This window comes from Cupriavidus sp. GW822-FHT06G04, assembly GCF_058799075.1.
Window position 1 is genome coordinate 54,369 of record NZ_JBXALD010000015.1, and the last position, 57,671, is coordinate 112,039.

Consider the following 57,671-nt stretch of genomic DNA (forward strand, 5'->3'; position numbering starts at 1 on the left):
CCAGTACGATCGGAATGGCCAGCTCACGCCGCAAGTCAGCCAGCAGCCGATACAGGGCCTGGCGGCTCATCTGGTCCACGGCTGAGAACGGCTCGTCGAGTAGGAGAAGTCGCGGCTCGCGCGCCAGCGCCCGCGCGACGGCAACACGCTGCTGTTGGCCGCCAGAGAGGGCTGCCGGCCGCCTAGACTGCTGCTCGGGCGTCAGGTGCATGTGCTTGAGCCAGTGCCGCGCCTGGTCCACCCGTGCTCCGCGCGGCAGGTGCAGCAGCGACAGGGCGACGTTATCCAATGCGCTCAGGTGTGGCATCAGCGCATAGTTCTGGAAAACCAGCCCGACATGCCGGCGCTGCGGAGGCAGGAACACGCCGCGCGCGGTGTCGCACCAGACTTCTCCGCCGACGGCCACGCGGCAGCGCTCGGGCCGCATCAGTCCGGCGAGGATGCGCAGCATCGACGTCTTGCCCGCACCGGACGGCCCGACCAGCGCGAGCAACTCACTTGGCTCGCAACGGAAGGCGCCGGCTAGCGGGATCGGCTGCGTCTGTTCGATCTCGACGGCGAGCGACCGGTCGTCGATCATTTGGGACGCCTCGTTCATCGCCTAGCTGTCAACCGCGCGGAGGCGAACAAGGACGCACCGACCGCGCCCAGCGAGAGCCCCAGCAGCAGCAAGGCCATGCGGTTGGCGCTGGTAAGGTCGAAGGCCTGCACTCGGTCGTAGATCGCGATCGCAATCGTCTTGGTCTCGCCCGGGATGCTGCCGCCGATCATCAGCACCACACCGAATTCACCTAATGTGTGCACGAACGTCAGGACCATTGCCGATAGCACCCCTGGCCAGGCCAGCGGCAGCTCGATGCGCCAGAACGTTTGCCATGCCCCCAAGCCGCTAACTGCGGCCGCCTCCCCAAGCTGGCGCGGAATCGCCTCGAAGGCGCGCTGCACCGGTTGCACGAGGAAGGGCACATTAAAGACAATGGAGGCCAGCACCAGGCCGAGGAAGTTGAAGGTGAGGCGGATATCGAAGGTCTCTGCCACCCAGCGACCGAGCGGTGAGGCCCCGCCTAGCGATACCAGCAGGTAGTAGCCGAGCACCGTGGGTGGCAATACCAGCGGCAGCACCACCAGCGCCTCGATCCAAGCCTTCCCGCGGAAGGCCGTATAGGCGAGCCAGCGGCCCAGCCACAGGCCCGCGGGCAGCAGCACGATGAGTGTGACTGCCGCCAGCTCGAGGGAGAGCGTCAGCGCCTGCCAGTCCATGTTCCCGTCCTTCGCCTCACGGTTCCTTGGGCATGACGAAGCCGTAGCGCACCATGATCTCCTGCGCGGCCGGGGTGGCGAGGTACTCATAGAACGCCCGCGCGGCGGGCGGTGCGCCCTTGATCAGCACCATGCGCTGCTTCAGCGGTTGGTGCCACGCCTGCGGAATCAGCGCGAACTCGCCCAGCTTGGCTACCGATGGCGCCTTGGCCAGCGACAACGCGACCACACCGCCCTGCGTCGAGCCCGATGTGGCGAACTGCGCAGTCTGCGAGATGTTCTCGCCGAGCACCAGCTTCGGCTGGATAGCGTCCCACAAGCCGGCGTGCTGCAGCGCTTCCTTGGCGCGAGCGCCGTAGGGTGCGTGTTCCGGGTTGGCAATGGCGAATTTTTGCAGTCTGCCGTCCTTCAGCGCCGCAGCGAGGTCTTTGAATTCGCCATCGGCCTTCAACGGCGAGCCATGTGGCACGATGATTCCGATGCGTCCCACGGCGTAGAGCCGGCCCCGGTCCACCGTCTTGCCGGCATCCGCGAGCTTGAACACGAAGTCCTCGTCGGCGGACATATAGAGGTGAAGCGGCGCGCCCTGCAGGATTTGCGAATAGAAGTTCCCTGAAGAGCCGAAGACCAGCCGCAGCTTCTGGCCGGTGTCGCGCTCGAAGCGAGCCGCGACTTCCTCGATGGCAAACTTCAGGTCCGAGGCCGCTGCCACCGTGGGCGGCGTCTGCGCGTGCAGCGGCGAAAGCCACGCGGCGGAAATAAGGGCCGTGGCGAGCGACAAGGCAAGTTGGCGGCGAAGCATGGGCATGGAACGTCCTAGAGATCAGGCGGTCTAGCTATCGATATCTTCCAAAAGCGATATCGCTTGTGGAGTATATCGCAGGCTCGGGAATCAGTGGATAATACGGCGCACCATGAAACCGATGCTCAGTGCCTCCCCGCTCGACGAAAAGACGCGCTTCCGGGTGCAGATCAAGCACGCGGTGGCGATCGGCCCAGGCAAGGCCGACGTGCTCGAAGGGATTGCGCAGACCGGATCGATCGCCGAGACTGGCCGGCGCCTAGGCATGAGCTACCAGCGCGTCTGGTCGTTGGTGGCTGCGATGAATGGCGACTTTGTTGAGCCACTGGTACTCAAGCAGCGCGGGGGGGTTGCCGGGGGTGGGGCGAAACTCACGCCGACCGGCGAGCAAGTGCTGGCGATTTACCGCGCGATCGAGCGCGACGCGCAACGCGCTGTGGCGAAGCGGCTGCCGGAGCTACTAAGTCTAATCCGACCCGACGCGGGAGACAATTCATAGCCGTCGTCACTAGCGGCCTTCCCGCCGAGACCCGTCCGCTGGCTCTTCATGCGTGAGGGGGCCAGGTGGCGGCGAACGCCGCGCCAATCTGCCGCGCCCGTTTCACCTCGTCGCCGTGCAGGTAGATCGAGGTCGTCGAAATCGACGCGTGCCGCAAGTTGTCCCGCACCGTCGTCAATTCCGCGCCACGCGCGAGCGCATGACTCGCGTGCGTATGGCGCATCCAATGCGGACTGGCCTGCCGCAGCTTCGCGGCGGCGACTGGGCTGTCCGCCTGGACCAAGTCCGCCGCTTGCGTGAAAAACCGCCGCAGCACGCCCCACAGCCGCGTGCCGGTGATGCCGCCAGCAACATCCTGGCCAAGGCCGCCAATCAACGGCGTACTCGGGTCCCACCGTGCTGGCGTGACCGGCAGGCCGCGCTCCACCAGATACTGGTCGAGCGCCACGCGCGCCAATGGGGGCAGCGCCACCTTGCCCGCTTTAGCGCCCTTGCCGACCAGTCTGAGCCAGTGGTCACCATGGGCATCAATGTCAATGCCGCCGAGGGTTGCGCTGACGAGTTCGCTGGCGCGCAGGCCGGTCGCATACGCGAAGTCGAGCACGAATCGCAGGCGCTGGGCCGCCGGCGCCTCCCACCCATAGGACCACTCCAGTCCGTTGGCGAGCGCGCGCACCAGCAGCCATTCCCCCTCGGTGAACACGTGGGACGTATCCAGCGGCGCGGCACGCGCGCTGCCACGCACCTTGATGCCCGCGAATGGATTCGCCAGCACATAGCGTTGCTGGATCAGCCACCGGAACATGGCCCCGAGCACCGATAAGGCATAGGCCGTTGAACGCGGTGACAGGCCCTGCGCAAACGGGCGCCATTCGCTTGAGGTGCGTGGTCGAGGTGGCCCCACCCAACGCTTGAGGGGCGTCGGCCGACGCAGGAAAGTGCGATAGGCAATCGCGTCCTCGATGGTCAGCGACGACAGGGCGCGCTCGCGCTCGACGATCGCCCACAGGATTAGCCGCTCCGCTTCCTTGCGATAGGCCCGTTGGGTGGCCGGTGACTCGTGCAACGCCAGCCAGGCCTGTACGGCCGCGTAGTCGTTCGACGCGCCGAGGGTGCAGGTTTGCCGTGGGGCGCGGAAGGTCCCGGACGAGCCGTCGACTTCGTGGGGCAGGCGCAGGTGCTCCCATGGCACGATCACCCCGTGCTCCGCCACGGCGATCAGCGCTCGGGCGCGCTCGGTGAGTTGCGGGTGCTCGGCGAAGAAGGCCTCGATCCGCCGGGCGCTCGCCGGGCCAAGGCCGGGCACCGCCGCCCACCAGCGACGCCGGCGCGGAATGCGCACCGTCAGGTCCGCCAGCGTCTCGAGGCCGTGCGCGCGCAGCGCGGCCACGGCACGAGGCGGCAGCCACTGGCCGATGTCGTCGCCGGCCTGCGGCTGCGGCGGGGGCAAGCGGCGCAGCCAGTCGACCGCCTGGCTGATGGCCTTAGTCCGCCCGACTCGCTCGGTCGCGCCGTGTGCGAACAACGCGGCCAGGTCGGGCCGCTGCCGGCGGTGCGCGAAATCAATCACTTGCCGTCGGATGCGGCCAAGGATGCCGCGCGCGGACTGGCCGCTGGCCTTGCGCTCGTGCAGATAGCGCACCACCGCCTCGCGGGCCGACAGCCCTTCGTACCAAGCGCGTAGCGCGGCCAGCGACGCCGCATCGTTCCCTCTTCCGTCGGTGTATAGGTCTCCTCGACCTCGCGTTGCGTCAACTCCGGCTTGAATCGCGGATAGGCTGTTTCATGAATACTGCTCACAGCGGTGGGCTCCCTGCCTCTTGTTTTCGTCGCTCGGCAGCTCGGCAGACCATCACTACACTACCGATGACATTTTTTTATCGCAATCCGCCTGCGCCGCCTCCCAGGCGGCCATGTTCACTGGCGATAGTTGGAATGCCTGCCTGCGCGCCTACGGCAAGGTCATCTTGATCGACTTTACAATGGGGGGATAACAGACGCCCTGTTTGATATTGCAACCCTGATAGGTGGCGACCAGGGTGAAATCTTTCGCCTTGGGCGCGCGGTTCAACGTGATTTCCGCCTTCACCGGGCGCGGATAGGTCTCCATCTTGCCGAAGAATTGGTCCATCTTGACGTCGCCCGGCGGCAGATTCACCGCCTCGATCACGACGCCGCTGGCATCCTTCAGCGCGAATCGGACCTTGTCCTTGTAGAGGTAATAACCATTCGCAGGGATGAGATCGGCCACGAGCGTCGTGGCGTTTTTGAACGACACTTTCAGCTTGAAGGCATCATCCGGTTCGAGCAGTTCGTCTTCCTTATTGCTGGAAAACAGTCCCGCAACGCGGTTTTGCAACCCCGGTGCGGACGATTGCTGCGCGACCGCAGGTGGCAGCACGCCGCCGCACCAAGCCGCCAGCACCAAGCCGGAAATCAAGCGCTTTTTCACCATAAGAGCCTCCTGAGTTAGGTGCTTGCTACGACGCGCGACCGGCTGGGAGTGACGCATCCAGGAACGCGCGCAGCTTCGCAAAATTGATGACGCCCACTGTCTTGGAGATCCGCTGCCCGGATGGGTCGATCACGAACGTCACCGGTGTGACTTGGACTTGCTCGTAATCGCGTGCCAGCGCGCCGCCCTGATCGAAGACCACCGGGAATGGCAAGGCCTGTTTCGCCGCATACTGGCGCACCTGCTGCAGATCGTCATAAGGCATCGCCACGGCGATGACTTCCAGGCCGCGCGGCTGGTACTGCCGGTAAATGGCGATCAGTTCCGGCATTTCTGCCAGGCAGGTACCGCAGGTGGTCGCCCAGAAATTGACCAGGACGATTCTGCCACCCAAATCGCTCAGCGCGATCCGTCGACCGTCGATCGTGGTGAAGGCCGCCGTGGAGTCCACCGGCTTGGGGAATACGGCATACGTGCCAGCGGCGACGGCAGCAAGCACAGCCAACGCTGCAACCGCGCGCGCAGCTTTGCTAAAGCGCATGGTCGGCCTCCTCGATCCGCCCATCCTTGACGCGGACCACTTGCTGGGCGTGGGTGGCCACTGCCGCGTTATGGGTGACCATCACAATGGTTTTACCCTGCGCATGCAGGCGCTTGAGCAACTGCAGCAGCTCCGCCTCCGATGCCGAGTCGAGATTGCCGCTCGGTTCATCCATCAACAATACGTCCGGATCGTTGGCCAGTGCCCGGGCGATCGCCACGCGCTGCTGCTGGCCGCCCGACAGCATGCTTGGGAAGAAATTCGCCTTGCCTGTCAATCCGACCGCGTCCAGCAATGCCAGCGCACGCGCTTTCCCCGCACGTGATTCCATCCCGCCGAACCATAGCGCCATCTGGATATTCTCAAAGGCGGTCAGATGCGGCAACAGATTGAAGAACTGGAAGACGAAGCCGATTTCTTTCGCACGTGAGCGTGCCAGCGCATTCGGCGGCAATGCGGTCAGTTCCAAGCCATTGAGATAAATCTGTCCTGCGGTCGGCCGGTCCAGCCCGCCCATGATCTGCAACAGCGTGCTTTTGCCATGACCGGACGGTCCCATGACGGCGAGCCAGGAACCTCGTTTCACAGTCAAATTCACATTGTCCAGTGCGGTGGTCGAGGCTTCCCCGGTGCCATAGACTTTGCTGACATTCTCGACACGAATCAAAGTCTCAGACATGGCGAATTGCCTCCATCGGCGACAGCTTGGCCGCTCGGTACGCGGGATAAAGTCCCGCGACCAGCGCAAGGCCGATCGATAGACCTAATGTCATCATGGCCGTGGTGCCATCCAGCGCGGGTACCGATGTCTGGGGCAACGACGCGGTGAACGCGTTATTGGTCAGATACGGGCCGAACAGCCAGGCCGCCGCCATCCCGATCGCCGTGCCCAGGACGCCACCCAGCAATCCGTACAATCCGGACTCGCACATGAAGGACAGGAATAGCGTGCGCCGGGTGCTTCCAACGGCTTGCATGATGCCGATTTCATGCCTCCGCTCATACACGGCGGTCAGCAAGGTGTTGACAATGCCGAACGCAGCGGCCAGGACACCCACGGCCGCGATCGCCTGCATCGCGGCGCCCACGGTGCCGACGATCGACAGGATCGACGACAGCAGTTGCTTGTCGGTGACCACGGCAACGTTGGCCACTTCCTGGATGCGCAAGGAGACCGCATCGACTTGCTCCAGGTCAGTGACTTGCACCGCGATGAACGAGACTTTACCGTCTACATTGTAGATTTTCTGCGCGACGGACAAGGGAATGAAGGCGGCGATATCGTCCTTGGTGCCGGTCTCCTGCAGCACGCCGATCACATGCAGCGGCTTTCCGCGCACGGTGAATTCGTCACCGGGCTGCAGCTTGAACTGTTTGGCAATCGCAAAACCGACGACCACGGCGCGCTCGCCTGGCGCATTGAAATAGCGCCCGGCGTCGACCGTCCACTTTTGCAGCACGCGCATCTCGTCGGGCAGAATGCCGATCACGGGTACCGGCTGGTTGCGGAATGCGGTCTTTTCATTCAGATAGGGAACCGCGGTTTTCACGCCCGGCACGCGGGTAATTTTGTCCAGTTCGGCCATCGGGATCGCTTCCGGCAATTGCTCGCCGGTTAGCACCGAGATTTGCTCATACGCGCACCATCCCTTGGGCGTGACCACCAGGTTGGCGCCCAGGCTCTGCGCCTGTTTGCGGATTTCGCGGGTCAAGCCCTGGCCGATCGTCATCAGCGCGACGAAGGCCGCCATGCCGATCGCCACGCCGGCGAGCGTAAACACGAAGCGCCCGCGCCGGCGCAACAGGTTGCGCCATACCAGTTTGGACAGGTTCATCGCGCGCGTTACTTGATCGAGCCCAGGTTTTCGACGCTGTCAGCCTGCACGAACAGAAAGCCCCGCTTCTGATCGTCGGCGATCTTGCCGCGCACATTCAATTCATCCCACGGCTTGGGCAGCGTGCCGGTCATCCGCACCGGCAAATAGGTTTTCGCGCAATGCAGATCCGAGCAGACCCGCGCTTCGCGCGAATCGATCATCGAAAACAGTGTCGGATCCTGGGGCGATGCCGCGGCCATCACACCGCGCACGGTGATCGTGCCCTTGTAATTATTCATGTCCGCAGCGAGATCTTCCACTTGGACGGTACCGGAAGGCAAGGCGCGCTGGGTGCCCAGCAAATCCGGCAAGCCCTTGAGCACCGGCTTGTCGCCAGCCCACAGTACGCCGCCCGCCGCCAGCGCGGCTACGACCAACACCGTGCCGATGACAAGCGGCTTGCGGCTCTTGTTGTTTGTTGATGAAGTCATGTCAGCTTCCTTTCATTACCTGGGGGATTGTCGCGGTGTAGCGGTTGGCTTCAGCGGTACAGTTGCGCGGGTAAACGGTTCGACGGGGTTATCTTGTGCAACGGCATCTGCCCGGCCGCGCGTGCGCAGCAAGCGCGCGGAATTGATCAGGATGCCGAAATCGGGACCGGATTGCGCAATGGCGGCGATGGTCGGCGGCAGAATGCCGAGCGAGGCCAGCGACAAGCCGGTCAAGTTGTACAGGGCGGTAAAGCCGATATTGATCTTGACGGCGTTCATGGTGCGGCGGGCGACGTGCAGCACTTCCGGCACCAGCGACCAATCCTCGCGCATCAGCGCAATGTGGGCGGCATCGATCGCGATGCCGCTGCCGGCGGCGCCCATGGCGATACCGACATCGGCTTGCGCCAAGGCCGGCGCATCGTTGACGCCGTCGCCGACCATGACGACGATACGGCCCTGCCGCTGGTGTTCGCGCACGATCGCGATTTTGTCATCGGGCATCAGGTTGGCACGGTACGCCAGTCCGAGCGGCGCAGCCAGTGCCGCCGCCGTACGTTCGTTATCGCCGGTGAGTAACTCCAGATGCCGTATGCCCAGTTGCTGCAATTCCCGCAAGGCGGCCGGCACTTCGGGACGCAGCGTATCCATCGCCGCTAATACGCCGGCCGGCTTGCCATCGATGGCGACAAACAGCAAGGTCTTTCCTTCCGCTTCCAGCTGCGCTGCGGTGGCTGCCATGCTGGCGTCGCCGAGCAGGCGCCGGCTGCCCACGCTCACTTCACCGATGTCCAGGCGCGCACGCACGCCCAGGCCCGGCAGTGCGGTGAAGTCGGGGATATCGAGCAGGGACAAATGGCGTTGTGCGGCGGCGGCACGCACCGCTTCGGCCAAGGGGTGCTCGGAATAGCGCTCTGCACTGGCGGCGAGCGTGAGTAACTGGTCTGGTTCGAGTGCATCGTCGAAAGGGACGATGTCGGTGATACGCGGCTGGCCGAGCGTCAACGTGCCGGTCTTGTCGAGCAGCACAACATCCGCTTTCGCGAGCAATTCCAGGTATTTGCTACCCTTGATCAGGAGACCGCGCTTGGCCGAGGCACCAATGGAGGCGATCATCGCCACCGGCGTGGCCAGCGCGAACGAGCAGGAGCACGCCACCATCAGCACCGCCGCCGTCGCCAGGGTATTGTCGCTGACGAAGTAGGTGACGAGCGCCACGCCGATCACCACCGGCAGATACCAGGTTGCAAAGCGGTCCGCGATCCGCTGGATGGGAGCGCGGTGCCGGTCGGCTTCTTCGACCAGTTTGATGACGCGACCGAAGGTCGACTCGGCGCCGATGTGCGTGACGCGGATGCGCAAGTGACCAAGCTGCGCAAAACTGGCCGCGAACACGCGGCGGCCTGGTCCGGCCTCGACCGGCATCGACTCCCCGGTGATGGCGGCCTGGTTAATCGTCGCCTGCCCGCCAATCACGTCGCCGTCGACCGGAATCTGCTCGCCGGGACGGACGATGACGATATCGCCCACCTGCACGCCTGCCAGCGGCAACTCGACCTCGCGGCCAATCCGCTCGACGCGCGCCGTCTGCGGCGCCATTTCGGTGAGCTGGCGCACGGCCGTGCGGGCACGGGTGGCGGTGAAGTGTTCAATGTAGTCGGCCAGCCGCATGAAACCGACGATCATCACGGCGGCCGGCCAGGCGCCGACGGTGACGGCGGCGATCAGCCCGACCGTCATCAGGGTGTGCGACGTGATTTTGCGCTTGAACGCCGCCTGCAGCACCGAGCGAAAGATCGGGTAGCCGCCGGCGGCCACGATAGCGAGCCACACCGGCCACGGCACGACATCATTGAGCCGGTCGAACCAGCCGAGCGATTCCGCAAACACGGCCAGCAAGACGACCAGGACCAGGACCGCGCTAAACAGCGCCAGCAGTCGGCCGGACAAGCTGTCCATCACTGGCGTCGACTGTCCAGCCTTTGTTGTCACTGCCGAGCAGGAACAGTCGCCGCAGGCGGCAGCTTGCATTGGCTGTTGAGGAGCGGATGACATGAGCGCTCTCCGGTCGGTGAACGGGTTAGGCGAGACGCTGCTGCAGGAGGCACAGATCGCCCTTGAGGGCGTTGAGCAGACTCTCGTTATGGAGCCGGTAATAGACCATTTTCCCGTCGTTGCGCATCGTCAACCAGCCTCGGTCGCGCAGCAGCTTGAGCTGATGCGAGGTGGCGGCCACGCTCAGGCTCAGCACATGGGCGATGTCGCACACACACAGTTCGCGATCAGCCAGCGCCAGCAGGATTTTCAGGCGCACGGCATTCCCCAACAGTTTGTACAGCTCGGCCAACTGGGGCAGCAGATGCTCATCCTTAGCGAGATCGGCCTTGATCGCGGCGACCTTTTCTTGCTCGAAGCACGCTACTTCACAGGTTGGGCTGGTAACAACATTGGAAGTGGCTTTCATTGGCGCGCATCATTTCGTCATTTTCGAAAATGATAGCATGAAGATAAGGGGCGCACATGACCGCCGGAAAGAGGATCGGCCGGGATTCGTAAAAAATCCGCCACATCTCCGCTAAGCGGCTGATTTTAAAGAAAAATCAATCGATGGATCCAACGGCGGCACGCGCCGCTGCAGGTCCAGCAGGTAATCGCCCAGTCGGTTGATATGCTCGCGCCGGTAGGGTGACAGCGCCTTGAGCACCTCGGCGTCAATGGGATGCCCCTTCTCCTGCAGTTCCTTCAGCTTGCGCGACATCCACTGCACGTTGTAGAGGACGACCATGTTGGCCACGAGCTGGTTGTACTTGATCACCTTGCGCTGCTCGTGCCGCAGGTTCTCGGCAATGGTACCGTCGCCGCCAAACATCAGCCACTGCGCGAAGTCGTTGAACTGCTCGCTCTTGTTCGTGGCGGCATGGATGACTCGGCGCAGCTCCGGGTCGTTCAGGTACTTGAGCAGGAACAGCGTGCGGATCACCCGGCCCAGTTCCCGGAACGCAAAGTAAAGCTTGTTCTTGGCGCTCTCCGAGCCCAGCCGGCGTAGGATGGTTGAGGGCGTCATCTTGCCCGCTTTGATCGAGACCGTGACCCGCATCATGTCGGGATAGTGCCGTTCGATCAGGGACCAGTCGATGGACCGCCGGCACAGCCGTTCGATGTGGTCATACTTCCGACGCTTGTCGGCCTTGTACAGGACCAGGTCCTTGATATTGCGCATCCGCGGCATCAGATTGATGCCCAGCAGGTAGGACAAGCCAAACACCGGCCCGCTCTGGGCCTGGGTGTCGCCATGAATGGTGTCAGGCTGGATATCCGAGCCGTTGTGGATCAGTCCATCCAGGATGTAGACCGCCTCATGCACGCCGCAGGGAATGAAGTTGCTGAAGAGCGCGATGTACATGTCGGACACGTGATAGTAGCCGATCCCGCCGTAGCCGCCATACCGGATGTGGTACTCGGACAGCAGGTTCTGCTCGTACAGATTCCACTTGGTCCCGTCTGCGGAAGCCCGCTTGCCAGAGCCCCAGTATTTCGGCAGTGCGAACTGATTGTAGGCGTTGATGACTTTGACGACGGCCTTGTCGAGCCGCTCTTCCGTGATGTGGCGCAGGTTCAACCAGGCGACTTGCTTGCGGCTCAGACCCTTGACGGAGCGCGCCGTCTGGCTGGGACCGAGGTTGCAGCCATAGCAGAACAGCGTGCTGATGAAGCGCTTGCGCGGATCGTCGAGCTTGGCTTCGAACCCGGACAACGGCCCGAATAGCTTGTGCAAATCCAACCACTGCTCGGTCTCGGTCAGCAAGTCCAGGATGCTGATCTGCGGCATCGACGCCGTGATGGCCTGGTCGATCAGCATCTTGTTGGGTGGCTCGGGCTCCCTGCCGGGCCGGTGGATGACCAGACCCTGCTCGTTGAGTTCGATGCCGTCGTTGTCTGGCACGTTTGCATCGACTTCCTCGAGCGCCGTGCTCAGTCTTTCCTGCAGTTCCTTGACGAAGCTCTTGCCGTCCGTTGGCAGTCCCACCATTTCGCAGTAGCGCGGCAATTCGCGGCTGAACTCCTCTTGCGAGACCTGGTGCACGCGGTAGTCGTCAAAGTGATCGCTGCCCTCGACGTAGAGATCGCCCGAATTCAGCTCGCGCATCACCTGGTGGAACACGCACAGTTCGAAGTACCGGCGGTGCAGCAGACGCGTGGAACGGCCTCCCGGGAAGATGGCCTTCTGCCACTTGTCTGGGATCCAGTCAAGCGGCAGCTGCGTCAGGTCTTCGTCGGTGAGCTGCAGATACTCGCGATGCGAGGTCCGGAAGCCCTGCATCCAGGCGAGCGCCACCAACACGGCCCTGTCCTGGGAACTGGATCGCAGCGGCAGCACCTCGACACACTGGAACAGCAGGGAGCGCTGCGGGCGGTACGGCGCGAGCATGAACGGCAGATCGAAGTTGCCGGCGTACGCGATATGCTCGTTACAGCGGGCCAGCGCGCCGACGGCATCGTCACCGAGGACTTCTCGCACTTTCTGGAGACGGAAGATGTCGGCAATGCCGTCGTCCTGCAGAACCTGCAGCACGTCACGGAACTGGCTGACCAAGCCCTCCAGCGCGTCGGCATGGGCCAGTTGATATTGCTGTAGCCGAGTCCTGGCGATCGACTCGAACTTGCGCATGACCTTGATGAAGATCTCCGCCACGTCGTCGAGCGCCTTCTGCAGCTGGGCCTGAATGAAAAGCACCGCCAGCGCATAGCGCTTGACGGGCTTGAGCGAGCGGATCTCGGCAATGTCCAGCGCACGCGCTTCGGTGATCAGTTGCGCTCGCTTGGGCACCGATAGCACGGCTGGCGCGGCCGGCAGCCCGTCGGCCAGCTTCCGCAGACCCTGGATGTGCTTGAGGAAGCTGGCGATCTCGCGCGTGGCCGGGCGTTTGGGCTCGCGCTTCAACTGTTCCCAGCCGGACTTGCCGCCATTGCCTTCGAATAACGCGTCGATACTGGCCATGAGCGAAGCATCCAGCGCCTCGGAGATGAACCGATAGATGGCCTCATTGCATCGGTGGCGAGCTAGGGCAGCGATCCGCTGCAAGCCCGCCAGCGGCGGCAGTTCATACCGTCCCCGGATGAGCTCTTCAATTAGGACGTTGACGATGTCCGGCAACTCGACCTTGGTGTGCGCGGCTTCCGAGGCCAGCACATGTAGCCATTCCTGGGCGTCGGCGTCCACCTGCCGGATGCCAACGTGGGCGCGCAGCAGTTTCTGGTGCCGTGACCGGGTGCCCGAGACGTCGTAGCGCAAGACCGTGCGGCGCGACAGGGGACGGGTGCGCAGCGCCGAAGCAACATGGTCGATCACGGCGGCCGGCACATCGGCCAGCATCGGGAAGTAGCCGAGGCGCTGCAGCAGCTTGAGCTGAACGAGGATCAGGACCGAGGTCGAGGTCTGGCGAGCCTGGCTTCGCGCAAAGCGGACTTCGGCCGCGGTCAGTGTGAAGGCCGCCTTCAGTTCGGCTGCGCTGAGTTCGCCCGGCAGCGCCGGATAGGCGGTCTCGTGGATCGGCTGCATGACCTATCGGCGCGCGAAGGCCTGCTCCAGCTGCCGAGCGCGCTGCACCTCGTCGTCGTGCAGATAGATCGAGGTGGTGGTGATCGACGCATGGCGCAGGTTATCGCGCACCGTGGTCAGCGTAGCGCCTTGCGCAAGAGCGTGGGTCGCATGGGTGTGCCGGATCCAGTGCGGCGTGGCGCGGCGCAGCTTGTCCGCCAGGGCGGGGTGGTCGGTTTGGATCGATTCGGCCGCCAGCTGGAAGAAACGGCGCAGCACGTCCCGCAGCCGCGGCGTGGTGATCCCTTCCGACCGTTCCAGATTGGCGACGAGCGGCGTGTCCCCCTTCCAGCGCGCGGGCGTCACCGGCAGGCCGCGCTGCGCCAGGTACTGGTCGAGCGCGTGGCGGGCCAGTGGCGGCAACGCGACCTTGCCAGGCTTGGCGCCCTTGCCCACCAGGTGTAGCCAGCGTTCGCCGCGCGCGCCGATCTCGATGCCGCCGAGCGTCACGCCCACCAGTTCGCTGGCGCGCAGCCCCGTGGCATACCCGAAATCGAGCAGGAAGCGCAGGCGCTGCGCGGCCGACGCTGTCCAGCCGTGCGACCACTCGAGCCCGTCGGCGATAGTTCGGGTCAACTCCCACTCACCCGCCGTGAACGCCCGGGAGGCGTCCAGGTCAGCACCACGCTGGCCACCGCGCACCTTGAGGCCGGCAAACGGATTGGCCAGCACATAGCGCTGCTGGATCAGCCAGCGGAACATCGCACCCAGGACCGACAGGGCATAGGCGATCGAGCGCGCCGACAGCCCGCCGGTGAAGGGGCGCCACTCCGGTGAAGAACGAGGCCGTGCAGGTCCAACCCAGCGTTGGTGCGGCGTTGGGCGGCGCAGGAAGGTGCGGTAGGCAGTGGCGTCTTCCGTCGCCAGCGACGAGAGCGCCTTGCCCCGTTCGATAATCGCCCACAACAGCAGGCGTTCGGCCTCCTTGCGGTAGGCACGTAGCGTCTCGGCAGATTCATGCAGGCCCAGCCAGGCATTGATCGCGTCATGGTCATTGTTGGCCGCGAGCGTGCACATCCGCCTTGGTGCGCGAAACGCGCCGCGCGTGCCGTCGACCTCATGCGGCAGCCGGATCCGTTCCCAGGGCACGATGGGCTCGGCCGGTGCCGCCTTGATCAAGGCGCGCGCCCGTTCGGTCAACTGGGGTTGTGCGGCGAAGAACGATTCGATGTGCTGAGCGCTTCTGGCGCCCAGTCCCGGAATCGTTGCCCACCATCGCCGTCGCCGCGGGATGCGTACGGTCAGGTCCGCCAGCGTGGCGATGCCGCGGGCACGCAGCGCCGTTACCGCGCGTGCGGGCAGCCACAGATCGATATCGTCACTGACCCCGGGTTCAGGCGTCGGCGAGGATCGCAGTGCTTCTATCGCGCGAGCGATCGTTTTGGCCTCAACCGGGCGCGTCGTGACGCCTGCCTGAAACAGAGCGGCCAGATCGGGGCGGTGACGCCGCAAGGCAACCTCAGCCAGTTGTCGCCGGATCTGCCCCAGCACACCGCGCGCGGATTGGCCCCTCTCCAGTGCGTCGGGACAATAGCGCTCGACCGCCTGGCGCGACGGGGCACCGGCGTACCAGGCGCGCAAGGCGGCCAGCGAGGCCGCATCGGGCATGTCTGGGGATGTGGGCGAGGCTGGCATCGGGAAGTCATCCGGCGGGCAGGGGTGGAAGGCTCCCCCGCGCTCGGTCGGCCGCAAATTGCAAACATTGCAAACTGGTAGTTTAGCCGGAAAACATTGCCATATCGATAAGATGGCTTATCGTAATAGTGGCGAATAACGCGCGACCCTAGAAACACCCCGCCTCATGTAGTGACGTCGCATACGCAGGAATCATTGCCGCATTGCGATCCACTACTAGTACGCGTCGGCTTGCCGCGCGGCCGCCACTACAATGCTGCACGCCTACTCTCATCGTTAGCGAGGGCTTGCGTGTACACAAACCGCAAACCTGTCTTGCCGTCCGACGTGATGGTATGCAAACTGACTTTCCCATGGAGTCTTGCCGCTGCACTCCGGACGATAGCCAGCCCAAGCCCACTCCCTGACTGCCTCGACCCGACAATCCGATAGAACGCGTCAAACACCCGAGGAAGCTCTCCTTCTGGGATGCCTGGTCCGGAGTCTTCCACTTCGAACACGGCAGCATTACCCTCTCGATACAGTCGTACATCAACCTTCCCGCCTGGTGGTGTGTAAAGGACCGCATTGTCGATGGCGTTGCGAATCAGCGCACGAAAACTCGGCTCGTTTCCTCGAATGGTCAGTGCCTCCCCGACATCCAAACCAAGGTCGATGTCCTTGGAATCCGCGAACGGGAATATCTCCCCAAGGACATCGATGACCACAGCTTTAGCATCGATGCTGTGACTGACAGTCGGCGGGCCTGCCTCGCATTCGGCCAGAAGCAGCAGTTGCTCAACCAGGGTGCGCACGCGCGTGACGCTCGCACCCAACGGAGCAAGGCGAGCCAAGATTGCTTTAGGATCCGCCTCCGCGCTGATCAAGGCGTTCTCCAACTGAAGCGTCATCGCGGCAACCGGCGAGCGCAGTTCATGCGCCGCGTCGGCGACAAACTGGCGCTGCTGTGCGATGGCAGACTGCAATCGACCAAGCAGCCTGTTCGTGGAACTGACAAACGGCAGGATTTCCGACGGTACACCCGCCGTGGCGAGCGGTGCCAAATCTGTGTCGCCCTTCCTATCGACCTCTGCAGAGAGTTGCTGCACCTTCCGAAGCAGGATTCGGATAAGAAATCCGGCCAGCAGGATCAGGCTAGGGATTACGGACAACAGAGGGATGAGCGTGCGCAGCGCACTGTCGCGCGCAATCTCGTCTCGCGCCGACGTTCGCTGCGCGACAGCCAGACCATCTTCCGCTCCCACCGTTCTGACGTAGATGCGCCACGCCTCCCCATGCGAGTCGATGGTGTGCAGTCCACCAGATAGCCCGCCCGGGACGGTCAACGATAGGTCCGGCGTGACCACGCGGGTGGCTAGCTTGGATGTCTTGAGCACCCAGATTCCGATCTCCGGTTCGTCGACTTGCGCGAACCCATCTTGCGAGGCAAGGAGCCTGGCATCACCAGGAGAGATCAGCCAAGCAATTTCCCGCAGTTCGCCGTCCTGCAGGTCGCGCGCCGCCTCAAAGGCGAACCAGAACGACGCTGCCGCTGCCAGCAGCCCGATGAGCAGAATCGTGCCGCATATGGAAACAGATAACATCCACAGGAGCGACCGATTCACTCCGCCTTTGGCTCCATCCATTCCGCCCCCCTTATCAGCGCCAGGCTCTTGGTCAGAATCCCACCGACCAACTCCACAAGAAGAAACCTCGAAGTCAGGGCAACCGCAAACTTCAACGCGCGCTCGTTTCCCGTTGCATGACTGTGATCGTGTCCTTTGCCCATTGCCATCTCCTGATATGACGGGAACGGATGTCGGTATTCGCTGACATCCGCCCCACGCGGTCAAGCGGGTTGTGCCACCGAAACCGCGAGTTCCTCATTCTCGTCCCGACGATGCGCCAGCCGGTAGAGAACCGGCAGGACCAGGAGCGTCAAGGCGGTCGAGGACAGAATCCCGCCGATGACCACCGTCGCGAGGGGGCGTTGCACCCCTGCTCCCGTACCGGTCGCAATCGCCATCGGAACGAAGCCCAGGGAGGCAACAAGCGCTGTCATGAGAACTGGCCTGAGCCGAGTCAACGCGCCAACGCGGATGGCTTCATCACTTGCCGCTGGCGTTCAGCGCCTTCATCACGTCGTCGGTGATGTCAATGCGCGGATTCACATAGACCGCGTCCTGTATGACCAGATCGTACCCGCGCTGCTCGGCCAGCTGGCGAATCGCCTGGCGGGCGCGCTCCTGCAACCGGGCCAGCTCCTCGTTGCGGCGCTGTTGCAGGTCCTCTCGGAATTCACGCTGCTTGCGCTGGAACTCGCGGTCCATCTCGACCACTTCGCGTTGGCGGCGCTGACGGTCAGGATCGGTCAGCACGGCCGCGTCCTTGCCGAGCTTGTCGCCCAAGGCCCTGATTTTCCGGGCCGTGTCCTGCAGTTCACCGTCGCGCTCGGCAAACTCCTGTGCAAGACTGTTCTGGGCCTGCCTGGCGGGCTGCGAGTCGCGCAGGATAAGTTCGGAATTGACTACGGCGATGCGCGCTGGCTGCGCCAGCGCCGGTGCGGTCGCGCACAGCGCGGCGGCGGCCAGCGCCGCGGCGGCAAAGGGTGTCGGCAGTGGGGTCGACGTTTGCATGAAGGGGTAGTCGTACCTTTTTTGCGGGATCTGGCGGTGACTTCCCAGAGAGGCGCCTGTATCGAGAGTTTGGCTAATCTTCCCGGTCGATCTCATGGGCAACTTTGCGACCATCTTTTTCATGAACGTCGACCTCAAGGCGATCACCGATTTTGATGTCCTCAAAGCGATTCAGACCATCGTCATATTTGGTACCTGCGTCGACATGGATCGTTTGACCTTTGATGACAAAGCTCCTGGCCTTCGCGTCGACCCGCTCCACGGTGCCCTCGACATCGTCAGCGTGTGCAAGTGCCATGGAACTTGCCAAGAGGCTCGTCACAAGGAGCGTAGTGTGGATACTCACTTTCCGAATACTGTTCTTCATCTTGAATCTCCTAAAAAATCGGCGGCCTGTGCGGCACCTAGCCCCCTGATTTTGGGGCGCTTACCACTCAAGGTTGGCGCGCTGATCTGGCAAGTTATGCGTCCAATGTTCCTGCTCGAATGGATCGGCAGCCGCCAGAAGCGCCAGGAATCCACTATTACCACCAACCAGAACGAATCCTACAACGATTACGCCAGGTCGAGAACCGCCGCCGATCCAAAGCGTTCGCGAAGGATCACCCCCGCGGGGTGTTGACTGGTATCGGCTGCTTGAGTCCATACCTGGCCAACAACCTCGACAACCCAGAGCTGCAATTACTGCAGGGATCTCATCGTTCGAACTCCTTCCGTTTCTGCGCGTGGCGGACCAGCTTGATGATGCGGTTGGCATGCGGGCCGTGCAAGCAACTGCGGCCGCCGCAGTGCTTGCACTTGGAAGCTTTTTTGGGGGCGCCTCGCACCTACGACGTGAATTCTACGACCCTCGCTCAGGGTCCAGTACGTAGCCCATACCGCGAACCGTGTGGATAAGTTTAGCTTTAAACGGCTCGTCTATTTTGGCCCGTACACGACGAATCGCGACATCCACCACGTTGGTGTCAGTATCGAAATTGACATCCCACACGTGCGAAGCTATGTATGAGCGCGATAAGACTTCGCCGCAGCGTCTGGCGAGCAGATGAAGCAAGCGAAACTCTTGAGTGGTTAACTCCACTTTCGCATCACCGCGGAACACCCGTCGCCCTAACACATCGATATCAAGATCGGCAATGCACAGACGTTCCGATTCGCCTCCCGTGCTTCGCCGCAAGCAACGCCGTATTCTGGCCAGGAGCTCCGCGAACGCAAATGGCTTCACCAGGTAGTCGTCTGCGCCGAGCTCAAGGCCCTTCACTCGGTCTGACACTTCCCCCCGTGCCGTCAAGAAGAGCACCGGCGTGTTGCTCTGCTTGCGGATCGCCTTGATGACACTCCAGCCGTCGACACCTGGCAATATGACATCCAACAGGACCACGTCATACTTCATTTCAGCCGCGAGATGCATGCCGTCAGTTCCAGTCATCGCGACGTCAACGACGAACCCGGACTCGGACAGGCCCTTCCGAAGATATTCAGCCATCCGAATCTCGCCTTCAATCACCAGAATCCTCAATGCAGATGTCCCCCAGGACTGTGACTGTGACTGTGACTGTGACCTCCAGGATTGTTGCTACATTTGGCATTGGCTTCTCCAAAGATGTCTTCCTGGCGCTCATTGATGAGTCGGGCAAGGCAATGCGCATTCGCCTTCTGGTCGCTTCGTCCGTCTTTCCAGCCTTGCAACCAACTTCCAATCAACGACCCAACACGTACTGCTTTTGCATCGAACGGCTGTCATGGGGATATGACGTCAATGGCTAGGGCAGATTGCTTTGCCGACAGCTTTACCTCTTCCTCCTCGTCCCGACGATGAGCTAGCCGGTAGAGAACCGGCAGGACCAGGAGCGTCAAGGCGGTCGAGGACAGAATCCCCCCGATGACTACGGTCGCGAGCGGCCTCTGCACCTCCGCCCCCGTGCCGGTAGCAATCGCCATCGGAACGAAGCCCAGCGAGGCAACCAGCGCAGTCATAAGGACTGGCCGGAGCCGAGTCAGTGCCCCAACGCGGATGGCTCCATCCAGAGAACGTCCTTCTTCCCGCAGCGTACGGATGAACGAGAGCATCACCAGTCCGTTCAGCACCGCCACGCCGGAGAGCGCAATGAATCCCACCGCCGCCGAGATCGAGAGCGGAATGCCGCGCAGCCAGAGCGCCAGTATGCCGCCGGTCAAGGCAAACGGAATACCGGTGAAGACGAGCAGACCGTCCTTTACGTTGTTGAACATCGCGAACAACAGCACGAACACCATCAGGAGCGCGACAGGCACCACGATCTGCAGGCGAGTCGTGGCAGATTGCAACTGCTCGAACGTCCCTCCCCACGTCATCCAGTACCCCGTGGGTATCTTCACTTGACTTTGAATCGCCGCCTCCGCCTCCGGCACGAACGATCCGATATCGCGACCGCGCACATTGGCGCTCACCACAATCCGGCGCTTGCCATTCTCGCGCGACACCTGGTTAGGCCCAGGCGCCAGCTCCAACGCCGCCACTTCACTGAGAGGGATATAGGTGGCCCGCGTGTCGCCGCCATTCTTTGTCAGGGGGACCGGAAGCCGGCGCAGCGCTTCGATATCGCCCCGTACCGCATCGGGAAGCCGGACCAGGATTTCAAAGCGACGGTCGCCCTGGAAGAACGTGCCTGCCGCTTTGCCGCCGATGGCAATTGCAACCGCATCCTGAACATCGCGCATATTGAGACCATAGCGCGCGGCCTTTTGGCGGTCGATGCTCACGGTTAGCATGGGCAAACCAGTCGTCTGCTCCACCTTCACCTCGGCGGCGCCCTGTATCCCTTGAAGCACCGCCGCGATCTTGTTCGCGGTTTCACTCAGCACCGCGTTGTCGTCCCCAAAAATCTTGACGGCGACATCGGAGCGCACGCCGGAAATCAACTCGTTAAAGCGCAGCTGGATGGGTTGCGAAAACTCATAGTTGTTCCCGGGAAGCTTGGCGGCCTCGGCCTGAATCGCCGCGAGCAGCTCCTCCCGCGTCTTGGTCGGCTTGGGCCACTCCGCCTGCGGCTTGAGCATGATGTAGCCGTCCGAGATGTTGGGCGGGTTCGGGTCCGTGGCAATCTCCGCCGTACCGGTTCGCGAGAAAATTCGCTCGATTTCGGGGAACTTGGCCTTCAAGGTGGATTCCACCTGCTGTTGCATTTCGACGGACTGCGAAAGACTGGTACCAGGTATCCGCAGCGCCTGGATCGCGATATCCCCTTCGTTCAGGTTCGGCACGAATTCGCTGCCGAGCCTGGATGCCACAGCAACGCAAAGCACGATCGCGACGCACGCGAACGTCAGGACGACCGGCGTGTTCGCCAAAGACTTGTCCAGCAATGGCTCGTAGCGATGCTTGGCCCATTCCATCAAGCGATTCTCTTTCTCGGCCACTTTATTGCCGATAAAGAGCGCTACCGCCGCCGGCACGAAGGTCACCGACAACACCATGGCCCCGAGCAAGGCGAGCACGACCGTGAAGGCCATCGGATGGAACATCTTCGCCTCGACGCCGGTCAGGGCGAAGATGGGCAGATACACAATCATGATGATGAGCTGGCCGAACAGCAAGGGCCGGCGCGCCTCTCGTGACGCCGCGAACACCTCGTGGAATCTCTCCGTCCGTGTAAGCGGTCTGCCATGATGGGCCTGCGCATGGGCAAGCCGGCGCACGCAGTTCTCGACAATCACCACTGCACCGTCGATGATGATCCCGAAGTCAAGCGCCCCCAGACTCATCAGGTTGGCGCTGATTTTGTAGTGCACCATCCCCGTGAAGGTGAACAGCATGGCCAGCGGGATCACCAACGCGGTAATGAGCGCCGCGCGGATATTGCCCAGGAACAGGAAAAGGATGACGATGACCAGGATCGCGCCCTCAAGCAGGTTCTTCTTGACCGTGGCGATTGCCTTGTCCACCAGCACGGTACGGTCGTAGACGGTCACCACCTTCACCCCTTCGGGCAGGGTGCGGTTCACGGCCGTCATCTTCTTGTCGACTGCCTGCGAGACCGCGCGGCTATTCTCGCCAATCAGCATGAAGACCGTGCCAAGCACGACTTCCTTCCCGTTCTCGGTGGCAGCGCCGGTACGGAGTTCGCGCCCAATGTCAACGTCCGCAACGTCCCGCACGCGAATGGGCTGTCCCTGCGCGGTGCCGACAATGACGTCGCGAATGTCATCGATGGATTTCACCTGCCCTGGCGCCCGCACCAGATACTGCTCGCCGCGCCGCTCGATGTATCCGGCGCCGACGTTGTCGTTGTTCTTGTCGAGCGCCGTGACCACATCCGTCAGCGTGAGCCCATATGACGCGAGGCGCTCTAGGCTGGGGGCAACAAGATACTCCTTGGCAAAACCGCCGATCGAGTTGATCTCGGTGACACCGGGCACGTTCCGTAGCTGCGGCTTGACCACCCAGTCCTGAATCTCGCGCAGGTCAGTTGGCGTATAGGTCGTGCCGTCCGGCTTCTTGGCCTCTAGCTCCGCTTCCACCGTCCAGAGGTAGATTTCCCCCAGGCCGGTCGAGATGGGGCCCAAAGCCGGCATAATGCCGTCCGGAAGCTTTTCCTTGGCCTCCTGAATACGCTGGTTGACGAGCTGGCGTGCAAAGTAGATGTCGGTGCCGTCCTTGAAGACGACCGTCACCTGGGACAGGCCATACCTGGAAAGCGAGCGCGTCTGCTCAAGTCCGGGAAGTCCGGCCATGACGGTCTCGATGGGGTACGTGATGCGCTGCTCTGTCTCGAGGGGCGAAGAGCCGGGCGCTGCGGTATTGATCTGGACCTGGACATTGGTGATGTCCGGCACCGCGTCGATTGGCAGCCGCGTGTAGTTATAGACGCCCAGCGCCGCCATACCCAACACGGCGAGCAGGATCAGCCAGCGCTGCTCGATGGCGAAGCGGATGATACGTTCGAACATAGCCGTCTCCCGTATCAATGCTCGGGCTCGGCGCTTGCCTTGCCGAGCTCCGCCTTGAGGATAAAGCTATTCGCCGCTGCATAGCGTGCGCCCGCCTTCAGGCCCTCCAGGACTTCAACCACCTTGCCATTGGTGCGGCCGGTCTTTATCGGCTGGACCACAAAGCCGCCGGGCACGGCAACGAAGACGACGCTCTGGCCATTGACCTCCTGCACCGCATCGGCTGAGACGGCGACCGGCACTTCGACGTCCGCGCCCAGCACATTGACCGTGACGAAGAGGCCGGGGCGCCAGGCCGTATTCGGATTCACCAGCGTAACCCTTGCCTTGGCGGTCCGCGTTTGCTCGCCCAGCAGTGAGCCAACGTAGGACACCGTGCCTTCTGCCTTGCCGTCAAACGACGTCGAACTGATGGTCACCTTCTCGCCAACACGGACGTTGCCCAAGTCCTTGGCCGAGACGACGAACTCGGCCCAAACGGTGGACAGGTCGGAGATCATGAAAATGTTGGCATCTTCTTTGACCGCCTCGCCAAGCGCCAGATGCTTCTCGACGATGATACCGTCGAAGGGCGCGCGGAGCTCGAACTGGTTCAGCCCCTTTGAAGCGGCGCTGGCACCAATGGCAGTCAGCTTTTGCTGGGCATTCTGCACCGCGATTTGCGCTTCCTGGAGCGCGGTCCTCGCTTGCAGATAGTCCTGCTCGGCGGAAATCTTCTCCTCCCAGAGCTTCTTTTCGCGCTCATACGTGATATGTGCGAGATCCAGCCGCTTTTGTGCGGCCATAAGCTCGCTGCGCTGCCCCGCAAGACTGGCACTAGCGATGATAGCTAGCACCTGGCCCTTCTTGATCTGCTGGCCAATGTTGGCGGGGACCCCCTCGACGACGCCGGCCAGGAGTGGTACGACGTGCGCCGTCCGGTCTTCATTGAAGCGGATCTCGCCCGGAAATTGCAGGCCGGACTGCACCTTGGCGGGACCGGCAACCTGAATGCCGATCGCCGCCTTTTTCTGCTGCTCGGCGGTTAGTTCGAGCTTGCCTTGCTCCTTGGCAAGCCTCGCGACAATCGGTGCCTTCTCGCCTGGCAGAACAACGGTTACCGTTGCATCGAAGACGTGGGGCTCCGCAATGCTGGCGGCACTCTGCAGAAAGTCCTTCTCTGGCTTGAACCTCAGCGGCTCGACCTCTCCGGTCGCTCGCTTGAGCTCGCCAGACACCGACATCTCGGCCACGACAGGCTTGCCATCCTTTGTTGTCCATACCCTCAGCCGGGCTTCGCCGCCTTCCTCGGCCATCGCCAACTCAATGGCGTTACCGCCTTGGGTGTAGAGATTTCCCCCATGCGGCCCCTTCTTTGCCGCCTCGTGATGCTCCTCGTCGGTGTGGCCCTTGTCATCCGCATGGCCCTCCTTAGCCGCCTGACCATGATGCTCGGCATCGTCATGCCCCTTCGCTTCGGCATGCTCGGCGTGGCCGTGGCCTTCCTCGCCATTGCCCGACGTTCGCCCCGTGAGCAGCACAGCGATACTGCCCAACAGACCCGCGATGATGATTGCCGCGATGGCGGCCTTTTGCTTCGTTGTGATAGCCATTCTTCAGGAATCCGTAGTTAGCGCCCAAGGATGCGATCGATGGTGGTAGCCGACTGGTAGGTCCTCGCCAGGACACCGAGATATCGGATGCGCGCCTGGAAGAGCGTGCGCTGCGCATCGAGCACATCCAGGAAATTGAACTTGCCGGCCTCGAAGCCCTTGGTTGCGGCTTCATAGGCCTGCGCGGCAGCGGGGAGCACCGTCGTCTTCAGCGTCTGGGCGGAGGCACGGGAAACGGACAGCTGGTTGGACGCCTGCTGGAGGTCGTTGGTCAGGCGAATCTGGGTCGCAAGGAATTCGTCCTGCGCCTTGTCGGCGCGCCGGATCGCCTCGTACAAATTCCCCTGATTGCGGTCGAACAGCGGCAACGGGATGGCGACACCGAGCACCGCCATGTTGCGGTTGGCTTCATTGTCGCGTTTGGCGCCAAGGCTCACCGTCATATCGGGATACTGGCGACTACGCTCGACGCCGACCTGTGCCTGGCGGCGCGCCAGCGCGAGCCGGCTCGCCAGCAGGAGCGGGGAGCTTTCAAGTTCGGTGCGCAGCACATCAGAGGCCGGGCGGGACGGCAATGTGTCCAGGTCGCCTTGCGCTTCCGAGAACTGCGGGGCGGCGTTGCCCCACAATGCCGCCAGGGCTTGCCGCGCCGATTGCAGCTCTGAAGTGGCTTCGGCAAGTTCCAGCTCAGCATTGGCTTGTTCGACGCGGGCCTTGGTTTCCTCCACTGGCGAGATCTTGCCCGCGGCGACACGCCGGGCAGCCGCCTGCGCGCCCTTGGCGGCGATATCTGCCGATCCGGACGCCAGCTTGACGCGCTCTTGCGCCACCAGGACGGCAAAGAAGGAAGCAATGACGGTGGCCCGCAGATCCGCACGAATAGCGCTGAGTTCGGCTTGCGCGACGTCCCGGCCGCGCTCGGCTGCCGTGATACGCGCCGACCGCTTACCGCCCAGTTCAATGGGAATATTGACTTGGCCGGTCGTACTGCGGGTTGCCTTTCGCGTGTCCTCGACGCTCGTCGCCAACTCAGGGTTGGGGATCGTCCGGGCCTGCATGATGGCACCCTCGGTCGCATCCACCTCCTTGCCGGCGGCGGACAAGGTGAAGTTGCTCGCGGCGGCCAAAGCCAGCGCGGCGTCGAGGGTCAGCGGCCCCGCAGGTTCACGGGAGGCGTAAGGGGGATTACCGGGCGCCGGTTGCGATTGGGCGACAACGGAGAATGGACTGAGCATGGCAGCCGCCAGCCCCAGCGGCAGAAAAAATCTTCGCATCGAATTGCGTTAAGGGATGGACTAGCAAAGGATCTACTAGCTAGGGATGGTGTTCGCTAAACCCGCACAAGGCTCGATACCCAGGCCTGGGCTTTCCAGTGAAAATGGATGCATGAAACAAGCTGCCTTTGGCCTAGACTTGCGCGAACGGCGTAGTGCGATCGATTGTTTGCCGACAAGATGAACCAAGTGCCACGGCATTGAATTTGCCACCGCAACTCTGCAAATCGTCAGGTTGGCCGGATTGGATGCGCGCGCCGCGCGCCACAAAAGGTTGTCGAAGGAATTTTCGGCCCATCTCGGAGAGAATGCCGTCCCCAGGTCTGGATTGCCCGGGGACGGGAATTTGCAACGCATCAATCAAATAAATCCTTGAAAAACCCGCGTCGTCCTTGCTGATGACCGCTCCGGCCAAAGCGATACTCGTCATCATCGCAACCTTGCGCTTGCCCTTGCCCTTGCCCTTGCCCTTGCCGCGGATCGGGGGCGCTGGTCTGGGGTGGCGCATACACGGGATCTCGCTGGCTGCGCTCGATGATCTTGTCGAGTTCGCCTCGGCACAACCAAACGCCCCGGCATTGTGGGCAATAGTCGATTTCAATGCCTTGACGCTCGGCCATGAGGAGCGTGGTATCGGTGCATACTGGGCATTTCATGGTGCTACTCCTGTGCGGTTGTGAATACCGCGTTACATTGAGCGGCATGCGGCCGCCTACGGTTAGATGGATGACCGACCGACCCATTCGCCGCCGCTCTGGGATGCCTGCTTCTGGAGGCAAACAAATCGCCCGTTTCAGGTATTGGACTCACCGTTTCCCTTATTGGTTATTTTGCCTTGCGCACACTGACTCAGCGGACCTCATCTCGGCCATGCCGAACGTTGCGAGGGGTGCCTGCGTCACCTGGGCGCGATGCCCCGATTATCCAGTTCTCTTCCCCTTATCACGGCGCCGACCAGGCAAACCGCGCCGATAGAAATCGCCACGTCAGCCAGATTGAACGCGGGCCAGTGCACGCCTTGCCAGTGAAAATCAAGGTAATCGATAACTGCCCCGCGCAGCATGCGATCCACCACATTGCCGATCGCGCCGCCTAGGAACAAGCTGTAACCTGCCGCTTCGAGGCGAGGTAAGCCTTGGCGGAGCATCCCCATCAACCAGACGGATATACCGAGCGCAAGCGCGACGAGGAAATAGCGCTGCCAGCCGCCGGCACTTGCCAGCAAGCTGAATGCCGCGCCATTGTTTTTGACATGAACAAGATTGAAGAACGGCGTGACGCGGACTTGTTCGCCGTACGTGAAGCTAAGCGCGACGGCGGATTTGGAGGCTTGATCCGCCATGGCAATAGCGCCAGCCAAGCCATACCAGACAGGCGCTTTGAGCGGTGTCGCCCCATCCACTCTGGTCGCCAGGTCCAGGGGGAGCCGGTTGACCAGCGCAAGACTGCCGAGGCCAATGGCCCACCCGGCCACCACATCGGCCGGAAAGTGCATGCCGGCCGCGATGCGCGACCAGCCTACCAGCAGGACATACAGGGCGAGCGCGACTCGCAGGCGAGCGCTAACCAGCGGCCACAAGACGCCCGCAGCCAGCGCGGCGTAAGTCGAATGACCACTTGGCAAACTGTAATGCCACTCCGCTGTCCCCATCACGCGGACTAGATCACCATAGAGCGCCGGTGGACGCGGAAAGTCGAACAGCAGCTTCAGGGCGGTGGCGAGGACCAACGCCAGGCCGAACGCCAGCATAAAGCGAACGAGTTGATGCCGGATCGCCGGGGCGCGGCCAGACTCCTCAGCCGAGTGTGCCCACGCCCACAGGCCGAGCATGACCAGCGGAGCAGTCCAATAGCTGCCGACCAGGCTGAAGAACCCGGCCACGGAAGTAAGGCTTGCCGGCGTGTTCAGATTGATGAGCTGGAACAGGGCAACGTTAAGACCGCCCCAGTCGTATAGCAAGAACTTCAGGGTCATTTACGCAGCAACCTCAACCCGTTGCCGACCACTAACAAGCTGGCACCCATGTCGGCGAATACCGCCATCCACATGGTGGCATGACCACTGAAGGTGAGCACAAAAAATACCGCCTTGATGCCCAGGGCCAGCGCGATGTTCTGCTTCAGTACGTTTGCCGTGGATTGGGACAGCCGCACAAAGGTAGGAATCTTGCGCAGATCGTCATCCATTAGCGCCACATCGGCGGTTTCGATCGCTGTGTCGGTACCGGCCGCGCCCATGGCAAAGCCAATGTCGGCCCGCGCCAGTGCCGGCGCATCGTTGATGCCGTCGCCGACCATGCCGACCTTGCCCTCTGAAGACAGCCGCTCCACTTCGCGCTGCTTATCCTCTGGCAACAGGTTGCCGTGGGCACGGTCAATCCGCACCTCGCCGGCAATCGCCCTGGCGGTGTGCGGATTGTCCCCGGTCAACATCACGGTCTTCACACCCAGCGCGTGCAATTCGGCGATGGCATGCCGGCTGCTGTCCTTGACCGTATCGGCAACCGCGAACAGGGCCTGCACACCGTTTGCGCCGACCAGCATCACGACGGTCTTGCCCTCGGCTTCGAGCCCAGACAGGCGCGCCTCCAAGTCTGGCGAGCAGGCCTGGAGTTCCTCGACCATGCGGTGATTCCCAAGGTGATAGAGCGAGCCGCCAATGCGGCCAGATACACCACGCCCCGGCAACGCGGCGAAATCCTCCACATCCCGCGCCGCCAATCCATGGCCCTGGGCGGCCAGCGCGACGGCCTTGGAGACCGGGTGGTCGGAGCGCGCGGCCAGGCTCGCGGCGAGTCGCTGAGACTCGGCCGGTTCGGCGTCGCCCCAGGCCTCGAAGTCGGTCTGGGCAGGCTTGCCGTGCGTGATCGTGCCGGTCTTGTCGAGAGCCAGCCATTTGAGCTGGCGCCCAGCTTCCAGATACACCCCGCCCTTGATGAGGATGCCGTGTCGCGCCGCGGCCGCCAGACCGCTAACGATGCTCACCGGCGTCGAGATGACCAAGGCACAGGGGCAGGCGATCACCAGCAAGACCAAGGCCTTGTAGATCCAGGCCAGCCACGGCGCACCAAGCACCAAAGGTGGCAGCACCGCCACCGCCAACGCCACTGCGAACACAATGGGCGTGTAGAGTCGAGCGAACTGATCGACGAAGCGCTGAGTCGGCGCACGGCTTCCCTGGGCGGCTTCCACCGCGTGAATAATGCGCGCGAGCGTGGAATTGTTGGCCGCCGCGGTGACGCGATACTCGAAGGAGCCGGATTCGTTGATGGTGCCGGCGAATACCGGGTCGCCCTCGGCCTTCTCGACCGGCAGGCTCTCGCCCGTGATCGGGGCCTGATTGACCGTGGAGCGGCCCTGTAGCACCTCCCCATCGAGAGCGATGCGTTCGCCTGGCTTGACGCGCACTCGGCTACCGATTGCCACCGTCTTGGCGCCCACCTCGGCCCAACTCCCATCGCTCTGCTGAACGGTCGCCTGTTCCGGGGCGAGGTCCATCAAACCTCGAATCGCGTTGCGGGCGCGGTCCAGCGATTTGGCCTCGATGACTTCGGCCAGTGCAAAGAGGACCATCACCATTGCCGCTTCGGGCCAGTGACCAATAACCATCGCGCCGGTGACCGCAATCGACATCAAGGCGTTCATGTTCAGGTTGCGGTTCCTGAGCGCTATCCAGCCCTTCTTGTAGGTGGAGAGACCACCGGTGAAGATGGCCACCAGTGCCAGCACGACGACCCCCCAATGGTTGCCGCCATTGAGCCAGTACGCCACCTCCGCCAAGGTGGCCGACACCCCCGACACGGCCAGCCACCACCAGTTCGTAGAGGAGGGCGGTGGGGCGGGCGGATTGGCAAGTGCGGCGGCTCCCTGCACCTCGGCGTCGAAACCCAGCGACGTCAAGGCCGCCAACACACGAGGCAGCGCATCGACATCATGGCCGACCGTCAACGTGCGTTGCACCAAGTTGAAGTCGAGTGTCGCCACCCCGGCCACGCCGGCAAGCTTGCCGCGAATCAGGCCCTCTTCGGTTGGGCAATCCATCTTGGCGATGGCCAGCACCGTGCTTTGCTTGGCCGGCGCCTCGCCCTCCCGGACCGCACGCATGCCGATGGCCGACAACGCTTGCTCGACGGGGGCCAGCGACGTCATCTCATGACGCACCGCCAGCGTGCGCTGCATCAGGTTGAATTCCAACGCGGCCACCCCGGGCAGCTTCGACAGCTTGTCGCGGATCAGCGCCTCTTCGGTTGGGCAATCCATGTTGTCAATGCGATAGAGCGCCCGCTTCAGCCGGGCATCGGCCGGTTGGGGCTCCGATAACGCTACTGGGGTGGCGCTGCAGCCACATCCCTTTGACCCACACTCGCTCATGGCAACTCCGTTTCGTCTGGTGTTGCGGATTAAAGACCCTGAAGCTACTATAGTGTCAAGCATTTTTTTGGAGCCGAACATGAATATCCAGATCGGCGAACTCGCCAAGCGCACCGCGTGCCAGGTCGAAACGATTCGCTACTACGAGAAAGAAGGCCTGTTGCCCGAGCCCACGCGCAGCAGAGGCAATTACCGGCTCTATGGCGAGGCACACGTGGAACGCCTGGAGTTCATCCGCCACTGCCGGTCGCTCGCCATGCCGCTGGATGAAGTCCGCGCCTTGCTGAGATACCGCGATATTCCGGCACAGGATTGCGGCGAGATCAACGCGCTATTGGACGAACACATCCGTCAAGTGGGCGTCCGCCTCGAAGAACTCTTGCAGTTGAAGGGGCAGTTGGTCGCGTTGCGCGAGAAATGTTCTGGGTCCAGAGATGTCGAATCGTGTGGCATCCTGGAAAGCCTCTTGGACTGCACTTGTCGCCCCTTCAATGACAATAATGCCCCGATCAGATGATGAGGCGGAGGCCGCAGTGGTGGACCATCCTGGCGCCGTACTTCGTCGCCTGCGTCCGGATAGTGGCGGCGTGCGGGCAAATAGAATTACAATCATTCGCATTTGCGCGCGATATCGCCGTTCTGCCGGTAAGGCCCCCTATGCAAGCCCTGCGTCTCCTATCAATTGTTCTGCTCTCTTTGTTCGTGACGGTCTCGACCGCTCAGGCAGATCCTCTCGCCACGCAAGACAAGGCCAAGCAAATCTGGCAAGTGCTGGACTACCTTGCCGTCGACTATGGCCGGTCCGTCAAGGATGGCCACGTCGCCAACGAAGCCGAGTATGCCGAGATGCAGGAGTTCGCGCAGGCCGCCGAGCGGCAGCTAACCGAGCTGCCGCCGACGCCAGCCGCGCCAGAGTTGGCCAAGGAAGCGGCAGCGTTGCGCGCATCCATTGCAGAAAAGGCCCCGCCCGAAACAGTCGGCGAGCAAGCTCGCAAACTGGCCAGCGGACTCCTCGCGGCCTATCCGGTCCCGATGGCCCCCGGCAAGCTGCCCGATCTGCAACAAGGGGCAAAGCTCTATCAAAGCCAATGTGCTTCGTGTCACGGCGTTTCCGGGCACGCAGACGGCCCGCTAGCGGCAAAGCTGAGCCCGCCACCGATCGCCCTGGCCGATCACGAGCGCGCCCAGGAGCGCAGCGTCTTTGCCCTACAGCAAATCATCACGCGCGGGGTAGAAGGGACGTCGATGCCGGCTTTTGCTCAACTCTCGGACGAGGATCGCTGGGCGCTCGCCTATTTTGCCTCGACCCTCTCGTATTCGGATGCCGACCGCCAAGCCGGCGTCAAGCTGTGGGCCTCTCAACCTCCTCTCCACGCAGCCGTGCCCACGCTGGCCATGTTAAGCCAGACCTCCGAGGCTGCGCTCGCCAAGACTGTCGGGGCGGATGCCGCCCGCCAGTTGACCGCGTACCTGAGGAGCACGCCGGCCTCGGTCAGCACGTCAAGCGCCGACAGCCTGATGATCGCCAGAGACAAGCTGAAGGAAAGCTTGGCCGCCCTGGACAAGGGCGACAGGCAGGCGGCTTCGCGGCTGGCGTTGTCTGCCTATCTCGACGGCTTCGAGCCCGTCGAGCCGGCGCTGGCCGCCAAGAACCAGGCGCTCTTCCAGGATATCGAGAAGACGATGGGCCTCTATCGCAATGCTGTGACGGCGGGCCAGGTGGAACGTGCTCATGATATTGCGCAGCAGTTGCAATTGCAGCTTGATGACGCACAGGAGGCGCTGGGCGGCACCAATGACGCCTTATCCACCTACCTCGGCGCCCTAACAATCCTGCTGCGAGAAGGCCTTGAAGCCCTGTTGGTGGTCGTCGCGATGATGGCGTTCCTGAGGAAAGCGGATCGCACCGATGTCCTGCCCTACGTGCATGTGGGTTGGGTTGCTGCGCTGGCGGCTGGCGGGTTGACCTGGGCAGTCGCCACCTACGTCGTCGATCTGAGCGGCGCCAGCCGCGAGATGACGGAAGGCTTTTCCGCAGTGTTTGCCGCGATTGTGTTGCTTGGCGTCGGCATGTGGATGCACCAGAAAAGTCTTGCGGGTCGTTGGCAGGCCTATGTGAAAGCGAAGCTATCGTCGGCCCTGAACAAGAAATCGGCGCTAATGCTTTTCCTGCTGTCGTTCGTGACCGTTTACCGAGAAGTGTTCGAAACGGTCCTCTTTTACGCTGCCCTGTGGACAGAGGGCAATGGAGTCTATTTGCTCGCAGGACTCGCGTCGGGTATCGCCATTCTGGCCGCGATCGCCCTCGTGCTCCTACGGTCCACGGCGCGCCTGCCGATTGGTCAGTTCTTTGCGTTCAGCTCAGCACTGGTCGGCGTATTGGCGGTCGTTCTGATTGGCAAAGGCGTGGCTGCGCTACAGAAAGTTGGTTTTCTGCAAGTCACTCCGATCTCCATGCCCCGTATCGACGTCCTGGGCGTTTATCCGTCCGTCCAGACCGTCGCCGCGCAAGTCCTGATTCTGCTCATTATCGTGGCAAGCATTGGCTACAATCTGCGGTCGCAGAGGCCATCTACACAAGCGTAAGGAAGCAGATTGCGCTTCCTCAGTCGCGGGAAGCTCTCCCGCGACATGGGGGTGTTCTCGCGCCGTGGAACACGGGCCACTTGCGCCTCAGTTCGGCATCGCCTCCCCCCGATTCTGGTGATTGGGGAAGCGGCCTCTACCGAGGTCTTGCCGGCTACATGATTTCGATGGCGCCCCGCAGTTGGACATCGTTAGAACAATACGTAGCAAACTAAGAACGTCGGAATTCGGTGGGCGTACGCCGGCCCCGTGTTTAGCTCTGACCGGCAGCCCTCCAACCGTGCGCCGTGATGTGATAGCGCAACAGTCCTCTCGGGAATCTGAGTGCCCCCTGCCGGGCCGCCAATATCATCACCCGCCGCAAAAAACGCTGCGGCAGAGTGACGCATCACTCCGGCTGGATTCCCGCGGTCTGAATAGCGGCTTTCCACTTGGCCGATTCTTGGGCAGTAAACTGTGCCAGTTCCTCGGGGTTCGTAGTGAATATCTCTGTGCCGGTGCTCTTAAAGAAGGAAGATGCTGCGCTTGACTGAGCAGCATCCCGAACAAGTTTGCCGAGTCCCGCGACAATGTTAGCAGGCGTTCCTGCAGGCGCGAAAGCTGCAAACCAATATGTCGCCTCATATCCTGGAACGCCTGCTTCCGCTATGGTCGGGACATTTGGCAGAAGGGGGGAACGCGTACGGCTTGAAACGCCGAGAGCGCGCAGCTTGCCACTTTTCACTAAGGGCAGCCCGGTGGCCATATCCGTGACCATCATGTTAATTTGACCAGCCAGCAAATCGCTTATCGCGGGAGGATTGCTTTTATATGGAACGTGCAAGAGCCGGATATCCGCCATATGCAGCAGCTTCTCTGCCGCAACATGGCTGGAGGCACTGCCGCTGCCATACGTCATCTTTCCTGGATTTGCTTTTGCAAGCGCGATGAACTCGCCCAGTGTCTCAGCGTGGACAGCTGGATGGACAACGAGAATTTGACCTCCCCTGCCCAAAGCAGAGATTGGGGTGAAATCCTTGATGGGATCGTACGGTATTTTGCGATAGAGATGCTGATTGGCCGCATTTGTTGTATTCGTGCCAATAAGTATGGTGTAACCATCAGGGGCCGATTTTGCGACATACTCTGCACCGATGATTCCATTAGCACCGGGACGATTATCGACGATCACAGGTTGCCCTATTTTTTGTTGTACGGCGGCGCCAATAGCGCGGGCAAGCTGGTCAGTAGCGCTACCCGCTGAAAACGGAACGACCAACCTAACGGGCTTAGACGGCGCCCAACTCTCCGTTGCCAAAGCTATTGGACCGACAAGAAAGGCTAAAATTACGAAAATAAGCCTATGGACCCCGGTAATCGAGATCCGCGACAACTGCGCGAAAAATAAGCGAGAGCAAAGCATTTATTGTCTCCAATTAATTTATTTAACGAGTGGTTAGTGAGAATCGCAGTTTTATTCGAAATCGGCATCCCACAGGCCTAGCGGCATTGACGCCGCGACTACTTGATCGGAATTTCTGTCCATCATCGGCATATGACTGTTTCTGCTTTCCAACTCTCGATAGCACCTTATCGGTCGCTGTAAGCGTCAGATCCTCGGACGACTGCGGGGGCTGGTGACTTCGTGCAGCAGAGTGGCGCTCGAGATAGAGCGCCGTGGTGCCGCCTTCCTCGCCGTGGACGGTATGGTCGTCCCAGAGTTTGTCGTAAAGCATCTTGGCCATGTTGCGGGGGCGAGCAATTTCTGGTGAATCGCCTCTTGGGGTGGGAAGCCTGGCCAGATTATGGAGATCTTTACGCAGCCTACCTAGTCACAGAACTCCGTGTTTGGCGAAAGGGGGGCTTCGCGTAACGCGAATGACTCCCATGGGGGATGATTGAGCAACAGTAATGCAAGGGCACAGGGAGGGCGATCGGCCGTCGCGCCGATGCGAGCGGCCAAGCAGGTCAGTCATCGTTGCCAGAACGAAGCGGCTCCAACGGCCGTAGCGCTTGCACGGCGCGCTTGAGCAAAAAAATCCAGTCGTCCAGTTCTTCAATGATGGCCTCGGCCTGATCGACGAGGGTCGGGCCGGTTGTCGAACACGACAATGCGGCGTCGTTGATGACGGTGTGCGCCATGCCGTGCAAGCGCAGCAGGTCGTGCCGCAGGCCGGCGGGGTCACAGCATCGCGAGCGGATGGCATCAAGCTGGTCCACCACGCGCAAGATGGCGGTCGTGTCGAACGTGTCCCGCAGCGCTTGCAGGGTGTCGGCATCGACCTTGCCATAGGGGGTGTCGATGTCAGGCATGGCGGGGTTTTCGGACAGAGTGAGCCGGGCCGGCAAAGAGGCTATCGCGAATCCAGGCTTCGGGCACTCGCTCCAGATTCAGCTTGTAGTCACCGAAGCGCTTGATGTTGCTGGTGAGGTAGGGACTCAGGAAGCCGATGTCGGCCACGTCGACCTGGATCCCTTCCTTCACCATGGCGCGCAGGGCCTGCATCATGTCCGCGGTGTTCTGCAGGATCACGGCCGAGGCGATCAGGTCGTTGTAGCGCAAGCGCTTCTGCTGCTCGTCGGGATCGTTCTCGGCGAGCACATCACCGCCGAACGAGAACCATTTGGCAAAGCCATTGTAGGACTCGATCTTGTTGGTGGTGGCGGTGATCTCCTGGCGTAGCTCGCGGCTGCCGATCCATTCGAGCAGGAACACTGTGCGCACGACCTTGCCGAGTTCCTGCGCGGCCAGGAACAGGCGGTTGCGCCGGTTTTCCGAACCGAACCGACGCAGCAGGAGCGGCGAGGAGATCGTGCCGGCCTGGATCGACAGCGCGACCTGCATCAGGTCCTGCCAGTGGAACGCGATCAGGTCCCAGTCGACCGTGTCCGAGAACAGCCGGTCGACGTGCTTGTACTTGGTGTTGGCATCGGCGCGATAGAGCTTCAGATCCTGCCAGTTGCGGATGCGCGGCATCAGCTTGATGCCCAGCAGATGCGTGAAGGCGAACACGGCGGCCGATTGGCCCTGGGTGTCGGCGTGCACGGTGTCGGCCTCGACGCTCAAGCCAGCCTTGAGCAGCCCCTCGATGACATAGATGGCTTCCCACACGCCGGGCGGGATGAAATGCCGGAACACGGCGATATAGTTGTCCGCCACGTGGCGATAGGCCACCGCACCCATCTTGCGATAGCGAAAGTGGTAGCCGGCCAGCAGGTTGTTGTCATAGAAGTCGTACTGGGTGCCGTCGGCCGCGACGGTCTTGCCATCGCCCCAGTGCTTGGGCAGGTCGAGCCGCAGGTACAATTCGATCAGCTCCCGTTGCGCGGTTTCGAGCCGCTCCAGGCTCAGGTGTCGGCGGTTGACGAATGACATCATGTGCGGCGTGACCCGATCCCCCATATGCCGCGCGGCCTGGGTAGGCCCAAGATTGCAGCCCATGGCGAAAATGGTCAGCAGATAGCGCTCTGCCGCATTGCGAATCTTCGGGTCGCTGCCTGAGAGCGGGCCAAAGTGCCGCGTGAAGTGCGTCCAGTGCTCGATGTTGGCCAGCACGTCCAGCAGATTGCGCGGGGGCATACGCCGGATCAGTGCCTGCTGCAAGGCAATGGCGCTGGCTGGAATCTCCCGGGCGACGGTACGCTTAAGCACCGGCTCGCCATCCTGGCCAATGGTGACGTGCTGGCGCTTGTCGGGAAAGCTGGTATCCAGCTTGCGCGCCGCGTCGGCGAGCCACTGGCGTAAATGCGCCACGAAGTCCGGCGCGTTGGCCGGCATATCGAGCTTGGCGCAGTATTCCGGCAGCCGCCGCTCGCATTCGCGCCAGGGCAGCAAGTGCGCACGGTAATCGGCAAAGGCGTCCGACCCCACCACGCACAGGTCGCCCGAGCGCAGCTCGTTGACCATATGCGACAGCACACAAAGTTCCAGATAGCGCCGGTTGGTTGGCGGCCCTTGGTCGTGCGGGCGGCGGACCAGCTTACGCCAGCGCTCCGAGGCGAAGCTGACATCGACCTCAGCGGCAATCCACTCGCGATGCAGCGATTCGTTGTCCAGCACCACTTCCAGCGCTGCCAGCAGCGTACGCGACTGGCTGGTCGATTCCCATTCCAGCACCTGTGCCAGACGCAGCATCACCGAGCGGTGCGCTCGGAAATGCCGCCAGAGCAGTGGCAGATAGTTGTTGCCGCTCAGGGCCCGTACCTCGGCACAGCTCTCGCGCAACGGCTCCAGATCGCCAGACGGCGCGAGAAAGCGGCGCACCTGCAGGCCAATCTGGGCGTCATCCTTGCCATCGGCGACGATATCGACGACGCCGTCGAGCACAGTGACGAGTTTCTCCATCTGCGCACGTTGGCGGGACTGGATGCGCTCCATCTCGTCGCGCGCCCGCTTGTGGATCGCGCCCATGCGGCGGATGAACATTTCCGCGAGATCGTCCCGCGAGCGGACGCGCATGTGGTTGAGCAGCGCCACGATCAGCGTGTAGCGCTTCTCGGGAAGGGTTTCCCGGAGATTGGCGGCGTCCAGGCTCATGGCCTGGCTGGCCAGCGAGCGCAGCTTCGAGGCTGGCACCCCGGCTACGGCCCGCGAAAAATCGCCAAAACCATCGAGCCAGCGCAGGTGTTCGATCAAGAGGTTGAGATGCTTGCGTGAAGGCCGGCGTGCGTGACGTTTGATGTTGTTGTAGAGCGTCTGGCGATTGGCGAATTCTCGGACGAGAAGCTTGTCCAGTCGCCGCTGTTCCTCTTCCGACAAGCGCCTTGCGACGCGCCGGAACAACGCGGTTTGCGTGCGCGTGTGAATCTGCTCCGCAATGCTATCCAGGGTGGAGAACGCAGGCAGTTCGACTTGGTGCAGGACCAGTGCATCGATGGTGGCGTTGATGATATCCACCGGCTGGTCCATGGTTTCCGCAGCTTCGCGCGCGGCGCGGATCGTCACCTCGTTGGCATCCGTGCCGATGTAAGGCTGCACGCCGAGGAATTCACGCACCGCCGTGTAGTGCCGGAACAGCGTGGGGGAAAGCCTGCGGTTGTAGCCAAAGGGGGTATCGGGATCGAGCCCAGCGCTGGCGCGCACATGGTCGATCACGGCGGCGGGAATGCTGTCCAGGTTGGGAATATAGTGCAGTTGCTGAAAGACTTTCAGCAGGACCAGCAGGCCAAGCCTCGAACCCTGGCCACGTGCGGAGCGGGCGGCCCAGTCCAACTCCTCCGCGTCCGGCGTGTACCACGCCTGCAGCTCCTTGGTGGAGAAAACCTTCGGGAAACGCGGGTAGGCGGTACGCTCGACGGTGGCCATACAGGATCTCGGCAATCGCTGAAGGGCCAGCCAGTCTAACGATGGCAGCTACGGAAATCTAGCCACCGCTTATGCCGTACAGGAATAAAGGTCGCAATCTATATAACCAAAAGGCTTGTGATAGCGGATTGACCGTATCTTGGTATGACCCCCAGTTCGGCCTCGGCGCGGGCGGCCTCGGCGGTGTCGGCTGTGGCTTGCGCCTCGCGCTTCAGGCGCACCACGTCGTCGAGCTGCACCGCGACCGCGGCCTGCCACAGCGCGCGCATCGCTTCGGCGATCTCGACCGGAATCTCGGGCAGGGCGAGGTCGGCCAGGCCCGAGCGCACCACCTCGGCCTCGATCGCGTTGAGCGTACGCGACAGCGTTGCAGGGTCACCGCCGCCCAGGCGGTCACGCAGCTTGCGCACCGACACCACGCGGCGAAAGCGTGCGGCCGTGGGCGGCGCCGCGTCGCCGGCCTCGGTGAGCATGGCCAGCACGGTGGCGCGGATCTGGTCGGGGGTGGCGGCGAGGCGGGGCATGGCAGTTTCCGGAGGCGCATTTCAGCCTATCTTACGCACATACCTAACGTTAGAAAAGCCATTTATGTGTTGCTTGGGAAAACCAAAGACGGATAAATCTAGTTATCTTGCGGAAACAATGGCTTCCAGCCACAGGGCGCGCTTGGCCGCGCGGCGGGGGCGGTCAACGTTCCAAAACCAAGGGGAAAAGGACCAGTCAGCAAGTGACTGATTTGACTAGGGTTTTAGGGTGGGCATCACCCTGGAACCCGCATGGCTGCTACGGGTGGCTACCCCGGTAAATTGCGGCGAAATCAAGGGGACCCCTGATCCAGACATTCGTCTATTCGCTGGCCTGGCCGCATATCCAGTGGGCGGCGATGCTGGTGGTGCGGCTGCGCCCGGGTGCGGGTAACTAGTCGCTGGACGAACTGTAGGGGGCGAGCACTAACCGTCTCGCGCGGCGGCTTGCGAACCATAGGTCGGCCCGCGGCCGGAAAAATGCTTGACCTTCCCTGCCGTGGGAACGTCCATATTAACCATGGGGGACAGAAGCCCCTGCGGCGTGGCAGGACCAAGTCGGCAGAGAGCATCGGATTTTCCGCCGGAGGTTAGTCAAATGGGCGTTCCGGGGCGCACGTTGTATGAAGAGGTCTTTGCGGTGTTCGAAAGGGCATGCCAGGAAAGCGATTTCGAGCTGGCCGAGGACCTCCTGCTCGCCCTAGAAGCGATGGATCGCCGGCAGGAAGCTCATCGGCAACTCGACCGCGCCTACCTGCTGCTAGCCGATCTCTGAGAACGGGAGTCCCCCGACTTTGGTTTCTACCTGCTTGCCATCGGCTGGCCAATGCCCCTGGGGACAGCAGTGGTCCTCTTCCATGCCTTAGCGTGCAATATTTTCCGTTTTCTGAAGTGACCCCTTCTTTACGGAGTCCCGCGTATACCAGTCGTTCTTCTCGACAACCGGCTCTTTGCGATAGTGCCGCATGACCCGAAGAAAGCACTCGAGAGGCTGTTCCTTCTTTCGTAACCATCGGGCCTAACGTCGTCGGAGACAATTGCGCGTTCCGGCTAATTCGAGAAACATCGTCTATTTTGCAGAAAGCGGCCGCTAACCGATCGAGCGGGGGAGTATCCGAAGGTCTTGCGAGCGCCGAGGCAATTTCTTCCATGTGCGCCGGGCTGCAAGGAAACTCATGTCGATCGGACAGTGCGCTCACTTTGGCTTGCAGAGCCGGGTTCGTGCCCTCGTGAAGGTACGCAAACAGGTTGTAATCCAGGTAAATTCTCATGCGATGGAGTTTGCGTATTGTTAAGCGCGCTCATACGTTTGGGAAATGCTGGCCGAACCTGAAGTTGGCGCATTCGCGCTGCACGTGGCTTGGGAGCAGTGGGAGTCTTACTTCTTCGACATTTGAAGGATTCTGAGCACGATGAGTGCGAAGGCAGTCGCGACGATGGCCGTCACCGCATGGCCCATGCCGGCGGCCACGCCGATCGCGGCAGCAATCCAGATGCTCGCGGCAGTTGTGAGCCCCCTGACGTGTGTCTCATTGTCCGGCTTCAGGATCGCCCCTGCACAAAGGAATCCGATGCCTGACGTGAGACCCTGAAGCACGCGGCTCATGTCGGCAAGCTGCACGCCCGCCTGGAGGGGAACCACGACAAAAACGCATGCCCCCAGCGCGACGAGCATGTGAGTGCGCACGCCTGCGGATTTTCCCGAGCTCTCCCGCTCGTACCCCAGCAAGCCCCCCAAAACGATAGAGACGGTCATTCGAACGACGGCACGTACTGCCTCGGCAGCATTAGCGAGATCGGAGAATTCCGAGCTCAATGTGCGGATGATGTCGTTCATTGCGGAGCGTCTCTGGGTGTGTCCTGAAAATGGCCAAGACAGTCTATGTCGCAGAAGATGACTGTCAGATTGCCGAGCTATGACACAACCGGATTCGCTGGCCGGGGGGCAAGATTAACAACGTATTACATTTCGGCAATAAAGCCTGACAACGGAAGGGCAACCTTAGAATGCCGGCCATTAGTGCTCGTTTTCGCGCCAGTGTGTCCACTCGAAGTGCGCGACATTCTCCTCCAGCCCCCGAACCGCATGACCGATTCTTCAATCTCCCCGTCCCAACCCGCTGGTCTCTCGAGGGCGCTGGACAATTTCCTGACACGCCACCGCATCGGCGTTTGGCGTGTTGTCGTAACGTTTGTCCTGGCAAGTCTGGTCTTTGGCCATTCTCGCTGGGACGGTACCTGGGTGTCGCCGCTGCTGCTGACGCTGGGGATGTTGGGGGTGAGCCTGGCCACGGTCGGGCGGCTCTGGTGCGCGTTGTACATTTCCGGGCGCAAGAACAATACCTTGGTGACCTCGGGTCCATATTCACTGTGTCGCCATCCGCTCTATGTCTGCAACTTGCTAGGCATTATCGGACTAGGGGCGATGACCGAGTCGCTGGCGGTTACCGCAGTCCTGGCGCTCGCATTTGCGCTGATGTACCCGGCTGTCATCCGGACGGAAGACCGCTTTCTGGCTTCCGCCTTCCCGGAATTCGCCGAATACGCACGCCGTACACCAGCGTTCTTTCCCCGTCTGTCGCTGTATAGGGGGGAGTCGACATGGACGGTCCATGTGTCTTCCTTTCAACGCAATATTGCGGACTCGGTCTGGTTTCTCGGCCTGTCGGTGGTCGTGGAGTCGTTTGATTTGTTCCATGACGCCGGCGTCCTCCGGGCGGTCGTGACGCTTGCCTGATGCGGGCAACTCCGCATACACGTACAGCCATGCACTACGCTCACGTCTCCGATTCTGTTGTCGAGAGCATGCTCGTGATGCTGGTCGGCCTGATCGTCCTGTATGTGGGGTTCGCTGTCTATTTGCGGTGGAAGCATGGGCCCGCCCCCAAGCGTAAGACTGATGAGGGGCGAAAGCGGCACCCCAAAACGAGCAGGCGAAAGCGATAATCGTAATCTGCTCTTAATGCTGGTGATCGAGGATTCATGTAAACTTCGGCGACGGCCCAGCCGTTAGTACTTCAACCCCAAGCCCCCCGCACAGTCTCCCAAGGAATGCGACGTTTCGTTCTGATCTTCGTGCTGCTCATTTTGCCGTTCCAGTTTTCCTGGGCGGCAGCGGCACGCTATTGTCAGCACGAGAAAGCCACGGCCACTTGGCACCTTGGGCACCACGAGCATCGTCATCAGCAGCCGGAAGGTAAAACGGATGCCGAGAAAAAGCCATTCGTGGATACAGACTGCGGGGTATGCCATCTGGTCTCCCTCCCGTTCGTCTATGGACAGACGCAGGACGTGTTGATAGCGAATCGGGTAGAAGTGACCGATACTCAACATTCGTCCGAGTTCTCGTCTCTGAATGCCAGGGCTCCCGACCGTCCTCAGTGGCAGCGTCTCGCTTGATCGGCGAGACGACGACTCTTTTTCTCCTTTCGTCTCTCGCCGAATTCTCCTGGTCACATACCTTGGTGCAATTCGATGCGAAGACTATTTCTGCCGCTCGGGCTGGCGGTAGCATTTCTCAGCCCAAACTTTGCCGTAGCGCAATCTGACACCGGCACGTCCATGGTGCCCGTCTTCCCAAGGGAAGCGGCGGGACCGTTGACCCTCGAGGCCGCGTTGTCGCTGGCGGCAGGAAGCAATTTCAACCTGTCCGCCGCCGCCAAGGAACTCGATTCCACAGAAGGTGGGATCATGCAGGCCCGGGTTATTCCGAACCCGGAACTCCAGACGCTGGTCGAGGACACGCGGAAATCCACCCGTACATCCACCGCCCAGATGAATATCCCCATCGAACTGGGCGGCAAGCGCTCGGCTCGTATCAATGCCGCGGAAAGGACGCGCGAACTGGCGCAGGCAACGCTGGCTGGCGTTCGCGGTGACATTCGGGCGCAGGTAATCGAGAGCTTTTTTTCCGTCTTGATCGCACAGGAACGCGTCAAGCTGGCAACTGGCTCCGCGGATATCGCTGCGAGGGGCGCGCAAGCCGCTTCACGCCGCGTCGCGGCCGGCAAGATCTCCCCGGTTGACGAAACTAAGGCACGTGTCGAACAGGCCAACGCCGAACTTGAATTGGCCGAAGCAACGGCGAGCCTGCAGTCCGCCCGTCAGGCGTTGACGGCGTTGTGGGGCAATGCATCGCCGCAGTTTGCCGAAGCACAGGGCAATCTGGACGCGCTGCCATCCAGGCCGGCGCCTGAACTCCTTCAGAAGGAGCTGGAAAACTCACCGCTGGTGGCCGCAAGCCGCGCTGAACTTGACCGCCGCCAGGCATTGGTGGGCGTTGAGCGCAGCCGCCAGTATCCGGATCTGACAGTCAGTCTGGGTGCCAAGCGAGATACAGAAGCCAACCGCAACATGGCGGTGATCGGTGTGGCGATCCCGTTGCCGATTTTTGACCGGAATCAGGGCAACTTGTATTCGGCCATTCGCCAGGCGGACAAGGCCCAGGATGAATATCTGGCCAATCGCATCAGCCTGACCCGAAATCTCCTGATGGCATCGAACCAGCTGTCGGTATCGCGCGCCTCGGCACAAACGCTGAAGCAGACCGTCTTGCCAGGCGCCGAGCAAGCCTTCAACGCGGCGACCATTGGCTTCGAGGCCGGCAAGTTCAATTATCTGGACGTCCTGGATGCCCAGCGCACGCTGTTCCAGGCACGCATCCGCTATCTCGGCGTGCTTGGACAAACCTATCAGGCGGCGACCACGATCGATCGCATTCTGGGACGTTAAGACGGGATTCATAAAACATGGCTATTTCGAACAAACAAAAGGCTGCCATTGCGGCCATCGTACTGGTGGGCGGCGTCGCGACTGGTGGCGTTCTGCTGAGCGGGCGCTCTGCGCCGGAAGAGCAGGGTGGGCACTCGGAATCCAAGGGGCATGGCGACACCGAGCACCATGGCAAGCAGGCGGCGGAAGCCGACCACAAGGATGACAAGTCACACGGCGACGGCGAGCATCACGAGGTCAAGAAGGGCCCCAATGGTGGCGCGCTCTTTTCGCGTGATGGCTATGACGTCGAAATTGGCACGGCCGAATCCAAGGGCGAGGCCCGTATTCGGCTCTGGGTTAGCAAGTCTGGGAAGGCGGTGGCAAATGGCGTGGCAGCGACAGGCCAGCTCGTGCGGGCTACGGGCGAGTCTCAAGCGCTCAAGTTCGTGGTGTCTGGCGACGCGCTGGAAAGCCAACAGCCAGTTGCCGAGCCCCATGTCTTTGACGTGACCGCAAATGTGACCTTGCCCGGTTCGTCTTCGCCACTCGCCGTGCGGCTCTCGAAAGAGGAAGGCAAGATTGAGTTGACAGCGGACCAGCTGGCCAAGACAGGGGTAGTGGTTCAAACCGCGGGCTCGGCAAAGGTCCAGGCTGGCGTCCAGTTCCCCGGCGAAATCCGTTTCAACGAAGACAAGACAGCCCACGTGGTGCCGCGACTGGCTGGCGTCGTAGAGAGCGTTCCGGCCAATATTGGGCAACAGGTTAAGAAGGGACAGGTTCTCGCGGTCATCGCGAGCACCGGACTTTCTGACCAGCGCAGCGAACTGCTCGCAGCACAGAAACGTCTGGATCTGGCGCGTGTCACTTATGACCGCGAGAAGAAGCTCTGGGAACAGAAGATCTCTGCGGAGCAAGATTATCTGAGCGCCCGCAACGCGCTGCAGGAAGCGCAGATCAGTGTCCAGAACGCGCAGCAGAAGCTGACCGCCATTGGCGCCAGCAACAGCTCGACGGCACTCAATCGCTACGAGCTGCGCGCACCGTTCGACGGCATGATCGTTGAAAAGCATATCTCGCTTGGGGAAGCGGTGGCGGACAACGCCAACGTGTTCACGCTGTCGGATCTGTCGTCCGTCTGGGCCGAGTTCGTGGTGTCTGCCAAGGATGTCGAGCGGGTGCGCATCGGCGAAAAGGCGTCGATCAATTCGGCATCGTCCGATGTGAAGGCAGATGGCACCGTTTCATACGTGGGTTCGCTGCTGGGCGAGCAGACGCGGACGGCGAAGGCCCGCGTAACATTGACCAATCCACAGATGGCTTGGCGACCGGGTCTCTTCGTCACGGTCGACGTATTCGGTGCTGATGTCGAGGTGCCCGTTGCGGTGAAGACCGAGGCCGTCCAGGACGTCAATGGCGAGAGCGTAGTCTTTGTCGCGGTTCAAGGTGGATTCGTGCCGCAGCCGGTGAAGGTCGGCCGGACAAACGGCAAGGTCATCGAGATTGTCGAGGGCCTGAAGCCGGGCGCACGTTACGCCGCCGCCAACAGTTTTGTTCTGAAGGCCGAACTTGGCAAATCCAGCGCCGAACACGGCCATTGATACGGGGGAAACAGCAATGTTTGAACGTATCATTAGTTTCGCCATCCAGCAGCGATGGCTGGTCCTGCTCGCCGTGTTTGGAATGGCCGGGTTAGGGATTTTCAGCTACAACCGACTACCGATCGACGCGGTCCCTGACATTACCAACGTTCAGGTTCAGGTCAATACCTCGGCACCAGGCTATTCACCGCTCGAAACCGAACAGCGTGTTACGTATCCGATCGAGGTCGTGATGGCCGGCCTGCCGGGACTCGAACAGACGCGTTCCCTGTCCCGCTATGGCTTGTCGCAGGTGACGGTCATCTTCAAGGATGGCACGGACGTCTATTTCGCGCGCCAACTCGTCAACCAGCGCATCCAGGAAGCCAAGGACAATCTGCCTGAAGGCGTTGTGCCGGCGATGGGGCCTATTTCGACCGGCCTCGGGGAGATCTATCTATGGACCGTTGAAGCCGAAGAGGGTGCTCGCAAAGCTGACGGGACTGCCTATACGCCGACAGATTTGCGCGAAATCCAGGATTGGGTGGTACGGCCGCAACTGCGTAACGTGCCCGGTGTCACCGAGATCAATACTATCGGTGGTTTCAACAAGCAGTACCTGGTCGCGCCGAGTCTTGAACGGCTAGCGTCGTACGGGCTGACGCTGACCGACGTCGTCAATGCGCTGAACAAGAACAACGACAACGTGGGTGCGGGCTACATCGAGCGTAGGGGCGAGCAGTATCTGGTTCGTGCGCCGGGTCAGGTTGCGTCCGAAGACGACATCCGCAACATTATTGTCGGTACAGCGCAGGGGCAGCCGATCCGCATTCGCGACATCGGGGATGTGGAGATTGGCAAGGAACTGCGTACCGGTGCGGCAACCGAGAATGGCAAGGAAGTTGTGCTGGGCACGGTATTCATGCTCATCGGCGAAAACAGCCGGGCTGTGTCAAAAGCGGTCGATGAAAAGGTCGCTTCCATTAACCGTACGATGCCGGAAGGTGTGAAGATCGTAACGGTATACGACCGGACACGCCTGGTCGACAAGGCCATTGCGACCGTCAAGAAGAACCTTCTTGAAGGCGCGGTGCTCGTCATCGTAATTCTGTTCCTTTTCCTGGGTAACATCCGCGCGGCGCTGATTACCGCGACGATCATTCCGCTGGCGATGTTGTTCACCTTCACGGGGATGGTGAACTACAAGATCAGTGCGAACCTGATGAGCTTGGGCGCGCTCGACTTCGGCATCATCATCGATGGCGCGGTGGTGATTGTCGAAAACTGTGTGAGGCGACTGGCGCATGCGCAGGAACACCATGGCCGGCCATTGACGCGCTCCGAGCGGTTCCATGAGGTGTTTGCCGCAGCGAAGGAGGCGCGTCGCCCACTGATCTTCGGTCAGCTCATCATTATGATCGTCTACCTGCCGATCTTTGCGCTGACGGGGGTGGAAGGCAAGATGTTCCACCCGATGGCGTTCACGGTCGTCCTGGCGCTGCTGGGCGCGATGATTCTGTCCGTGACGTTCGTTCCGGCTGCGGTCGCCTTGTTCATCGGCGAACGGGTGGCCGAGAAAGAAAATCGTCTCATGCTCTGGGCGAAGCGTCGCTACGAGCCGCTGCTGGAAAAGTCGCTCGCGAACACGGCCGTTGTATTGACGTTTGCCGCGGTGTCAATTGTTCTGTGCGTGGCCATTGCGGCCCGCCTGGGCAGCGAGTTCATCCCCAATCTGAACGAAGGCGACATTGCCATCCAGGCGCTGCGCATTCCTGGCACGAGCCTGTCGCAGTCCGTGGAGATGCAGAAGACGATCGAGACGACCCTCAAGGCAAAATTCCCCGAAATCGAGCGCGTGTTTGCGCGGACAGGTACGGCGGAGATTGCATCCGATCCGATGCCGCCGAATATTTCGGATGGCTACATCATGCTCAAGCCTGAGAAGGATTGGCCAGAGCCGAAGAAAACACATGCCGAACTGCTGTCCGCCATCCAGGAGGAAGCCGGCAAGATCCCCGGGAACAACTACGAGTTCTCCCAACCGATCCAGCTGCGGTTCAACGAGCTGATCTCCGGGGTCCGCTCGGACGTCGCAGTCAAGATCTTCGGCGATGACAACAACGTGCTCAGCGAGACGGCGAAGAAGGTATCGGCCGTGCTGCAGGGCATCCCCGGCGCGCAGGAGGTGAAGGTAGAACAGACCACCGGCTTGCCGATGCTGACGGTCAAGATCGATCGGGAGAAGGCGGCGCGATACGGGCTTAACATGAGCGACGTGCAAGACGCGGTGGCAACGGGCGTCGGAGGCCGTGATTCCGGAACCTTCTTCCAGGGCGATCGTCGTTTCGATATCGTGGTCCGCCTGCCCGAAGCTGTGCGCGGCGAGGTCGAGGCTCTGCGCCGATTGCCGATTCCGTTGCCAAAAGGAGTGGACGCGAGAACGACGTTTATCCCATTGAGCGAGGTGGCGACGCTGGAAATGGCGCCCGGCCCGAACCAGATCTCGCGCGAGAACGGCAAGCGCCGCATCGTGATCAGTGCCAACGTTCGTGGACGTGATATTGGTTCATTCGTGCCCGAGGCGGAAGCGGCTATCCAAAGCCAGGTCAAGATCCCGGCTGGCTACTGGATGACATGGGGTGGCACCTTTGAGCAACTGCAGTCCGCCACCACCCGCCTGCAGGTGGTAGTGCCGGTGGCGCTGTTGCTGGTCTTCGTACTGTTGTTTGCGATGTTCAACAACATCAAGGATGGCTTGCTAGTCTTCACGGGCATTCCCTTTGCGCTGACTGGCGGGATTCTTGCCCTGTGGATACGCGGCATTCCGATGTCCATTACTGCAGCGGTGGGCTTCATCGCGCTGTGCGGGGTGGCGGTGCTCAATGGTCTGGTGATGCTGTCGTTTATCCGATCGCTGCGCGAAGAAGGGCATTCCCTCGACAGCGCGGTCCGAGTTGGCGCCCTGACGCGACTGCGTCCGGTGCTGATGACGGCCCTGGTGGCATCCCTGGGTTTCGTGCCGATGGCCATCGCCACCGGTACGGGCGCTGAGGTGCAACGTCCCCTCGCAACGGTGGTAATCGGTGGCATCTTGTCGTCCACGGCGCTGACCCTACTGGTGTTGCCGGTGCTCTATCGACTTGCTCACCGCAAGGATGAGGACGCGGAAGATACTCGCGAGCCAGTCACTCAGACGCATCAACCGGATCAAGGCCGCCAGCCTGCATGACGTAAATCCTTGGGCGGTCATCGTACCGCCCAATTTTTATAGGAGTTTCTATGGGCGCAGGTCACTCACACGACCATCCCGGTGGCAACGAGCGATCGCTCAAGATCGCCCTTGCGCTGACCGGTACGTTCCTGATTGCCGAAGTGGTCGGTGGTGTCATGACGAAGAGCCTGGCGTTGATCTCCGACGCCGCGCACATGCTCACGGACACCGTCGCACTGGCCATCGCACTGGCTGCTATTGCGATCGCCAAGCGACCCGCGGACAAGAAGCGGACATTTGGCTACTACCGTTTTGAGATTCTTGCCGCGGCCTTTAACGCATTGCTGCTGTTCGGTGTGGCTATCTACATCCTGTACGAAGCCTACCTGCGGCTGAAATCGCCACCTCAGATTGAGTCAACCGGCATGTTCGTCGTGGCTGTGCTGGGCCTGATCATCAATCTCATCAGCATGCGCATGCTGTCCTCCGGGCAAAGCAGCAGCCTGAACGTGAAGGGTGCTTATCTGGAAGTCTGGAGCGATCTGCTCGGGTCGGTTGGCGTCATCGCCGGTGCGATCATCATCCGCTTCACGGGCTGGGCGTGGGTCGACTCCGCCATTGCGGTGCTGATCGGCCTCTGGGTACTGCCTCGCACGTGGATCCTGCTGAAGTCGAGCCTGAATGTGCTGCTCGAAGGCGTACCCGATGACGTGGATCTGGCAGAGGTTGAGAAGCAAATTCTGGCGACGCCCGGGGTAAAAAGCTTCCATGACCTCCACATCTGGGCACTTACCAGCGGCAAGGCGAGCTTGACGGTTCATGTCGTGAATGACACGGCCGTCAACCCGGAAATGGAAGTGCTACCGGAATTGAAGCAGATGCTGGCTGACAAATTCGATATCACGCACGTGACCATTCAGTTCGAACTGGCACCATGCGAACAAGCGGATGCAGCTCAGCATTTCAATGCATCGCCAGCACTGGTCGGATCGAAGTCGCTTGCTGCAGGAGGAAACTAAGGTGCGGGTACTTGTTGTAGAAGACGAACCGCGTACTGCGGAGTATTTGCAGAAGGGATTGTCGGAGTCGGGTTTCGTGGTCGACATCGCGAACAATGGTGGCGATGGGCTCCACATGGCGGAAGAGACCGACTACGACGTCATCATCCTGGACGTCATGCTGCCAGGTATGGACGGGTGGACGGTCATCAAGTCCATTCGATCCAAGTCCGAGACACCCGTACTGTTTCTGACGGCGCTGGATGATGTGGCGGATCGTGTCAGAGGCTTCGAGTTGGGGGCAGACGATTACCTGGTCAAGCCCTTCGCCTTTGCCGAGCTCCTTGCCCGTATCCGGCGTTGCTTGCGCCAAAGCACCTCGAAGGAGTCCGAGCGATTGCGCATTGCCGATCTGGACATCGACGTGCTTGGAAGGCGGGTATTCCGGGGAACTACCCGCATTGAATTGACGAATCAGGAGTTCTCGCTGTTGCACCTGCTCATGCGCCGGAGAGGGGAGGTGCTGTCGCGAACCACGATCGCGTCCCAGGTCTGGGACGTCAACTTCGACACGGATACCAATGTCGTTGACGTCGCGATCCGGCGCCTGAGATCCAAGGTGGATGATCCCTTCGATCAAAAGCTGATCCATACCGTACGGGGAATGGGCTATGTCCTCGACCCAGAGCGCGGCCGGTGACGGAATGAGGCCCGGGACTTCGATAACCCCGCTGTCACTGACGAGGCGGCTTGGGCTCTTCTTTGCATTGGTACTGTCTATCGCGCTGGCCAGCATGGGCGCCTTTGCTTACTACTCGCTCGCCGCGCAACTCGAGGCCAGAGACGATGAGGTTGTAAAGGGAAAACTCGAACAGGTCGAGCATTTCTTGCGCGAGGTGGACGGGGTGCAGGGCGTCCCGGCGGCGCAGCATCGCTTCGATGATCTGGTGCGAGGTTACTCGGACCTCATCGTTCGCGTCACGGCGCTGGATGGCCGGCTTTTGTTTCGCACGGGCAACGATGCATTGCTGGAAGGCACTGACCAAGCGGCGGTCACGGGAAAGTCATCGCTCATGTTCCAGTCCGCCGATGCGGTGTTGGGGCGAGACGGTACGCGGGCGACGGTGTTCGTGGCGAAGTCTGGCGAGGACAGGAAGCAGGTGACTGCGCGATTCCGGACGACGCTCGTGCTTGGTACCACCGTCGGTGTGATATTGACGGCCCTGGTGGGGGCGGCCATTACGCGCCGTGAGCTGGAGCCGGCGCACGTACTTATCAAGCAGATCAACCGGATCAGTGTGGAACGGCTGAGCTACCGGGTGGACATGCCACCCAAGCCCACCGAAGTGCGTGATATCGCCTCTGCGTTCAATGCGATGCTGCAACGCCTCGAGGATGGTTATCAGAAGCTGTCGCGGTTCTCCGCCGATCTTGCCCATGATTTGCGCACGCCGCTTAACAACCTCATTGGACATGCCGAGGTCGCCTTGTCACGAGACCGCACCGGGCCCGAGTATGTCGCCTTGGTGGAGGAAAGCCTGGTCGAATACCAGCGACTTGCGAGGATGATCGATGCGATGTTGTTCCTCGCGCGAGCTGACAGTGCCAATGTGGCGCTCGAGTTGACGGAACTCCAGTTGAATGCAGAACTTCGCAAGTTGTCCGCCTACTTTTCGGTGCTTGCAGAGGAGCGAAGCGTCGTAATCAGGGTAAGCGGGGATGCCACCCTGGTCGCTGATGCCATTCTGTTCCAGCGTGCGATCAACAATGTTCTGTCAAATGCGGTCCGTCATGCGTGGCCGAATTCGATGATAGATCTGGTGGTGCGCCGCGAAGCGGCACATTGTTGCATCGACATCACGAACGTTGGAGACCCAATCCCGGAGCGGGAACTTTCCCTCATCTTTGATCGGTTCTTCCGTGGGGATAGGGCGAGATCCAACTCGTCACAGTCCACGGGGCTGGGCCTGGCCATCGTCCTGTCGATCATGGAGCTCCATGGCGGCGACGCGTCAGCCGTGAGCGGCTTGGATGGGAAGACACGCTTTACATTGCGCTTCCCGCTCAACGGTGCTGAAGCCTCAGCGCGGGTTTCGGTGGGTAGGCCGAGTCAGGACCGACCAGTCGTTGGGTAGAGTGGTGCAATGAGCCCGATTGCCTATTTGTAATCGCCGGGCAAGGCTGCAGCATGCGTACAATTTATACACTCGTTTTCATAGATCAACGAAGTCTCTAGAAAGGAGATGACTATGAAAACGAAGAAACACGCCTTGCTGTTTGCGGCGTTGCTGTTGGGTGGGATGTCGGCTTCGTATGCTTTGGAAATGACCGGGTTGAAACCGGGCGTGCCTGCGTCGACGGCGACGGCGCAGGCGATGGCGAAGCGTCACGCGACCTTGTATGGCGATCCAGCCGGCCAATCTCAGGCCAGTCGCATTATCGACGTGAAGCCAGGGATGCGGTATGTCAACGTGGACTCTGGCGAGACGGTGGCGTTTCGGGCCGGCGAGAAGATCGTCGCATGGACCTTCGCCCAGATGGTCAGGGATACGAGTGTGGACCTTGGCTTGTTGATGCCGGATCTGCCGGGTAGCGCTGGCGTGCGCGTCTATATTGATAGAAGCGACCTCTTCACAGGTGGCTGAACGTTGCTGAACCGGTGAACTACAGGCCCCGCACAATGCGGGGCCTTTTTCATCGTCATTGGCGTCGGTTCTGCCGCTTAGCAATACACGAGGCGATGGGAAGTTGTAGCACGCGCCACCGCATCATGAACGGCACCGGATTGACGCCGATGGAGGGAAAAAAAGCTTGCCCTCCGGGGAGGGCAAGCTTCGGAAGCTTTCGCCATCGGGATAAAGCGAAAGAGCACCAAGAGCCAAGCAACTGACGGGTGCCTGGCTCCCCCACAGAGGTCGGTCTGAGTTTCAGGGACGGCTTGCGTCAAATTCCGCGTGCGCCATCGGTGAACACATCACGCGGCCCAATACGCGAGCCGTCGGTAAATACGTCACGCTGGCCGAGGCGTGCGCCGTCGGTGAACACGTCGCGCTTGTCGATGCGTGCACCGCCGGCGTAAATGTCGTTGACTGCGGCGCGTCCGCCGTCGGTGTAGGGGTCGCGGGGACGGTGGATCTGGCCATCAGGGGTAGCAGCGATGGCGGAGCCGGCGGCAGCAATCGTGAGGGCAGCAGCAATCAGGGCAGTGTGAATCGTCTTCATGGAATCTCTCCGGAGTCAATGTTTGTGAGTCTCTAATCGCTCACCGTGTTCACAGTCTAGCTACCGGACCTGCTCCACTGAATTACCCGCGTATTACGATCCTGTCATAAAAAAATGCCTCCCGGTTGGGAGGCACAAACTCTCTTGAATTAACAAGAAAGTGTCGATTCTTTTGAGCTCGCTCAGAACTTGTGGCGTACGCCTACGACGACGCCGGTCTGATCCTTGCCAGGGACAACGTTGGTCGGGCTGCCGGTCGTCGAGTTGTAGCCGTTCATGCCCAGCTGCGAGTTGCCGCGGTTCAGTGCATAACCGACGTTCATATACACATCGGTACGCTTCGAGAAAGCGTAATCTGCCGAGGCAACGAACAGGAACGGGTCTGCGCCAGAATTGCGGCTGTCCGTGTAGTAGGCGGCGCCGGTCAGCGTCAGTGCGGGCGTCAGGCCATAGCGCAGGCCGGCCCAGTAAATGTTAGAACCGTTCGTCGGCAGCGCACCGACATTGCCGTTGTACCAGCGATAACCAATAAATGCCTTAGCCGGTCCGAAAGCGTAGCTCGCGCCAATTAGAGCGCGGCGGTCCTTGCGGTCGGCCGTGGCGACGGTGCTGCCCTGGATCTCGTCGTACACCGCGCCGACAGCGAGGGCGCCGGTTTCATACATGAGCGATACGCCCATGTTTCGATCGACCTTGTAGTTCCCCGGCACTTCGCCGCCGCCGGTGCGGCTAAAGCTGTAGAGGCCGGTGACCGTCAGGCCACTGAAGATGCCACGGTACTTGATAGCATTGTCAGCGCGACCCGCCAAGACGTCATCCATCTTGAAGAGCGAGTAGCGCGGCGCGAAGCCCATCGGGTCGAGTTGCAGCGTGGTGTCATACATTGGTGTCGTTTGACGACCCAACGTCAGTTGACCATATTTGCTACCCAATCCTACGAAGGCACTACGATCAAAAAGACGGGTGCTGTTGTTCTGTGCGCCGGTGTCGAACGAAATGCCGCTTTCCAATTCGAAGATGGCTTTCAGACCGCCGCCAAGGTCTTCGACGCCACGCAGGCCCCAACGCGACGTCGACATGTTGCCGGAGGTCATGCGAACCTGGTTCGAGCCACCGGGCGAAGCCGATGGGACGTTGCTCAGATACTCGATACCCGCGTCGGCCACACCATACAGCGTGACGCTCGATTGAGCGAATGCGGTTGTAGCGAACAGACCGAGGGATGCGACGGCAATGCGACTAATCTTCATGGATTCTCCTCATTAAGACCCGAAATTAATTTGGTGGGGGCGAGTATAGAAATCTGCAGATGACGGTCAGATTGCGAAGTAATTACGTGGGGTCACTTCGTCGCGTGATGACGACAAGGTGGAACGTACCGGGGTTATGTGGATTGACATGGCTTTCGCGCGGACGCGTCAACCTGTGTGCGCGCGAACATTGCGGGCCGGTAATGGGAAACTCACGAAAAGAGGTCGCTTCTCTCGAAGCAAGATCGACTGCCTTTGCAATACGCTGCGGGTTCCGATCTAGTTGGAGAGTAAGGATGGACACGCCATACGTCGCAAAATGGGCGCGTAGCGAAGACAGCGTTCATGAGCAAGCGCTGCGACTTCGCACACGGAGGTTCGAGCTGCTGTCTGCAAATATTGCAAATGCGGATACGCCGAACTACAAGGCGCGCGATATCGACTTCAGCGCCGAGTTGGATAGGGTGATGGGCAGTGGCCAGAATTTTGCGGGCATGACCATGACTTCGCCGCGACACATCGAGGCAAGCAAGCCCGCGCTGGAAGAGGATCTGATGTATCGCGTCCCCCTGCAGTCGAGTATGGACGGCAACACCGTGGAGATGGACGTCGAGCGTGTGGCGTTTGCAGAGAACGCGCTGCGGATGCGGTTCTCCATTCAAAAGACTGCCGACGAGTACAAGGACATGCTCAAGCTCTACCAGGACATGCGGCCCTAGCGGGGAAACCGCGACTACTGGCAGGGCGGCTTGGGTGCGGCGACAGCGCTGGACGCGTCTCTGGAAGACGGCTCCGGTGTGCTCGCTGCGGATTCCTGCTTCGACGGATGTTTGGCTGTGCGATGTCGCGGGTTGGCCGCCCAGGCAACCCGTTGGTCGCGGGAGGCGTATCCCGTGTCTGAATGTCCAATGGCGAGGGTGTGCCACTGGGTCGGCTTCTCGCTGAGTCGATCACCGGTCGCAGGAGCCGGCAAAGCGTAGGCCAGCAAGGCAGAGCATGCGACGGCGCTAATCATCTGTATGGTTCCTGGACGGATGACATGAGGATCCTGTCATCCGCAAGATAGTACGCTCAGATTGCGGGCACATTACCAACGCATTACGGCGGGGCATTGGGGCGCTGACTCGTTGAGCTTTGTTGTTGCAATGCGGGGCACACTAGTTGCTAATAGTGTGCAACGGCGTGAATGCCGATTCAGACTGACTGGAGCCCGCGACAATGACCGAAAAGCTGCGCCTGGACATTCCTGTCTTGCTTCCTGGCCTTCCCGATTCCTCTGATCCCTGTGTAGAACGGTTGCTGTCCGAACTGAGAGGGAAAGAGGGCGTCGAGGCGGCGCATATAAAAACTGCAAATGTTGATAGCGATTCACAGATATGTGTCCACTACGATCCCGCAGCGATTTCCCTTGCCCGCATCCGGGAGCTGGTGACAAGCACGGGTGCGGTGATTTCGTCGCGGTTTGGTCATGTGCTTTGGCAATTGAAGGGCGTCTGGCACGAACGACGAGCGCGAACCGTAGCTAGCCAACTGCGGGCCTTGCCCGGCGTCATCGAGGCCGAAGTCAGCGCCTCCGGCATAGCGCGCGTCGAATTCGACAACGATCGGATCTCCGCGGCAGGGATCGAGCAGGCCCTGTCAAAACGCGGGCTCGCGCCGGTTGAGATCGGTGCCCGGAAGAGCGGTCATGCAGACCATGAACACCGCGAAGGCGTCAAGGATCATGCACATGGGGAAGGCGAGGGGCATGAGGCCCACGCACACGGCAGCGTGTTTGGCCCGAATACTGAGCTAATCTTCTCCCTGATCTGTGGGGCCTTGCTTGGTCTCGGATTTGCCGTTGGTAAGCTGTTCGGCAGCCTGCCAGCATGGATTCCGGTTGCCTTCTTTGTCGGCGCGTATTTTTTTGGTGGTTTCTATACCGTTCGGGAAGCGATAGAGAACCTCCGGCTAAAGAAGTTCGAAATCGACACACTGATGCTGGTAGCCGCCGCAGGGGCGGCGGCGTTAGGCGCTTGGGCGGAAGGCGCGCTACTTCTCTTTTTGTTCAGTCTCGGCCACGGGCTCGAACACTACGCCATGGGGCGCGCCAAGCGGGCGATCGAAGCGTTGGCGGCGCTCGCACCGGCTACAGCAAGTGTGCGGCGTGAAGGCGAGGTACGAGAGGTCCCCGTCGAGGAATTGCAGGTGGGGGATGTGGTGGTGGTTCGGCCGAACGAACGCCTCCCCGCCGATGGTTTTCTGGTAAAGGGGGCTTCCGCAGTCAATCAAGCGCCGGTTACTGGCGAAAGCATCCCGGTCGACAAGCAGCCCGTGGATGACGCCGCCGCAGCCAGGAGGAAGCCCGATGCCGTAGGGGCCGTGTCCCGCGTGTTCGCCGGAACCATCAATGGCGCCGGCGCCATTGAAGTGGAAGTGACGCGCCTTTCCACGGACAGCGCCCTGGCGAAAGTCGTCAAGATGGTCAACGAGGCCGAAGCGCAAAAGTCACCGAGCCAGCGGTTCACTGAGAAGTTCGAACGGATCTTTGTTCCTGCAGTGCTTGTGCTGGCGGTATTGCTGCTGTTTGCAGGGCTAGTGATCAATGAGCCGTTCAGTGCGACCTTCTACCGCGCCATGGCGGTGCTGGTTGCCGCCAGCCCATGCGCGCTCGCCATCGCGACACCGAGCGCGGTGCTGTCGGGGGTAGCGCGCGCCGCTAGAGGGGGTGTACTGATCAAGGGCGGGGCGCCGCTCGAAAACCTGGGTTCACTGAAAGCCATTGCATTCGATAAGACGGGGACGCTGACGGAGGGGCGCCCCCGTATTACCGATGTGATGGTCGCCGAAGGAGTAGCTGAAGCGGAATTGTTGAGCGTAGCGGTCGCCGTGGAGTCGCTCAGCGACCACCCGTTGGCTGCGGCCATTGCCCGCGATGGCCGCAAGCGCCTGGAAGGCAGTTCCATCCCGGAAGCGTCTCATCTCCAAAGCTTGACCGGACGCGGGGTCACGGCGACGTTGTGCGGTAAGACCGTCTGGATTGGCAAGCCTGACATGTTCGGCGCCGACGGGATTGCACCGCTTAGCGAATCGATGGCGAGCGCAGTGCAGACGCTGCGCAGCACTGGCCGCACGACAATGATCGTCAGGCAGGGAGATCGGGACCTCGGCGCCATTGGGCTGATGGACACGCCGCGCGCCTCGGCGCGCGCTGCCCTCGAGGCACTGCGCAGGCTGGGTATCACACGCATGATCATGATCTCCGGCGATCACCAGCGCGCAGCCGAAGCCGTCGCCAAGGACGTAGGTATCGATGAAGCCTGGGGCGATCTGATGCCTGAGGACAAGGTCAAAGCCATCCAGACGTTGCGCGCGGAAGCCAAAGTGGCCATGGTCGGCGACGGCGTCAACGACGCGCCGGCAATGGCCAACGCCACGGTGGGCATCGCAATGGGTGCGGCAGGTTCAGATGTGGCACTGGAAACGGCGGATGTTGCGCTGATGGCCGACGACCTCCAACACCTGCCTTTTGTGGTCGGTTTAAGCCGACATACGCGGGCCATCATCCTTCAGAACGTGTATATCAGCCTCGGCGTCGTGGCGTTCCTTCTGCCAGCCACGATCCTCGGCCTCGGTATCGGGCCCGCCGTGGCCATGCATGAGGGGTCGACGCTGATCGTCGTGTTCAATGCGCTTCGACTGCTAGCCTATCGCGACAAATCCCCATGACGGGCCCCGGCCGCAATGATGGCGATGCCAGATGCGGCGGCAGCTATGGCCGCCGACTCATTTGGCGGCATTGCCGCAACTTCCACAGAACTTTGCGTCGCGTGGGAGTAAGGTGCCGCATCGACTGCACGGCGCCGGAGCCAGTGAACTGCCGCATTGCTGGCAGAAGCGCGCGCCCTGGGCGCTCACCGTGCCGCAGTTGGGGCAGTGGACGCCGGCGGGGCTTTGTGGTGGCAAAGGATTCCCATAGCCGTAGCTGCCGCCACCATCATGATGACCTCCTCGACGACCGTGCTCACTTCCGCCGCCGTGATGACCGCCGCTGTGACGGCCCATGAGCCTTTCCAAGAAACCCATCATTCCTCCTAAGTGGATGGATCGTCGCTGCGGCCCCGTGGTGTCGGGTGCTGCGACGACTTGCGCTGCTACGCGTCAGCCAATGCCTGTAGTAAATAGTCTGTAGTGACTACAGGGTCAATGGTCGGTGGATGCGAAGAACGGAATACGTTGAATACGAGGCTCTTTCTTTCGAAAACGTCATGATCCCGATAGTTGCTGGCCATGTCGTGAGAGCGCATGGAAGGCGGGCTGTCTATCGGCTTGGCGCAAGGGTTTCCGTGAGGATGGCATCCCGCTGAGGAGCCTCGGGGAGGCCAGGAGCTTTGCCTTCCGGGCATCCGGGTGCGTGAAAGATTGCTGCAGGCGGGGTGCCACCCCG

At 61.4% G+C, this 57,671-nt stretch carries 46 protein-coding genes and 3 pseudogenes (2 of these 49 cut by a window edge); 15 read left to right on the forward strand and 34 right to left on the reverse strand.

The features are described 5' to 3' along the window. The 3 genes in view from AC1RKI_RS26655 to modA are tightly spaced (at most 16 nt apart) and all read right to left on the reverse strand, a layout consistent with a single transcriptional unit that may run on beyond the window. Window positions 1-580, reverse strand: the 5' portion of a protein-coding gene (locus AC1RKI_RS26655; protein WP_099047648.1) for an ABC transporter ATP-binding protein. The gene continues 545 nt to the left of window position 1, outside the view; only the first 580 of its 1,125 coding nucleotides appear in the window; the start codon lies at window positions 578-580; the stop codon falls past the left edge of the window. Window positions 581-594: 14 nt separating this feature from the next. After that, the gene (gene modB, locus AC1RKI_RS26660; RefSeq protein ID WP_061959614.1) at window positions 595-1,260 is read right to left on the reverse strand and encodes a molybdate ABC transporter permease subunit; all 666 of its coding nucleotides are present in this window, start codon (window positions 1,258-1,260) and stop codon (window positions 595-597) included. Between the two features lie 16 nt (window positions 1,261-1,276). Next, a complete protein-coding gene (modA, locus tag AC1RKI_RS26665) occupies window positions 1,277-2,068 on the reverse strand; it encodes a molybdate ABC transporter substrate-binding protein (protein WP_235430420.1) in 792 nt (263 codons plus the stop codon). 106 nt (window positions 2,069-2,174) lie between these two features. Here modA and AC1RKI_RS26670 point away from each other — a divergent pair, with 106 nt between their 5' ends. Then, window positions 2,175-2,561 (forward strand): winged helix-turn-helix domain-containing protein, encoded by a 387-nt coding sequence (locus tag AC1RKI_RS26670; protein WP_061959613.1) that lies wholly within the window; start codon window positions 2,175-2,177, stop codon window positions 2,559-2,561. A 46-nt stretch (window positions 2,562-2,607) separates the two neighbouring features. On the opposite strand, the gene AC1RKI_RS26675 is transcribed toward AC1RKI_RS26670, so the two are convergent. The 22 genes and pseudogenes from AC1RKI_RS26675 to AC1RKI_RS26780 form a co-directional block, all read right to left on the reverse strand. Beyond that, window positions 2,608-4,254 (reverse strand): site-specific integrase, encoded by a 1,647-nt coding sequence (locus AC1RKI_RS26675; RefSeq protein WP_235430424.1) that lies wholly within the window; start codon window positions 4,252-4,254, stop codon window positions 2,608-2,610. A 258-nt stretch (window positions 4,255-4,512) separates the two neighbouring features. Continuing rightward, window positions 4,513-5,016, reverse strand: a complete 504-nt coding sequence (locus tag AC1RKI_RS26680; protein ID WP_061959611.1) for a protein-disulfide reductase DsbD N-terminal domain-containing protein — start codon at window positions 5,014-5,016, stop codon at window positions 4,513-4,515. 25 nt (window positions 5,017-5,041) lie between these two features. Beyond that, window positions 5,042-5,557, reverse strand: a complete 516-nt coding sequence (locus tag AC1RKI_RS26685) for a TlpA disulfide reductase family protein (protein ID WP_061959610.1) — start codon at window positions 5,555-5,557, stop codon at window positions 5,042-5,044. After that, complete coding sequence (locus tag AC1RKI_RS26690; protein WP_061959609.1) at window positions 5,547-6,236, reverse strand: ABC transporter ATP-binding protein; 690 nt, start codon at window positions 6,234-6,236, stop codon at window positions 5,547-5,549. Before AC1RKI_RS26690 ends, AC1RKI_RS26685 begins: the two co-directional genes overlap by 11 nt. Further along, entirely contained in the window at window positions 6,229-7,392 is a 1,164-nt protein-coding gene (locus AC1RKI_RS26695) for an ABC transporter permease (protein ID WP_061959608.1), read from the reverse strand. The genes AC1RKI_RS26690 and AC1RKI_RS26695 overlap by 8 nt, the downstream gene beginning before the upstream one ends. Before the next feature lie 8 nt (window positions 7,393-7,400). Continuing rightward, entirely contained in the window at window positions 7,401-7,865 is a 465-nt protein-coding gene (locus AC1RKI_RS26700; protein WP_061959607.1) for a hypothetical protein, read from the reverse strand. A gap of 15 nt (window positions 7,866-7,880) precedes the next feature. Then, on the reverse strand, window positions 7,881-9,683 hold the full coding sequence (locus AC1RKI_RS26705) for a heavy metal translocating P-type ATPase (RefSeq protein ID WP_492797970.1): 1,803 nt from the start codon (window positions 9,681-9,683) through the stop codon (window positions 7,881-7,883). Between the two features lie 262 nt (window positions 9,684-9,945). Further along, entirely contained in the window at window positions 9,946-10,329 is a 384-nt protein-coding gene (locus AC1RKI_RS26710; RefSeq protein ID WP_061958504.1) for an ArsR/SmtB family transcription factor, read from the reverse strand. A gap of 111 nt (window positions 10,330-10,440) precedes the next feature. Then, complete coding sequence (locus AC1RKI_RS26715; RefSeq protein WP_061958505.1) at window positions 10,441-13,425, reverse strand: Tn3 family transposase; 2,985 nt, start codon at window positions 13,423-13,425, stop codon at window positions 10,441-10,443. Window positions 13,426-13,428: 3 nt separating this feature from the next. Next, window positions 13,429-15,099, reverse strand: coding sequence for a site-specific integrase (locus tag AC1RKI_RS26720; protein ID WP_061958506.1), 1,671 nt, complete (start codon window positions 15,097-15,099; stop codon window positions 13,429-13,431). A 248-nt stretch (window positions 15,100-15,347) separates the two neighbouring features. Beyond that, entirely contained in the window at window positions 15,348-16,724 is a 1,377-nt protein-coding gene (locus tag AC1RKI_RS26725; RefSeq protein ID WP_084004118.1) for an ATP-binding protein, read from the reverse strand. Then, window positions 16,718-16,867, reverse strand: a pseudogene (locus AC1RKI_RS26730) (cation transporter); the annotation flags it as partial. The pseudogene AC1RKI_RS26730 and the gene AC1RKI_RS26725, both read right to left, overlap by 7 nt. A gap of 60 nt (window positions 16,868-16,927) precedes the next feature. Beyond that, window positions 16,928-17,188, reverse strand: a pseudogene (locus AC1RKI_RS26735) (efflux RND transporter permease subunit); the annotation flags it as partial. Beyond that, the gene (locus AC1RKI_RS26740) at window positions 17,187-17,714 is read right to left on the reverse strand and encodes an OmpH/Skp family outer membrane protein (RefSeq protein WP_061958509.1); all 528 of its coding nucleotides are present in this window, start codon (window positions 17,712-17,714) and stop codon (window positions 17,187-17,189) included. The gene AC1RKI_RS26740 and the pseudogene AC1RKI_RS26735, both read right to left, overlap by 2 nt. Window positions 17,715-17,787: 73 nt before the next feature. Beyond that, on the reverse strand, window positions 17,788-18,081 hold the full coding sequence (locus AC1RKI_RS26745) for a DUF5666 domain-containing protein (RefSeq protein WP_061958510.1): 294 nt from the start codon (window positions 18,079-18,081) through the stop codon (window positions 17,788-17,790). 474 nt (window positions 18,082-18,555) lie between these two features. Further along, the gene (locus AC1RKI_RS26750) at window positions 18,556-19,233 is read right to left on the reverse strand and encodes a heavy metal response regulator transcription factor (protein ID WP_061958511.1); all 678 of its coding nucleotides are present in this window, start codon (window positions 19,231-19,233) and stop codon (window positions 18,556-18,558) included. Window positions 19,234-19,454: 221 nt separating this feature from the next. Then, window positions 19,455-22,643: an efflux RND transporter permease subunit gene (locus AC1RKI_RS26755; RefSeq protein WP_061958512.1), complete on the reverse strand. Its 3,189-nt coding sequence runs from the start codon at window positions 22,641-22,643 to the stop codon at window positions 19,455-19,457. A 14-nt stretch (window positions 22,644-22,657) separates the two neighbouring features. Next, window positions 22,658-24,235, reverse strand: a complete 1,578-nt coding sequence (locus AC1RKI_RS26760) for an efflux RND transporter periplasmic adaptor subunit (protein ID WP_061958513.1) — start codon at window positions 24,233-24,235, stop codon at window positions 22,658-22,660. Between the two features lie 17 nt (window positions 24,236-24,252). Next, window positions 24,253-25,509, reverse strand: coding sequence for a TolC family protein (locus AC1RKI_RS26765; RefSeq protein ID WP_061958514.1), 1,257 nt, complete (start codon window positions 25,507-25,509; stop codon window positions 24,253-24,255). A gap of 356 nt (window positions 25,510-25,865) precedes the next feature. Further along, entirely contained in the window at window positions 25,866-26,165 is a 300-nt protein-coding gene (locus tag AC1RKI_RS26770) for a TFIIB-type zinc ribbon-containing protein (RefSeq protein ID WP_084004119.1), read from the reverse strand. 242 nt (window positions 26,166-26,407) lie between these two features. Then, complete coding sequence (gene lspA / locus AC1RKI_RS26775; protein WP_061958516.1) at window positions 26,408-27,484, reverse strand: signal peptidase II; 1,077 nt, start codon at window positions 27,482-27,484, stop codon at window positions 26,408-26,410. After that, window positions 27,481-29,880, reverse strand: coding sequence for a cation-translocating P-type ATPase (locus tag AC1RKI_RS26780; RefSeq protein WP_061958517.1), 2,400 nt, complete (start codon window positions 29,878-29,880; stop codon window positions 27,481-27,483). The genes lspA and AC1RKI_RS26780 overlap by 4 nt, the downstream gene beginning before the upstream one ends. A 79-nt stretch (window positions 29,881-29,959) precedes the next feature. Between AC1RKI_RS26780 and cadR the strand changes: the two genes are divergently transcribed. Next, window positions 29,960-30,397 (forward strand): Cd(II)/Pb(II)-responsive transcriptional regulator, encoded by a 438-nt coding sequence (gene cadR, locus AC1RKI_RS26785; RefSeq protein WP_061958521.1) that lies wholly within the window; start codon window positions 29,960-29,962, stop codon window positions 30,395-30,397. A gap of 140 nt (window positions 30,398-30,537) precedes the next feature. Continuing rightward, window positions 30,538-32,466: an FTR1 family protein gene (locus AC1RKI_RS26790; protein WP_061958522.1), complete on the forward strand. Its 1,929-nt coding sequence runs from the start codon at window positions 30,538-30,540 to the stop codon at window positions 32,464-32,466. A 388-nt stretch (window positions 32,467-32,854) separates the two neighbouring features. Here AC1RKI_RS26790 and AC1RKI_RS26795 read toward each other — a convergent pair whose 3' ends face one another. The 4 genes and pseudogenes from AC1RKI_RS26795 to AC1RKI_RS26810 form a co-directional block, all read right to left on the reverse strand. Further along, window positions 32,855-33,868, reverse strand: a complete 1,014-nt coding sequence (locus AC1RKI_RS26795; protein ID WP_084004120.1) for a Bug family tripartite tricarboxylate transporter substrate binding protein — start codon at window positions 33,866-33,868, stop codon at window positions 32,855-32,857. Between the two features lie 545 nt (window positions 33,869-34,413). Beyond that, window positions 34,414-34,758, reverse strand: a complete 345-nt coding sequence (gene tnpC / locus AC1RKI_RS26800) for a Tn3 family transposase post-transcriptional regulator TnpC (protein ID WP_061958519.1) — start codon at window positions 34,756-34,758, stop codon at window positions 34,414-34,416. Then, window positions 34,751-37,750 (reverse strand): Tn3 family transposase, encoded by a 3,000-nt coding sequence (locus AC1RKI_RS26805; protein ID WP_061958520.1) that lies wholly within the window; start codon window positions 37,748-37,750, stop codon window positions 34,751-34,753. Before AC1RKI_RS26805 ends, tnpC begins: the two co-directional genes overlap by 8 nt. A 146-nt stretch (window positions 37,751-37,896) precedes the next feature. Then, window positions 37,897-38,274 (reverse strand): annotated as a pseudogene (locus AC1RKI_RS26810) (DNA-binding protein); the annotation flags it as partial. A 598-nt stretch (window positions 38,275-38,872) separates the two neighbouring features. Between AC1RKI_RS26810 and AC1RKI_RS26815 the strand changes: the two are divergent. Continuing rightward, on the forward strand, window positions 38,873-39,049 hold the full coding sequence (locus AC1RKI_RS26815; protein WP_004635326.1) for a hypothetical protein: 177 nt from the start codon (window positions 38,873-38,875) through the stop codon (window positions 39,047-39,049). A 603-nt stretch (window positions 39,050-39,652) separates the two neighbouring features. On the opposite strand, the gene AC1RKI_RS26820 is transcribed toward AC1RKI_RS26815, so the two are convergent. Continuing rightward, window positions 39,653-40,111 carry an MgtC/SapB family protein gene (locus tag AC1RKI_RS26820; protein ID WP_004635330.1) on the reverse strand — a complete coding sequence of 153 codons (459 nt, stop codon included), beginning with the start codon at window positions 40,109-40,111 and terminating at the stop codon, window positions 39,653-39,655. Window positions 40,112-40,360: 249 nt separating this feature from the next. Between AC1RKI_RS26820 and czcN the strand changes: the two genes are divergently transcribed. The 9 genes from czcN (at window position 40,361) to czcE (ending at window position 51,418) form a co-directional block, all read left to right on the forward strand. After that, window positions 40,361-41,011: a heavy metal efflux RND transporter CzcN gene (gene czcN, locus AC1RKI_RS26825; protein ID WP_020206397.1), complete on the forward strand. Its 651-nt coding sequence runs from the start codon at window positions 40,361-40,363 to the stop codon at window positions 41,009-41,011. 314 nt (window positions 41,012-41,325) lie between these two features. Continuing rightward, entirely contained in the window at window positions 41,326-41,673 is a 348-nt protein-coding gene (gene czcI / locus AC1RKI_RS26830; RefSeq protein ID WP_011229345.1) for a CDF family cobalt-zinc-cadmium transporter CzcI, read from the forward strand. A gap of 75 nt (window positions 41,674-41,748) precedes the next feature. Then, window positions 41,749-43,005: a heavy metal efflux RND transporter CzcC gene (gene czcC / locus AC1RKI_RS26835; protein WP_024570390.1), complete on the forward strand. Its 1,257-nt coding sequence runs from the start codon at window positions 41,749-41,751 to the stop codon at window positions 43,003-43,005. 17 nt (window positions 43,006-43,022) lie between these two features. Continuing rightward, window positions 43,023-44,585: a heavy metal efflux RND transporter CzcB gene (czcB, locus tag AC1RKI_RS26840; RefSeq protein WP_004635340.1), complete on the forward strand. Its 1,563-nt coding sequence runs from the start codon at window positions 43,023-43,025 to the stop codon at window positions 44,583-44,585. 16 nt (window positions 44,586-44,601) lie between these two features. Then, window positions 44,602-47,793 (forward strand): heavy metal efflux RND transporter CzcA, encoded by a 3,192-nt coding sequence (gene czcA / locus AC1RKI_RS26845; RefSeq protein ID WP_004635342.1) that lies wholly within the window; start codon window positions 44,602-44,604, stop codon window positions 47,791-47,793. Window positions 47,794-47,843: 50 nt separating this feature from the next. After that, window positions 47,844-48,794, forward strand: coding sequence for a cation diffusion facilitator family transporter (locus AC1RKI_RS26850; RefSeq protein ID WP_004635344.1), 951 nt, complete (start codon window positions 47,844-47,846; stop codon window positions 48,792-48,794). Window position 48,795: 1 nt separating this feature from the next. Continuing rightward, window positions 48,796-49,473 (forward strand): heavy metal homeostasis two-component system response regulator CzcR, encoded by a 678-nt coding sequence (gene czcR, locus AC1RKI_RS26855; protein WP_008646724.1) that lies wholly within the window; start codon window positions 48,796-48,798, stop codon window positions 49,471-49,473. Window positions 49,474-49,477: 4 nt separating this feature from the next. Then, a complete protein-coding gene (gene czcS, locus AC1RKI_RS26860; RefSeq protein ID WP_011229349.1) occupies window positions 49,478-50,908 on the forward strand; it encodes a sensor histidine kinase CzcS in 1,431 nt (476 codons plus the stop codon). Window positions 50,909-51,016: 108 nt separating this feature from the next. Continuing rightward, on the forward strand, window positions 51,017-51,418 hold the full coding sequence (czcE, locus tag AC1RKI_RS26865; protein ID WP_011514820.1) for a copper-binding periplasmic protein CzcE: 402 nt from the start codon (window positions 51,017-51,019) through the stop codon (window positions 51,416-51,418). A gap of 298 nt (window positions 51,419-51,716) precedes the next feature. Here the strand turns inward: czcE and AC1RKI_RS26870 are convergent, their stop codons facing one another. After that, window positions 51,717-51,995: a hypothetical protein gene (locus AC1RKI_RS26870; protein WP_008646716.1), complete on the reverse strand. Its 279-nt coding sequence runs from the start codon at window positions 51,993-51,995 to the stop codon at window positions 51,717-51,719. A 182-nt stretch (window positions 51,996-52,177) separates the two neighbouring features. Further along, complete coding sequence (locus AC1RKI_RS26875) at window positions 52,178-53,245, reverse strand: porin (protein WP_011229350.1); 1,068 nt, start codon at window positions 53,243-53,245, stop codon at window positions 52,178-52,180. 296 nt (window positions 53,246-53,541) lie between these two features. On the opposite strand from AC1RKI_RS26875, the gene flgB reads away from it, so the two are divergent. Next, complete coding sequence (gene flgB, locus AC1RKI_RS26880) at window positions 53,542-53,964, forward strand: flagellar basal body rod protein FlgB (RefSeq protein WP_008650726.1); 423 nt, start codon at window positions 53,542-53,544, stop codon at window positions 53,962-53,964. Window positions 53,965-54,463: 499 nt separating this feature from the next. Beyond that, a complete protein-coding gene (locus AC1RKI_RS26885) occupies window positions 54,464-56,953 on the forward strand; it encodes a heavy metal translocating P-type ATPase (protein WP_011514822.1) in 2,490 nt (829 codons plus the stop codon). Between the two features lie 57 nt (window positions 56,954-57,010). On the opposite strand, the gene AC1RKI_RS26890 is transcribed toward AC1RKI_RS26885, so the two are convergent. Together AC1RKI_RS26890 and AC1RKI_RS26895 are read right to left on the reverse strand one after the other, a co-directional pair. After that, window positions 57,011-57,313, reverse strand: a complete 303-nt coding sequence (locus AC1RKI_RS26890; protein WP_008650724.1) for a zinc ribbon domain-containing protein — start codon at window positions 57,311-57,313, stop codon at window positions 57,011-57,013. A 232-nt stretch (window positions 57,314-57,545) separates the two neighbouring features. Continuing rightward, a protein-coding gene (locus AC1RKI_RS26895) for a glycosyltransferase family 2 protein (RefSeq protein WP_008650723.1) crosses the window boundary here: on the reverse strand, window positions 57,546-57,671 show its end. It continues 996 nt past the right edge of the window; the window shows 126 of its 1,122 coding nt (coding positions 997-1,122); its start codon lies beyond the right edge, outside the window; its stop codon occupies window positions 57,546-57,548.

Bases quoted from the DNA above. Each gene is read 5' to 3' on its own strand.
- AC1RKI_RS26695 (WP_061959608.1), bottom strand. From the start codon at position 7,392: ATGAACCTGTCCAAACTGGTATGGCGCAACCTGTTGCGCCGGCGCGGG.
- AC1RKI_RS26760 (WP_061958513.1), bottom strand. From the start codon at position 24,235: ATGGCTATCACAACGAAGCAAAAGGCCGCCATCGCGGCAATCATCATC.
- AC1RKI_RS26765 (WP_061958514.1), bottom strand. From the start codon at position 25,509: ATGCGAAGATTTTTTCTGCCGCTGGGGCTGGCGGCTGCCATGCTCAGT.
- tnpC (WP_061958519.1), bottom strand. From the start codon at position 34,758: ATGCCTGACATCGACACCCCCTATGGCAAGGTCGATGCCGACACCCTG.
- AC1RKI_RS26870 (WP_008646716.1), bottom strand. From the start codon at position 51,995: ATGAAGACGATTCACACTGCCCTGATTGCTGCTGCCCTCACGATTGCT.
- lspA (WP_061958516.1), bottom strand. From the start codon at position 27,484: ATGACCCTGAAGTTCTTGCTATACGACTGGGGCGGTCTTAACGTTGCC.
- AC1RKI_RS26805 (WP_061958520.1), bottom strand. From the start codon at position 37,750: ATGGCCACCGTCGAGCGTACCGCCTACCCGCGTTTCCCGAAGGTTTTC.
- AC1RKI_RS26700 (WP_061959607.1), bottom strand. From the start codon at position 7,865: ATGACTTCATCAACAAACAACAAGAGCCGCAAGCCGCTTGTCATCGGC.
- czcC (WP_024570390.1), top strand. From the start codon at position 41,749: ATGCGAAGACTATTTCTGCCGCTCGGGCTGGCGGTAGCATTTCTCAGC.
- AC1RKI_RS26885 (WP_011514822.1), top strand. From the start codon at position 54,464: ATGACCGAAAAGCTGCGCCTGGACATTCCTGTCTTGCTTCCTGGCCTT.
- AC1RKI_RS26755 (WP_061958512.1), bottom strand. From the start codon at position 22,643: ATGTTCGAACGTATCATCCGCTTCGCCATCGAGCAGCGCTGGCTGATC.
- AC1RKI_RS26875 (WP_011229350.1), bottom strand. From the start codon at position 53,245: ATGAAGATTAGTCGCATTGCCGTCGCATCCCTCGGTCTGTTCGCTACA.
- czcS (WP_011229349.1), top strand. From the start codon at position 49,478: ATGAGGCCCGGGACTTCGATAACCCCGCTGTCACTGACGAGGCGGCTT.
- cadR (WP_061958521.1), top strand. From the start codon at position 29,960: ATGAATATCCAGATCGGCGAACTCGCCAAGCGCACCGCGTGCCAGGTC.
- modA (WP_235430420.1), bottom strand. From the start codon at position 2,068: ATGCCCATGCTTCGCCGCCAACTTGCCTTGTCGCTCGCCACGGCCCTT.
- AC1RKI_RS26795 (WP_084004120.1), bottom strand. From the start codon at position 33,868: ATGCTTTGCTCTCGCTTATTTTTCGCGCAGTTGTCGCGGATCTCGATT.
- AC1RKI_RS26685 (WP_061959610.1), bottom strand. From the start codon at position 5,557: ATGCGCTTTAGCAAAGCTGCGCGCGCGGTTGCAGCGTTGGCTGTGCTT.
- czcB (WP_004635340.1), top strand. From the start codon at position 43,023: ATGGCTATTTCGAACAAACAAAAGGCTGCCATTGCGGCCATCGTACTG.
- modB (WP_061959614.1), bottom strand. From the start codon at position 1,260: ATGGACTGGCAGGCGCTGACGCTCTCCCTCGAGCTGGCGGCAGTCACA.
- AC1RKI_RS26850 (WP_004635344.1), top strand. From the start codon at position 47,844: ATGGGCGCAGGTCACTCACACGACCATCCCGGTGGCAACGAGCGATCG.
- AC1RKI_RS26740 (WP_061958509.1), bottom strand. From the start codon at position 17,714: ATGCAAACGTCGACCCCACTGCCGACACCCTTTGCCGCCGCGGCGCTG.
- AC1RKI_RS26710 (WP_061958504.1), bottom strand. From the start codon at position 10,329: ATGAAAGCCACTTCCAATGTTGTTACCAGCCCAACCTGTGAAGTAGCG.
- AC1RKI_RS26725 (WP_084004118.1), bottom strand. From the start codon at position 16,724: ATGGATGGAGCCAAAGGCGGAGTGAATCGGTCGCTCCTGTGGATGTTA.
- AC1RKI_RS26670 (WP_061959613.1), top strand. From the start codon at position 2,175: ATGAAACCGATGCTCAGTGCCTCCCCGCTCGACGAAAAGACGCGCTTC.
- czcN (WP_020206397.1), top strand. From the start codon at position 40,361: ATGACCGATTCTTCAATCTCCCCGTCCCAACCCGCTGGTCTCTCGAGG.
- AC1RKI_RS26890 (WP_008650724.1), bottom strand. From the start codon at position 57,313: ATGATGGGTTTCTTGGAAAGGCTCATGGGCCGTCACAGCGGCGGTCAT.
- czcA (WP_004635342.1), top strand. From the start codon at position 44,602: ATGTTTGAACGTATCATTAGTTTCGCCATCCAGCAGCGATGGCTGGTC.
- AC1RKI_RS26745 (WP_061958510.1), bottom strand. From the start codon at position 18,081: ATGAAGAACAGTATTCGGAAAGTGAGTATCCACACTACGCTCCTTGTG.
- AC1RKI_RS26680 (WP_061959611.1), bottom strand. From the start codon at position 5,016: ATGGTGAAAAAGCGCTTGATTTCCGGCTTGGTGCTGGCGGCTTGGTGC.
- AC1RKI_RS26820 (WP_004635330.1), bottom strand. From the start codon at position 40,111: ATGAACGACATCATCCGCACATTGAGCTCGGAATTCTCCGATCTCGCT.
- AC1RKI_RS26815 (WP_004635326.1), top strand. From the start codon at position 38,873: ATGGGCGTTCCGGGGCGCACGTTGTATGAAGAGGTCTTTGCGGTGTTC.
- AC1RKI_RS26790 (WP_061958522.1), top strand. From the start codon at position 30,538: ATGCAAGCCCTGCGTCTCCTATCAATTGTTCTGCTCTCTTTGTTCGTG.
- AC1RKI_RS26780 (WP_061958517.1), bottom strand. From the start codon at position 29,880: ATGAGCGAGTGTGGGTCAAAGGGATGTGGCTGCAGCGCCACCCCAGTA.
- czcI (WP_011229345.1), top strand. From the start codon at position 41,326: ATGCGACGTTTCGTTCTGATCTTCGTGCTGCTCATTTTGCCGTTCCAG.
- AC1RKI_RS26720 (WP_061958506.1), bottom strand. From the start codon at position 15,099: ATGCCAGCCTCGCCCACATCCCCAGACATGCCCGATGCGGCCTCGCTG.
- AC1RKI_RS26690 (WP_061959609.1), bottom strand. From the start codon at position 6,236: ATGTCTGAGACTTTGATTCGTGTCGAGAATGTCAGCAAAGTCTATGGC.
- AC1RKI_RS26715 (WP_061958505.1), bottom strand. From the start codon at position 13,425: ATGCAGCCGATCCACGAGACCGCCTATCCGGCGCTGCCGGGCGAACTC.
- AC1RKI_RS26770 (WP_084004119.1), bottom strand. From the start codon at position 26,165: ATGAAATGCCCAGTATGCACCGATACCACGCTCCTCATGGCCGAGCGT.
- flgB (WP_008650726.1), top strand. From the start codon at position 53,542: ATGGACACGCCATACGTCGCAAAATGGGCGCGTAGCGAAGACAGCGTT.
- czcE (WP_011514820.1), top strand. From the start codon at position 51,017: ATGACTATGAAAACGAAGAAACACGCCTTGCTGTTTGCGGCGTTGCTG.